33 protein-coding genes and 2 pseudogenes are annotated in these 41,826 nt (G+C 44.8%); 19 read left to right on the forward strand and 16 right to left on the reverse strand.

The features are described from left to right. The 3 genes from IXB50_RS18660 to IXB50_RS18670 form a co-directional block, all read right to left on the reverse strand. On the reverse strand, positions 1-1,481 hold a 1,481-nt coding region (locus tag IXB50_RS18660), incomplete at its 3' end, for a hypothetical protein (protein ID WP_215610508.1). Positions 1,482-1,537: 56 nt separating this feature from the next. After that, complete coding sequence (locus IXB50_RS18665; RefSeq protein ID WP_215610509.1) at positions 1,538-3,076, reverse strand: OmpA family protein; 1,539 nt, start codon at positions 3,074-3,076, stop codon at positions 1,538-1,540. A gap of 154 nt (positions 3,077-3,230) precedes the next feature. Further along, positions 3,231-3,965 (reverse strand): PspA/IM30 family protein, encoded by a 735-nt coding sequence (locus IXB50_RS18670; protein WP_215610510.1) that lies wholly within the window; start codon positions 3,963-3,965, stop codon positions 3,231-3,233. A gap of 421 nt (positions 3,966-4,386) precedes the next feature. On the opposite strand from IXB50_RS18670, the gene IXB50_RS18675 reads away from it, so the two are divergent. Further along, the gene (locus IXB50_RS18675; protein WP_215610511.1) at positions 4,387-4,851 is read left to right on the forward strand and encodes a DM13 domain-containing protein; all 465 of its coding nucleotides are present in this window, start codon (positions 4,387-4,389) and stop codon (positions 4,849-4,851) included. 61 nt (positions 4,852-4,912) lie between these two features. Here IXB50_RS18675 and IXB50_RS18680 read toward each other — a convergent pair whose 3' ends face one another. The 6 genes from IXB50_RS18680 to IXB50_RS18705 all read right to left on the reverse strand — a co-directional run bounded on the left by IXB50_RS18680 (position 4,913) and on the right by IXB50_RS18705 (position 9,747). Beyond that, a complete protein-coding gene (locus IXB50_RS18680; protein ID WP_407658826.1) occupies positions 4,913-5,710 on the reverse strand; it encodes a carbon dioxide-concentrating mechanism protein CcmK in 798 nt (265 codons plus the stop codon). Positions 5,711-5,949: 239 nt separating this feature from the next. Next, a complete protein-coding gene (locus IXB50_RS18685; RefSeq protein ID WP_215610513.1) occupies positions 5,950-6,648 on the reverse strand; it encodes an LbetaH domain-containing protein in 699 nt (232 codons plus the stop codon). A gap of 31 nt (positions 6,649-6,679) precedes the next feature. Next, entirely contained in the window at positions 6,680-8,698 is a 2,019-nt protein-coding gene (locus tag IXB50_RS18690; protein ID WP_215610514.1) for a ribulose bisphosphate carboxylase small subunit, read from the reverse strand. 26 nt (positions 8,699-8,724) lie between these two features. Continuing rightward, positions 8,725-9,027 (reverse strand): EutN/CcmL family microcompartment protein, encoded by a 303-nt coding sequence (locus IXB50_RS18695; RefSeq protein ID WP_215610515.1) that lies wholly within the window; start codon positions 9,025-9,027, stop codon positions 8,725-8,727. A gap of 3 nt (positions 9,028-9,030) precedes the next feature. Next, a complete protein-coding gene (locus IXB50_RS18700; RefSeq protein ID WP_006518195.1) occupies positions 9,031-9,369 on the reverse strand; it encodes a carbon dioxide-concentrating mechanism protein CcmK in 339 nt (112 codons plus the stop codon). Between the two features lie 69 nt (positions 9,370-9,438). Then, positions 9,439-9,747 carry a carbon dioxide-concentrating mechanism protein CcmK gene (locus IXB50_RS18705; protein WP_006518194.1) on the reverse strand — a complete coding sequence of 103 codons (309 nt, stop codon included), beginning with the start codon at positions 9,745-9,747 and terminating at the stop codon, positions 9,439-9,441. A gap of 696 nt (positions 9,748-10,443) precedes the next feature. Here IXB50_RS18705 and IXB50_RS18710 point away from each other — a divergent pair. Genes IXB50_RS18710 through IXB50_RS18720 form a run of 3 tightly spaced genes read left to right on the forward strand, consistent with a single transcriptional unit; the run spans position 10,444 to position 15,000 of the window. Next, the gene (locus tag IXB50_RS18710; RefSeq protein WP_215610516.1) at positions 10,444-12,279 is read left to right on the forward strand and encodes an NAD(P)H-quinone oxidoreductase subunit F; all 1,836 of its coding nucleotides are present in this window, start codon (positions 10,444-10,446) and stop codon (positions 12,277-12,279) included. Positions 12,280-12,289: 10 nt separating this feature from the next. Further along, a complete protein-coding gene (locus IXB50_RS18715) occupies positions 12,290-13,864 on the forward strand; it encodes an NADH-quinone oxidoreductase subunit M (protein WP_215610517.1) in 1,575 nt (524 codons plus the stop codon). Further along, entirely contained in the window at positions 13,861-15,000 is a 1,140-nt protein-coding gene (locus IXB50_RS18720; RefSeq protein WP_215610518.1) for a CO2 hydration protein, read from the forward strand. The genes IXB50_RS18715 and IXB50_RS18720 overlap by 4 nt, the downstream gene beginning before the upstream one ends. A gap of 238 nt (positions 15,001-15,238) precedes the next feature. On the opposite strand, the gene IXB50_RS18725 is transcribed toward IXB50_RS18720, so the two are convergent. Further along, positions 15,239-15,829 carry a Maf family protein gene (locus IXB50_RS18725; protein ID WP_215610519.1) on the reverse strand — a complete coding sequence of 197 codons (591 nt, stop codon included), beginning with the start codon at positions 15,827-15,829 and terminating at the stop codon, positions 15,239-15,241. A 3-nt stretch (positions 15,830-15,832) separates the two neighbouring features. Next, complete coding sequence (psbP, locus tag IXB50_RS18730) at positions 15,833-16,381, reverse strand: photosystem II reaction center PsbP (RefSeq protein WP_215610520.1); 549 nt, start codon at positions 16,379-16,381, stop codon at positions 15,833-15,835. Between the two features lie 203 nt (positions 16,382-16,584). On the opposite strand from psbP, the gene IXB50_RS18735 reads away from it, so the two are divergent. Beyond that, positions 16,585-16,986: a 4a-hydroxytetrahydrobiopterin dehydratase gene (locus IXB50_RS18735; protein ID WP_246564704.1), complete on the forward strand. Its 402-nt coding sequence runs from the start codon at positions 16,585-16,587 to the stop codon at positions 16,984-16,986. 47 nt (positions 16,987-17,033) lie between these two features. Here the strand turns inward: IXB50_RS18735 and IXB50_RS18740 are convergent, their stop codons facing one another. The 3 genes from IXB50_RS18740 to IXB50_RS18750 form a co-directional block, all read right to left on the reverse strand. After that, the gene (locus IXB50_RS18740; protein WP_215610521.1) at positions 17,034-18,539 is read right to left on the reverse strand and encodes a GTP-binding protein; all 1,506 of its coding nucleotides are present in this window, start codon (positions 18,537-18,539) and stop codon (positions 17,034-17,036) included. Positions 18,540-18,547: 8 nt separating this feature from the next. Beyond that, the gene (locus tag IXB50_RS18745) at positions 18,548-19,927 is read right to left on the reverse strand and encodes a slr1306 family protein (RefSeq protein ID WP_215610522.1); all 1,380 of its coding nucleotides are present in this window, start codon (positions 19,925-19,927) and stop codon (positions 18,548-18,550) included. 150 nt (positions 19,928-20,077) lie between these two features. Continuing rightward, positions 20,078-20,950 carry an alpha/beta fold hydrolase gene (locus tag IXB50_RS18750; protein ID WP_215610523.1) on the reverse strand — a complete coding sequence of 291 codons (873 nt, stop codon included), beginning with the start codon at positions 20,948-20,950 and terminating at the stop codon, positions 20,078-20,080. A 95-nt stretch (positions 20,951-21,045) separates the two neighbouring features. On the opposite strand from IXB50_RS18750, the gene IXB50_RS18755 reads away from it, so the two are divergent. Next, positions 21,046-21,873: a PRC-barrel domain-containing protein gene (locus IXB50_RS18755; protein ID WP_215610524.1), complete on the forward strand. Its 828-nt coding sequence runs from the start codon at positions 21,046-21,048 to the stop codon at positions 21,871-21,873. 118 nt (positions 21,874-21,991) lie between these two features. Here IXB50_RS18755 and IXB50_RS18760 read toward each other — a convergent pair whose 3' ends face one another. Beyond that, complete coding sequence (locus IXB50_RS18760; RefSeq protein ID WP_215610525.1) at positions 21,992-23,410, reverse strand: tetratricopeptide repeat protein; 1,419 nt, start codon at positions 23,408-23,410, stop codon at positions 21,992-21,994. 1,539 nt (positions 23,411-24,949) lie between these two features. Here IXB50_RS18760 and IXB50_RS18765 point away from each other — a divergent pair. The 13 genes and pseudogenes from IXB50_RS18765 to IXB50_RS18820 all read left to right on the forward strand — a co-directional run bounded on the left by IXB50_RS18765 (position 24,950) and on the right by IXB50_RS18820 (position 41,346). After that, positions 24,950-25,954, forward strand: coding sequence for a glycosyltransferase family 2 protein (locus tag IXB50_RS18765; RefSeq protein ID WP_215610526.1), 1,005 nt, complete (start codon positions 24,950-24,952; stop codon positions 25,952-25,954). A gap of 140 nt (positions 25,955-26,094) precedes the next feature. Beyond that, entirely contained in the window at positions 26,095-27,387 is a 1,293-nt protein-coding gene (locus IXB50_RS18770) for a glycosyltransferase (RefSeq protein WP_215610527.1), read from the forward strand. Between the two features lie 130 nt (positions 27,388-27,517). Then, positions 27,518-28,861: an oligosaccharide flippase family protein gene (locus IXB50_RS18775; protein ID WP_215610528.1), complete on the forward strand. Its 1,344-nt coding sequence runs from the start codon at positions 27,518-27,520 to the stop codon at positions 28,859-28,861. 255 nt (positions 28,862-29,116) lie between these two features. Then, a complete protein-coding gene (locus IXB50_RS18780; RefSeq protein ID WP_215610529.1) occupies positions 29,117-31,414 on the forward strand; it encodes a GumC family protein in 2,298 nt (765 codons plus the stop codon). Between the two features lie 225 nt (positions 31,415-31,639). Beyond that, positions 31,640-32,608: a polysaccharide biosynthesis/export family protein gene (locus tag IXB50_RS18785; RefSeq protein WP_215610530.1), complete on the forward strand. Its 969-nt coding sequence runs from the start codon at positions 31,640-31,642 to the stop codon at positions 32,606-32,608. 54 nt (positions 32,609-32,662) lie between these two features. Next, positions 32,663-33,973, forward strand: coding sequence for an O-antigen ligase family protein (locus IXB50_RS22670; protein ID WP_215610531.1), 1,311 nt, complete (start codon positions 32,663-32,665; stop codon positions 33,971-33,973). A 160-nt stretch (positions 33,974-34,133) separates the two neighbouring features. Continuing rightward, positions 34,134-34,919: a hypothetical protein gene (locus tag IXB50_RS18795; RefSeq protein WP_215610532.1), complete on the forward strand. Its 786-nt coding sequence runs from the start codon at positions 34,134-34,136 to the stop codon at positions 34,917-34,919. A 171-nt stretch (positions 34,920-35,090) separates the two neighbouring features. Next, positions 35,091-36,086 (forward strand): sulfotransferase family protein, encoded by a 996-nt coding sequence (locus IXB50_RS18800; protein WP_215610533.1) that lies wholly within the window; start codon positions 35,091-35,093, stop codon positions 36,084-36,086. Between the two features lie 239 nt (positions 36,087-36,325). After that, positions 36,326-37,279, forward strand: coding sequence for a sulfotransferase family protein (locus IXB50_RS18805; RefSeq protein WP_215610534.1), 954 nt, complete (start codon positions 36,326-36,328; stop codon positions 37,277-37,279). Positions 37,280-37,389: 110 nt separating this feature from the next. Continuing rightward, positions 37,390-38,277, forward strand: a complete 888-nt coding sequence (locus IXB50_RS18810; RefSeq protein ID WP_215610539.1) for a sulfotransferase family protein — start codon at positions 37,390-37,392, stop codon at positions 38,275-38,277. 17 nt (positions 38,278-38,294) lie between these two features. Next, positions 38,295-38,427 (forward strand): annotated as a pseudogene (locus IXB50_RS22875) (transposase); the annotation flags it as partial. A gap of 780 nt (positions 38,428-39,207) precedes the next feature. Further along, positions 39,208-40,143, forward strand: a complete 936-nt coding sequence (locus IXB50_RS18815) for a glycosyltransferase family 2 protein (protein WP_215610535.1) — start codon at positions 39,208-39,210, stop codon at positions 40,141-40,143. A gap of 279 nt (positions 40,144-40,422) precedes the next feature. Continuing rightward, a complete protein-coding gene (locus tag IXB50_RS18820) occupies positions 40,423-41,346 on the forward strand; it encodes a DUF6492 family protein (RefSeq protein WP_215610536.1) in 924 nt (307 codons plus the stop codon). Positions 41,347-41,376: 30 nt separating this feature from the next. Here the strand turns inward: IXB50_RS18820 and IXB50_RS18825 are convergent. Beyond that, positions 41,377-41,826, reverse strand: a pseudogene (locus IXB50_RS18825) (transposase); the annotation flags it as partial.

The following is a 41,826-nucleotide window of genomic DNA, read 5'->3' on the forward strand; positions in this document are numbered from 1 at the left end:
GAAAAGGCCTGCCTCCACCGTCTCCTCCTCAACTCCAAGAAAGTATTGGTTAGGGGAGGAAGTGAATTTATACGCTCTAGGGAGGGTTGCTTGATTCCTTGGGCTTTCCAGCTGGCTAAAATCTCTTGTTCTAAAGGGGATGTCTCCAGGGCCGAAATGTTGATTTTCATCAGGGGGTTAATCACCCGAATAAACAGAAAATCGAGATCGATCAGGCTCAGGTCCAGCTTGACTGGTTTTGTTTTAAATACCGAAGAGCTGGGTAGTTCATTGGCGGCTTGGGGATGACACCAAACAAACTTAAATTCGGCCACATCCGCCATCATCTCTCCAATCAGGTGGGTGAAGACCAGACCCAATCGCTGTCTGACTTCTCCATGGAAAAAGGCATGGGCTTTGTCTTCGTCCAGGGTGACTTCATCCGCTATGGACGAGAATAGCTCACGACAGGTGACCGGCCCCTGGTCTGTATAGGCTGTTTCTCCCGCTCGTAACGGTTCATCGCAATGGCCCAAGATGGCATAGTCTGCCTCAAACTGGGTCATCATTAGCTGCCAATAATGCCCCCAAATGTCGTGGATCAAAAAGGTTTCGGCCTTATCCGTAGGCAAAATGCTTACAGAACTCGATAGGGCTGCAAGGATACTATCTACCGGTACCTGTAGTTGTTGGGCGATGGAGGTGGCCCAGGCAGCATCGATATACCTGGGTTTACAGGGGCCAAATGTGGGAAAGCGACGAAACTGATCAAAGCTAAAGGTTTGCATTGATGCAAACAGCTCAGTTAGTTGTTGCTGTTCAGTGCTAGGAATCTGTGCTGAGAGTTCGCTTTGGTTAGTCGATAGACAGAAGTAAATCTGTAGCGGCGTGAAGACAATGTCGATAACATTGGTCGGGACGGTAATGTCAAACAAATGCTTGAACAAAACAGCAGCCTGACTCCGGCTCAGCTGGGGGGTGGTGTTTTGCTCTTGGGTGATGTCCGCTAGACCGACGCTACGTAATACAGCTTGGATGATGGCGGCTTGAGCGGCAATGCGCTGATCAACCTGTTGAAGTGCTCTGGTTAACTCAGCTTGGTCCTGGTTAGAGAGTTGAAAATACTGACAGAGGGGTGCGATCGCATCTTGACTAGTAAGCACAGCAGGAATGTCATCTGGCAGTTGTTTGCTCAGGGTGGGAGAGGGCAAAGTCCCTTGCCACTGGTGCCCTGCCAACTGGTGATATTGCCTGGCTAGCAACGTGGCCCGCACAAATGCCCGACGAACGGTGATGGGAATCTCGTCCACGGGCTGTGTTTGATGGCTGATTTCATGTCGTCGCCACGCGGCTAATTCGGTGTGTAAGGTTTGCAACCGAGTCTGTTGCCGTTGGTAAAAGGTCTTGTTCTCTGCAGCACCGTCACCGCACAAACAGCGGGCAATGTCGAGTGCTTCTGTCAGCATTGCCTGATGAGTTTCAACCAGAGGTTCAAGGTGCATGGGATTTTGAAGTGTAAGTCAGGGGCACAAATGCCTGCTGTAAATAATCAAAATGTCTATTGATTAATACGAACCAACCGAATTTCTGTACGCTGATTCTGAGGATCGTTGGCAGCTACGCCCGCTAGAGGTTCGCTAAAACCTTTGCCCTCGGCCACAATATTGTGCGCAACGGCTTGACTCTTTAAATAGTTGACGACAGCTTCGGCCCGTTGCTGGCTCAGACTCTGGTTTAGAGCTGCAGCTCCAGTTTTGGAGGTATGGCCAATGACTCGAATGGCAACCGTCTCGGTATTGAATTCATTGATCTCAGCCGCGAGCTGGGCCAGGGTTTGCTGACCTTCGTTTGCGATCGCAGACGATCCTGAACCAAATTTAACCTCGCCTCGTACCTGTAAGTCCCCAATCGGCTGAGAACTTTGAATGACCTCTGGGGTGAGCGCTACTTGGTTTGGTGTAGAGGCAGCTTCTCCCGTCAGAAATTTAGCTAACTCTGGATCATCAGCCTGTACCAGCTGGATCAGGGACTCGGTATTAGCCACAGCTTCGGCAATAAAGAGATCGCTATACAATTCAGTCGCGATGGGCACTTGGGCCAGTTGTCCTGACAACACTAAAATGGCCGCTGTCGCATCAATCCGCTTATCCAGGATGCCATCTTCCATCCAGCGTCCTGCTTCCACCGACGTAAAGAAATCAATGCCATCGATGACTAAATCAGCCTGCGCGGCAGATAGATCCCCATCGGTTTGGATCAAGGTTTTTAGCTGACTATCGTTTCGAGTTGCCTGGTCCATCCGGCGGTAGTAGGCAGATAGAAACTCCGTTAGCTGCTCTTCTTCCTTACGGATCATGTCATCCGAGGCCACGATCACATCCAAAATGGCATTGGGAGCATCTTCACTGGAAAGTACAACTGTATGCCCCTGCTCTCGAGCCTGACTGACAAAGGGCTCCCACAGCACTGCAACAGCGATATTCTGGTTAGTATTTTGGAGTTCGTTCCAGGCTTCTGATGCTTCAGCTACCTTGAGCTGATTAAAATCAGACATGTTAAATCCGTCAAAGCGAATATCCAACACCTGGGCTAGAAACTCACTGGGGGTATCCGTTGCATAGGCTAAACTCAAGGGCTGTCCTTGGGCCACTAGCTGACTCAAATCATTCAGGGATTTGAGGTTTGGATACTTAGGGGTGTTGAGCACCACCGCATCGGCCCCCACGGTACGGTCAATCAGGCCAACGATTTTGCCATCTGGCTTGTGCTTCAGATACTGATCCAAGGTGGTGACGATTAGATCCGCACTCCCTTTTTCTAAGCGAGCGGCTCGTTCAGCCTGATCAAACTCATTGTCAAAACGTAGTGATAAACCCGCTTTTTCTAACTCGTCGTTCAGCTCGGGCGAGCGAAATGTGCTGTAGCCGCTAAAAGTATCCCCCAGAATGACTAGCTCATCTGTGTCGCTATTAATAGATATAGAAGGTCCTTTAGAAAACGAAAATAACGTGTCCTTTTGGCTCCAAAATCCTAAGGAGACCGCAATAACACCCAAAATATAAACAATTGGTGGGGGACCACCTGCACGACTTGACACCTAGACTGCCTCCTGTAATTTCCCATAAAGTTCCTACAGCATATGTTCTAGCAAGTCAGAACATTACGGAGATTGATTTATGGCCTTATGGTAATAAAACCCACGGTTAGAGTTTTCATAACCATGGTTATGATTTTGGCTTGAGTTTCAGCTACTAAGCATCTTCGGGGGACGATTGAGTCTGGTTTTTCAGGTTTTGTAGTCGTCGCGCCACTTCTTGCTGTTGACCAATGGGATCAAAATCGGTTCCAAGGTGCTCTGCGGAATTTACGGACAATTCCACATAGGCGCGCTTTTCTAGGTAACGCGTATGCACCGAATTTTTGGCGGCTTCAAACTGGGCGCGGGCCGATGCCATATCTTCCTCATTGTGGGTTTCGGCAATGGCTTCTAGGGCGTCATTGACCTCGGTTAGATTTTTTAGGGCGCGCAGGTCGCTTTTATAGCTGTTTAGTCTGGCTCGCTCCTGGCGTAGTTTTGCGAGGGACGCATTGGCGAGTTTTTCTGCTTGTTCGACCTGAACTTCGATCTTGGGTAGAAGCTCCTCCAGGTGCATGGCAGAGGCGATAGCGGCTTCGGCGTCCGTTTGACGTCCTTCTTTTTCGGCGGCGAGGGCCGATTGTTCAGCCCGTTTTAGGGCTCCTACCTTATATAGGTAGATCTTTTTTTCTCGTTGGAAGGTGGCGTACTGTTGGTTAGTGGCTTCGGCGAGCTGACTGACGGATTGCTGCATTTTTTTGAGGGAGGCTTCGGCAGTTGCGATCGCATCCTCATCTTCATCCCGTTCTGGCTCTGACACGTCCTTAGAAATGCCCCACAGCCAATTCCATAGGGCCAGGGTAGCCTTCCCTCCACGCTCCCCCATCAACCAATAAACGGCCTTTTTCATATGTTGCAACCGTGAAAACAGTGATCGACGTAGCAGTTGACTTAGTTATACGAAATCCGAATACAGTAACCCCGATTCAAAATGGATGATTTCGTAGGGGTTGTGCCTTGTGCCAACCCTTCGATACTGGACGCACTCAGCCAGGATTTCGTATTATTCGAGCCTTTTGCTATCCCATCGGAGTATGCCCCAGGCATTTCTCCTATCCTAATCAATGGGATAACTGCTACAAGTATTACTTCAAACAATTCACAGATAATTCCTAATTGATTCACTGTGATCGCGATCATCCATGACACTCAGATTTTTTCAGACAGTGCTTACTAATCCCTTATAAACCCATCAACTAGCATTCAGGCATCCCCTCGATAGTAGTAATCAAGCCGCTCACAGGGCTAATATTTAACCGGAGAATGAACCCATGAAAAATCTACTTTCCACTGGTCTATCTGCTCTAATGCTGACAGCTGTCCTCGTTCCTGCAGCTCAAACTGTTAGCATCGGCGATGCCCTGGCCGCTAAACCTAGCATTACCCAAACGGCCACAGCCAAAACGCTGCTCACCTCTGGTCAGTTTGTCACCGTTGATCAGGGTCATCCCACTACCGGCACCGCCCGTATCGTCGAAAAAGATGGTCAACGTAGGCTTGAATTTGATGGCGCTTTTGATACGGCCCGTGGTCCTGCTGTTCAGGTTTTACTCTACAAAGGTGATTCTGTCCCCGTTAGCCTGGCTGAAGGCGATTATCTCTATGTTGGTGATCTAAAAAGTTTCGAAGGTTCTCAGGGCTACGTTTTACCTGCTGATCTGAACCTTGCTGATTATGGTTCAGTTGCCATCTGGTGTGCAGAATTTAACGTCACCTTTGGCTACGCTGACCTTTAAGGCCTTGATTGTTGTACGGGCACTCATAGGAGTGCCCTGTAAGAATTATCTTGTCTAGAAATTACTCAAACTCAGGTAAATCTAATGGCTTTTGAGGTTGTACGTCTATCGTAGGCGGCTGAGCCTGCATTAATTCCGGCTCCGGTAAGTCCAACTGCTTTTGTTTTTGGACTTCTACCACAGGAGCCTCGGCTGGAACCAATTCCTTCTGGCGCTCTTCCAGTTTCAGCGGTAGCTTAACTTTCTGCGGTTTCTTAGCTTGCTTGACCTTCGGTAAGCTGCGTTCCAGATCATTGAGCGGTCGAGGAATCACCATCACGGCACTCAGCTCACCGATGCGCTCAGCTTCATGCATACCTGCTTCGACAGCAATGGCCACATTCGACAGCGACCCACGAATCAAAATCGTACACAGGCCTTCCCCAATCGTTTCGTGGGAAATAAGTTCTACCTCAGCCGATTTAGTCATGGCATCTGCTGCCCCCACCATGGCTGGAAAACCACGGGTCTCCAGCAACCCAATGGCACCGCTGCTCATGTGAGTTTCTCCTACCCCATCCAGCTCACTCATACGCGGCAAGATTGGCAAGACCTTTTCCATATCCGCCATGGGTCGAGGAATCAGTGACGAAGATACCAATTGACCAAACTGCTTAGCGGTTTCTACTCCCGCATGGACTGCCATGCGCACATCGGCAACTCCACCTCGAACAATGGCACTACACTGACCACCGCCAGTTTTTTCGTAGCCCACCAGATATACGTTTGACGATTTCATCATGGCGTCAGCGACACCGATAATGGCCGGAAAGCTGGTGGTGGACACTATCCCCAAGGCTGAGTTCTGAACCCAGCTCATTAATGACCTGGCTTTATCCGTGGAACTAGCTAGAGCAGAAGAGTCTACTGGCATCGTGAGTCTCAAGTAGCGTTAATGAGCCCTTGGGTGTTTAAAGGTCTATTCAACACTGTACGGCGAAAGTTTCAAGAAAGGCTTCTAAAAGCGATGTTACTTATTACTTACGGTTAATTTGAGAAATCTCTACCAAGGAAGTTATTTCTCTCAGTTAGATAGAAAAATATTATGTATCCCCTATTCTAAGAGTCTTTCTCAGATTGGCCACTTGTATTGCCATTATTCAACGGCTGTCTATGGGGAAAAAGTGCTGACAATAAACTATTTAGATGATCGCGACCATAAACGGAATTGTTAGGCGCTGTCATCCCTGAGGTATTTTCCGTCGATGGTGCTGATGTTGTTGTGGGTTCAACGTCAGGTACATTGACGGCCTTAGGGGATACTGATTGCGGTTGCACCGTTGGCGAGGTTCTCGGTGGCATCGGCATCGATGGCACTGGATCACTCTTAGTCTGGAAATTCGGTGTTTGGAAAGTAGACCCTGAAGCTTGGTAAGCTGCGGATTGAGGCACCGTTGTCTTGGATGGACTTGCTTGTGACTCTATGAGTGAGCAGGAAGGGATGATGGTATTGGGTGCGATCGCAGGGTTGATCAATGTGCTAGATGGTCCCACACAAGCATCCTTGCCAACATGACCATGCCCAACAATCAACACCCCAGTCCCTAAACTTGCCCCAGCCTCAATATACAAACAGCCTTGCTTCGCCTGAATGACCACGCCTGCACCGACACAGACGCCAGGCCCAATCCGAATCGAACCATGGGGTGCAGCTCTAAACACCACACCTGGGGCTACAGCTGCTGACGCATCAACAACCACGTCGCCACCGCGATAGTAATGGGTATGGCTCACAAAATGTAGAGGCGAGGGTTCCATCGCGGCGGTGCTAGGGCTAGACAAAATTAGACTACGGACGCTGGATGGTGGTTTCTAGTACGCGACATTTAGCACGGGGGTCAACACCCACCAAGCGAACATAGTGCCCAGAGTATTCAGCCAGTTGAGCTTTCAGCGCAGCAATTACCTCAGAAGGACGGTTTCCATTAATTGGATTCCCTGTCTGCCAAGCACCGCTACTATAACGACGCTTGTCGGCATACTCCGTGCTCACACGATAGCCCTGGTTTACCAACTGTGTAACCTGCTGAGCCACATCAGCACTTACTGAAGCACTATTTCCGTTATTGTGAGCAGCTTGACGACCACCGCCACCATAGGATGCAGACTGCTGGGAACCGGAAGCTGCAGGTGCGCTGACGGCTTGTCCTGGCTTTTGAATCGTGATGGCTCGACCCCGTTGCTTGACTCGAGGATCAATGGCAAAGATGCGTACATAATCATTGGCATGGGCTGCTAAGACCTGCTGAATAGCAGCAACCGCCGAAGATTCACTGGAGGCCGATATGGCAGGCGCTGTTTGCCAAATACCACTGCGGTAGCGACGCTTATCGGCATACTCAATACCAATCTTTTGTCCCTGCGCCAAAATAGAACGAATCTGAGGTACTAGTTCATTGCTCGTAGTAGGGGCTGCACCATTCTGACCAGCTGCTGGAGCTGCACTAGTGCCACCCGTTCCAGTTTGTAGCCCCACCGGCTTACCATCACCGCGCTGAATAGTGACTGGGGCGATACGACACTTAGCCACCGGATCAATGCCAAACATGCGCACATATTCACCAGAATGCTCTGACAAACAAGCCTGCAGAGCATCCATGGCCTCAGACTCACGGGCAGCCTGGATGGGCGTGCAAGTTTGCCAAACACCACTACGATAGCGGCGACGATCAGCATGCTCTGTACCAATCTTGAACCCTTGGCGAATCCAGGCCCGAACCTGACCCGCGATATCACCCGCTATACTGCCACCACCGTTGCCCGTAGGCACAGTTGCTTGAGACGACGCAACTGCACTCTTATTAGCTTCAACCGGCTTTCCATCAGGGCGCTGTACAGTCATCATGCCAATACGACGCTTCCCTACGGGGTCAATGCCAAAAATTCGCACATAGCTATTTGAGTTCTCTGCCATACAGCGCTCTAGGGATGACAACACATCACCTTCACGAGTCGACTGTACAGTAGGACAACTCTGCCACACACCGCTGCGGTAGCGACGCTTGTCCGCATGCTCTGCGCCAACTTTGTAGCCCTGAGAGATAAACTGACGAACCTGTTGAACAATTTCGGGTGCTAGTGCTTGCATAGTATCTATACCAACGTTATCGGTGGCGTATTGGGTGTGTGGGCTGCTCGCCGAGTGGCGAGCGGATTGGACAGGAACAGCATTGGCTGCACCATCGGGGTATTGGGGATATCCCCTTAACGCTTGGGTCGCATTGCCCACACGAGAATCGCGGGCACGCTCCCGAATATGGGGCTCAACAATATCTCGGACAAGGGCTAAGTCCGCTTCGGTAACTTTGGGCAAAGCATCTGCCTGGGCCTGGGTGGTAATCACAGAGCCAGATGGCACACATCGACCTGGGGGAACCTCCACGTCCTGAATCAGGGCATGCATCATGACAATTACACCAGCACCCAAACGCGCATTGAAAATGGTTGATCTAAAACCAACAAAGCTACCCTCACCTAAATAGGCAGGACCATGAATCAACGCCTTGTGCGTGAGCGTGACATTAGGTGATAGCCAGACAGCATAAGACTGGCCATTATCTCCCTGAACACAACCGCTGCTAAGACCGTGTATGACAACACCATCTTGAATATCACAGTGGCTACTGATGTAAAAGGGCAATCCCTCATCTGCCCGGATTGAGGTGCCAGGAGCGATCGATACGTCGCCTCCGACATAAACACTGCCCACGACCTGAGAAAAAGAATGGACGAAGGCAGTCGGCTCAATTACTGGCTTGGCCAGTGATTGATATTGGGCAGGGGATGCCGCCATGGCTTGTTTAACCATTGGCCCATATCCTCCCAAGAAAGCTATTAACTAAAATCCTCACGCTTGTCGTAGAGCGAGCCAGAATCCAAACTAACAGTGTCAACAATGGCCACAATCGCAGCATCTACTGGCCTGCTCTCATACCCACTATGCTGACGGGCAGCACTGCCGCAGGTAACCAGAACCCATTCACCGGGACCGGCACCCACAACATCAGCTGCTACCTCATAGTCAGGAAGTAAATCGCCATCCTCACTAACAAATTGAATCAGCAAGAACTTGACGCCTGTTAAACTTGGCTCCTTGCAGGTGCTAACAACCGTGCCACGAACCTTACCTAGGCGCATCCCTTATCTACCGTAGGGGCGGATACCACTTACGCTTTCACGGAACTGCTCAACAGCTTCGGTGTAGCGAATAGGGAGTACAAACTCCAAGTTCTCATGGGGACGAGCAATGATGTGAGTGGACAGAGTCTGACCACCATTCACACGCTTAACATTCTCAACGCCAGCAGCAACTGATGCCTGTACTTCAGACACGTCACCACGAACGATAACAGTCACACGACCACTACCGATTTTCTCGTAACCAACTAAGGTTACGCGGGCGGCTTTGACCATGGCGTCAGCCGCTTCTACTACCGCTGGAAAGCCCAGGGTTTCAACCATTCCTACTGCGATTGCCATCGATTTTTACCTTGGTATGCTGACTATTTAAACTGGGTTAAGTGAAATCAAAACCTAGGCCCTAACCCGCTAGGTCCTAAACTGTTCGACTGCTTCGGTGTAGCGAATAGGCAGCACGAACTCCAGGTTCTCGTGAGGACGGGCAATGATGTGAGTGGATAAAACTTCGCCACCATTCACACGCTTAGCAGACTCAATTCCAGCAGCAACTGACGCCTGAACCTCAGATACGTCGCCACGAACAATAACGGTCACACGACCACTACCGATCTTCTCGTAGCCAACTAGGGTTACACGCGCGGCCTTTACCATCGCGTCAGCAGCTTCTACAACAGCGGGAAAACCGCGTGTCTCAATCATTCCTACGGCAATCGGCATTGTCGTAAATCTCCTAGATAAACAGCTTTAGTTCAAGCACCTATGCCTCGGCGGATGAGGTTAAGAATTCTTTCAGAATTACTTCACATACCGAGACTTACCTTGCAAACCATTAGTCTGCAATAACTCCATGACTACAATTCAGAATACGAGCGGGTCAGCAGTTTGACAATATAAGTTTCAATGATTGTTTCTAATGTTAAGCATTATCAATACTGATGACTATTTACTGCGAAAGGTAAAGGATTTGAGTTTTAGTCGTAGATTGATTGCCTCGTATGCCTTGTTGCTCTTGGATTGTTAGATCAATTGAAGTCGAATCTGCTTTTTGAATTGGCAGGTCTATTTGCTTGTAGCGGCGACGTGATAAGCATTCATCCTTTGGAAAGTGAGGATTACTGATGAATAGAGAGAAGCTCTCGCCAAGGGGTGTTCATCAGGTACCATAAATAAATGTATGTGATCTTAAAATTAGCCATAGATATTTATCTGGGCTAGCTGATTGCAACAGATGTGTTTTTGATCGTCTAACGTGTTTGTTTTTTGTGACTATCCGCACGTTTTGAGGTTGAGCACAGTCTGTATGCATCTGTGTCAGCACTCTAGATATAAGTCTGGTGTTCTGTTTGAGGCGGGTGTTGAGTGGCTTAATGCCTCGTTAGGGTGTTTATAGTTGCCGGTGGGCTCTTTGATGGCATGATGCAGTCTCTGATTCAGTTGAGTTGGCTTATCCCGATTTACGGGTTTTTGGGGGTACTTCTTTCCTTACCCTGGTCTACAGGGATGGTGCAGCGTACCGGGCCTAGGCCAGCGGTCTATATCAACCTGTTTATGACCGCGATCGCATTCATCCATGGCACGTTTGTGTTTATGGGTATTTGGAATGTGGGCGGAATAGAGCTTCAGGTTCCTTGGCTTCAAGTGGCCGATTTGAGCCTGAGCTTTGATTTAGATTTGTCGGTGCTTAACCTAGGTGTCATGGAGCTTTCCACCGGGTTGACGCTGTTGGCCCAAATTTATGGTTTGGGGTATATGGAAAAAGAATGGGCCTTGGCTCGGTTCTTTTCGCTTATGGGCTTTTTCGAGGGGGCGGTAAACGGTGTTTTACTGAGTAGCTCTTTCTTCTTGGCCTACTTCCTGCTGGAGACGCTCACCCTGTCCACCTATTTGATTGTAGGCTTTTGGTATGCTCAGCCTCTGGTGGTCAAAGCAGCAAGAGATGCCTTTTTGACCAAGCGTGTCGGGGACATTTTGTTGCTGATGGGGGTACTGGGCCTATCGAGTTGGGCCGGTGACCTCCATTACAACGAGATGTACGAGTGGGTAAAGCATGCAGATTTACAGCCGTTGGCGGCCACATTACTTGGGTTGGCGTTGATTGCAGGTCCGACCGGTAAATGTGCCCAGTTTCCACTGCACTTGTGGCTAGACGAGGCGATGGAGGGTCCAAGTCCAGCTTCAATTCTGCGAAACTCAGTGGTGGTGACCTGTGGAGCTTATGTGCTAATCAAGCTGCAGCCTGTGGTTGTAGTATCTCCAGTTGCACTGACTGCCTTGATTGCGATTGGCACAACAACGGCTGTGGGAGCGTCTCTAGTTGCGATCGCACAAGTTGACCTAAAACGTGCCCTCTCTTACTCCACCAGTGCCTATATCGGCCTAGTCTTTATTGCTGTAGGAGCCGAGTGGCCAGGTGTGGCCATTGGTCTGTTATTCACCCATGCTGTTGCCAAAGCTCTGATGTTCATGAGCACTGGCGCGATTATTAATAACACTAGCTGCCAGAACATGACAGAGTTGGGAGGTATATGGTCTCGGATGCCAGCAACCACCATTGCTTTTGTTGTGGGTGGAGCTGGCATGGTTGGCGTTCTCCCATTGGGAGGATTCTGGTCTCTGCAGCTTGGGGTGGACTTTTTGCGACGGGAACATCCGGTACTAGCCGGGATCTTTTTGCTGGTCAACGCGCTAACTGTATTTAACTTAGTGCGCGTATTCCGACTAGTGTTTTTGGGTAAACCAACTCCCAAAACCCGTCGTTCGCCAGAAGCGAACTGGCTCATGTCAACACCGATGATTGCCCTAAGTATCTTTGTCGTGCTGTTGCCATTTTGCCTGATGCACATGTCTCTACTGCCGCCACTACGTTACTGGCACCCTTGGGTTTTTGGTGCCTTGATTGCGTCAGGGGTATTGGGTTTAGTTTTGGGCTGTACCGCTACGTTGAGTCGTTCTTTGTTGCGTTCTACCCAGCGATCTATGCGGGTGATGCAAGATTTGTTGGCCAACGATTTCTACACCGAGGAACTGTATCGAGTCACTGTGGTGTTTGTTGTTCGTCAATTTTCACGCATCGTCAGTTGGTTTGACCGCTATGTGGTGGACGGCGCTGTCAACCTGGTGGGAATGGTTTCGTTAATGAGTGGTGAAGGTCTGAAATATAGTATTTCTGGCCAGTCCCAGGGCTATATCTTCACCATTGTGGTGGGCGTAAGTCTGTTGGGATTTTTGATGACATGGGCAATGTGGTGAGGGAAAACGAATGCTAAGTGCGTTGTTATTGATTCCATTGCTGGGGGCTCTAGTTGTTGGCTGTTGGCCCAATAAACTCGCCAGTGAGCGAGCTAAAGGCATTAGTATTGCTTTTTTGGGCGTTAATTTAATTGTCAGCCTATATCTGTTGACCCAGTTTGATCTGTCTATTACTGGATTGCAATTTATTGAGTCAATGCCCTGGCTGGAAGAGTTGGGCCTGGGATATGAACTGGGCATTGATGGCCTGTCTCTACCATTACTCATCATTAATAGCCTGTTATCCCTTGTTGCGGTCTATGCCAGTGATAACGATATGCGTCGGCCCAGGCTATATTACTCCCTATTGCTGATTATCACCTTTGCCGTTGCTGGTGCGTTTGTTGCCCAAAACTTACTGCTCTTCTTTATTTTCTATGAGCTAGAGCTGATTCCCCTTTATCTCTTAATTGCTATTTGGGGTGGTCCTAAACGAGGGTATGCAGCTACTAAGTTTCTAATTTATACAGCCCTATCTGGCATTTTGATTTTGGCCTCCTTTTTGGGACTGGTGTGGCTCAGTGGGTCTTCCAGTTTTGATTACAGTGCGACCATGGCCCAGGGTTTGCCCTGGATTCAGCAGGCAGTTTTGTTAGCCGCTCTGTTAATCGGCTTTGGTATCAAAATTCCTCTCTTTCCACTTCACACCTGGTTGCCTGATGCTCACGTACAGGCATCCACGCCGATTTCGGTACTGCTGGCAGGTGTACTACTCAAGCTAGGAACTTACGGTCTTTTCCGCTTTGGCGTTTGTACCTTCTCAGAGGTGTGGGTCGATCTAGCACCCTATTTAGCCTGGTGGGCTGTAATCAGTGTCCTCTATGGTTCCTTAGCAGCCATTGCCCAAACTGATATGAAAAAAATGGTGGCCTATAGTTCGGTTGGCCACATGGGGTATGTGTTGCTGGCAGCTGCCGCCTCTAACCCCCTCAGCTTTGTCGGAACTGTTTTTCAGATGGTGAGCCACGGGTTTATCTCAGCACTGCTGTTTTTAGTGGTCGGAGTAGTCTACAAAAAGACAGGTACTCGTGATTTGACGGTACTGCGAGGATTGCTGAATCCCGAACGAGGCTTACCGTTAATTGGTAGTGCCATGGTGCTGGCAGTAATGGCCAGTGCCGGTATTCCTGGCATGGTGGGCTTTATTTCTGAATTCATTGTCTATCGCGGCAGCTTTGTTAGCTTTGCCCCTCAAACTTTGCTCTGTTTACTGGGGTCTGGCTTGACGGCAGTTTACTTCTTACTGTTGGTGAACCGCGCTTTCTTTGGCCGGTTAGCAACAACTGAAAAACAAACAGTGGAACAGGATCCTGTTTTACCGGTTGTGACTTGGCAGGAGCGGCTGCCAGCTTTCGCATTAGTCAGTTTGTTGTTTGTATTTGGCCTCAGCCCTAGTTGGATGACCCGCTGGATTGAGCCAACAACAACGGCCATGTATAACGCGATGCCGGCCAAGCTAGAGGTGTCTTCTTACCAGATATCTGTACCGCTTGCCGATGCTTCCACAGATGTAGCTAAGTGTTCGGATGGAGACTGTGCTTTATGATCCATACTACGCCTTCTAAACGAAAAGATATTCATCCGTTTGCCCACTATGCTGACCGTTTGCTCGCCGGTGGCACCCTACTGCCCGATACCCCTGACAATGTGGTCGAGGTAATGGGGGCTCTAGACAGCTACGGTATTGTTTTGGATTTTTATTCAATTAACCTGATTCACATTGCCGATCATCAGTTTTTGAATCTGTTTCCCGTTTTTAAATACCTTGATGGTGAGATTAATCCGGCTAAGATGTGGCGACATTTTTGCCATGATCGGATTAACTATGAATATGCCGAGTACACCATGAAAGCCATGATGTGGCACGGTGGCGGCGGTTTAGATGCCTATCTGGATACGGATGAGTTTCGGGCAAATTGTCAGACTGCGATCGCAGCCAAGATCAAGTTCAACCCCGTGCTACAGGTCTTCCATCGCGCCTTTCCTGAATTCTTGATCGAACAAATTCGTCAGCTTTCTTACTACAGCGGTTTAGGTCAGTTCTGGCGAGTGATGAGCGATATCTTCACCTCGTTGGCCGCTCGCTATCGCAACGGGGAAATCAAACATATCCCCCAGATTGTCGAGCACGTTAAGGATGGTCTGGTGGCAGATGCTGCCCGTCCTATCACCTACAGCGTTGAAATTGGTGGCAAGACCTACGATCTTTTGCCTGATTCAGCGGGACTGACATTCTTGCCCGATACAGCCATTCCCTATGTGGAGTCCATTTTCTTCCGTGGGGCTCCTTTTTTGGGAACAGTGTCTTACAACGCTCAGGCCCAACAAATTTCTCCGGACCAAAGCCGGTTCGCCTACGGTGCATTGTATGCGGATCCGCTGCCCATTGGTGGTAGCGGGATCCCACCTACGCTGTTGATGCAGGATATGTTCCGTCACATGCCTGACTATCTTGAGGAGCATTATCTCAAGACCGTACGCGGTCTGGGGGACGTGCGGGTGAAGATTTGTGCTAGCTTTCAGCGGTCCATGTTCTGTGTGACCAATGCGGCTTTGGTCGGTCTTTTGCCCAAGGGAGCCGGTGCTACTGACCCTGAAGATATAGAGGCAAATCGCGAGTTTTTGCTGGGTTGGATGGATCGGTTGGCCTCTTCCCAATTGGAGGCCGTCCAAACCCCTTAAAAATATATCAACCATGCAAAATAGGGCACGCAATGCATTTTAGCGGCAGGCATACTCCTACCCCAGTTTGGCATTGTCCTCAGTCCCGGCTTTGCCGGTGGATTTATGGTATCTAGTTCCATCGGCGTAGTGTTAAACTCGCTGTTGCTGCGCTGGCAGTTAAGGGAACGAACTTAATTTCAAATATTGAACTTTTGTTGGCAAGGATTTTCTAGAGTGCTCCCTGAGCGCCAGATGTCTACCAAAAGTCCGTTACCCGATAGCCCAGCTCACCTAGCATTTGTCGTAACATCGGCATGCTTAGACCAATCACATTCGTATGGCAGCCCTCTAGCCTTTCGATGAAGGCGCTGCCCCTACCATCGATGGTAAAGGCCCCAGCACAGTTCATTGGTTCACCTGTAGCTACATAGTCTTCAATTTCACGATCGCTAACCCAGCCAAAATGCACCCGAGTCACCTGACATCGAGTCAGGGTCTTAGTCGCTTTGGGGGATATTAACGTATGCCCCGTCACTAGCTCACCCACCTTGCCGCGCATTTGCCACCAGCGTTTGATCGCAGCCTCTGGCGTTTCCGGTTTACCGTATATGATGCCGTCAAAGGCTAAGACCGAATCACACCCCAAGACAACCGCATTAGGAAATAACGGAGCAACAGCCTCCGCTTTCCCTAGAGAAAGGGCTTTGACTAACGCTTCTGGATCGCTGAGGGTAATTTGGTCTTCGTCAAATTTACTAGGTGAGACAAACGGCTGTATGCCTGCATTTAGCAATAGCTGCCGTCTTGCTGGAGAAGCAGAGGCTAATACAAACTGAGGAGCGGGCATTGTTTAATAAACCGAGAAGGATGCGACTGCCTGAGTGAGGGAATTCTTCAAACGCTTCCAGCGAGCTTCAGGTACCGATGCGTTGAAGGTAAATAGCTGACCACGACGAACAATTGCACTAGCTAAGTTATGGCGTTGTCCGTTAGGTGTTGTTGTCAGATATTCCAAGATGTAATAGGTTTTGCCTTCAGGGGTGTCTACATTTTGAGCGCTGAGGAGTTCTACGTTGCGATCTCTACCTGCCACCGTTGTAATGTTTTGGGATAGCTTATAGCCCACTTCGGAGGGGCCACCCAGTTCTTCCAAGGTTTTCCCATCGGCTACAGGACTCACAACTACACTTACATTTTCAGTTGTGTTGATGATGTCGTGGAAAACGACGTCTGGTCCTTCAGCTACTTTAACTTCAACCCAACCCGTTGGATAGTTGAACTGATAGCCTTGATAGCTATTGACATAGTTCAGCAAACTCACAGGAGCAGAGCCGCTACAAGCCTCTAAGCCAAACATCGTGACAAACACTATTATCAAAGCAACTAATCGCTTTAGCATTGGGAATACCCGTTAAGTAATGTGAAATAGATTGACAATACCCATTGTCGCATCTTCTGTAAAGTCTTTGTAGGGTGAGCACTGTCCACCGTCTTCTATGTCATCTATTGGTGTTTAGTTGGGCTCGTCAGTTACGCCACTATAGGGAAAATCGCTAAGTAATTCGCAGATATCTACCGTCCCAATTATTTGAGTTAAGACTCATGAATTATGTGCTTAATCTAATGCTAATTGCTAGTCTAGTTCCTCAGTATTTAGTAGGTGTTTCTCCCAAAATAGTTCAAGTCGATGGAGCAAAGGACACAGTCAGCTTGAAAGGAGCACCTGCTCGTTTAAGTTCACTAGAGATTAGACTCCGCATGCGGAATTTGCCCGATTGGACAACCGACGGAGAGAGTCTGTTTTACACGCGCACATTTGAAGGTTTTGTTGAGGCAGTCAGTTTTGTTAACAGTTTGGTGGAACCTGCTGAGCAACTAGGTCATCATCCTGACATTAAAATCAACTACAATCAAGTTTCTCTGCAGCTGACCACCCATGACGCTCTAGGGATTACAGAGCTTGACTTTCAGCTGGCTTCAAAAATCTCCCAGCTGACACGTTAACAATTTTTTAAAACATTAGGATGAAAGCTGTCGATCTTTCTAGATGTCTATTGGTTTTGTTGTTTATATTGTTCTTCTACAGATTGTCGTACTTCTTGTTGCAGTCGCGCAAGGGTAGGATTTGTTTTAGCGTCAGCTACGATAGTTCTCATGAGAGTTTTAATACCTTGAGGTCCCCAGGAACACCCTTGTTCGAGATACACGCGGGCTGCCTGACCGACAGCGTAAGTACCATAGCCGGCAGCAGCGGCCTGTGCTCCCATGGCTCCAGCGTAGGCGGTCAATCCAGCGGCACCATCTACCAGACTCCACAAAGCCGTCCCACTTTTGCCAATACCTAAGAGTAAACCACTCCCCAGTTCGCTGAGCAGCAGCGTACCTGAACTGCGGACAATGACTTGCCATAGTTTACTGGCTTCAAAACTGGTCATGGGAAAACCGTAGAGTTTGGCTAGGTTACGGATCATGACTAGGTCAGAGGCAACGCCACCCAGCAGGTCCAGCACTGCTACAGGATTTAGGGCGACAGCGGCCGATTTATATTTTGCAAACTGAAGGATAATATTGTCAGCAGCAGTGTGATTGAGTTGGGCCGTATCCTGGGCTAAATTTGTATCTATTTGGTTAGCCTGATGCAGGGTATTGAGAGCGACTAGCGTAGGTCCTTCTGTCTGAATTAGACCAATAAGGGTACTTTTGAGTGGATCAATATCCGGGGGTGGTGTTTCCCATTCCTTAGTGATACGACCATTAGGCCATTCGATCCTGACTTCTAGTGGCATGGGTTCTGCTGCCACGAGGATAACATCGTCCACAATCGGCACATCTGAGCATGGGGTAGTGCTTTCGTCTTGCTCGCTTTGCTCGTCGAGTAACAGTTGATTCTGGAGTCGTTGCAGATTGTCGTAAACGGCTTGGCGATCTGTCTCAGGGTACAGGTCTGTCTTGTTGAAAACCAACAACAATGGTTTACGTGTCTGGTAGAGAGTCTGCAGGGCGGTGTATTCGGTATTTGTGATATCTCCCGCCACCACAAATAGAATCAGGTCAGCTTGTTGAGCTACCTCCTGAGCCACCTGCCCCCGTTCAGCCCCTTCGATTTCATCCAACCCAGGAGTGTCAATCAGTTCGATTTTTAGAGGTGTTTCTTGTTCGGGAACGGTAGGTGTCCAGTAGATCGAACGAGGCCATTGGGTGACTCCGTTTAGGGGACCCGTTTCTAGAATTTTTTCCCCCACCAGGGCGTTGAGAACAGCCGATTTACCACGACTGACCAAACCAAAGACCGCTACCCTTAGCAGGGTGCTATTGAGTTTGTTAAGGAGAGCAGTCAGCTGGTCAATACCTGCTTTAACGGCAGCCTGACGCTTAAGTTCATCGGCATCTGAGCAGGTTAGCTCTAACTGAGGAATATAGCGATCGATGGTTTGCCTCAGGCTTTGACGGGCTTGATCTACTAGGGGGTGTTCAGGGGCACTCAATGTATTCTCTGAGGCTGTTCTCAGATGGGGCTGACTAGTAGTAACATCCTGAGCCAAGGTGGGGTCTATCATGGTTGGAGTTAGCTTGCCGCAGTATTAACCGTGGGCAAGTGAGGCAATGCCTGAGTGACAAAATCCTTGAGTGCTAAGCCCTGACGAGCCTCCTGGAATAGGGATTGTAGGCGATTACCTAATCCTTCAAAGTTCAGTTCAGTGGACTCTACTAGGCTTTGTTCTTCAAAGTAATCGATCAGCGTGAGACCGGCGAGACGGGTAAGGTAAGCGGCGCTGATACCCTGTAGTGCGCCCCCAGCCAAGTATGTGGTGACATGACCTTTGAGAATAGTCCCCAGAGCCTGGCTGGATAACTCGACAAGACCTAATTTGACCGTTAGCTCGGCAATAGTGCCTGCTGCAGTTTTAGCCTGATCCATAGAGAACTTTTGACCATAGATAGAGCCGAGGTCAAGTACTAGCTGACCATTGATAGCGGCAGTGGCTAGCAGGTCGACAGTGGCGATGGGACTGACAAAGGCCGTACCGGCAGCCATCCACTGCATTTGTTCGATGATGGGCATGGCCTTTTGACGACGATACCCATTGAGTTCCTCCGTGATCCGCTGTTGCAGGGCTTTGGTCTGCCGCAAAGTGGTGGCCATCACTAAAGATGTTGGTGCAGCTGCAAAGTTGTCGAGTTTTTGAGTGAGGGTGACTAGGTCAGCGTCAGGTTGCTTCAGAAATTCGGTGACTTCACCGTTTTCGGAATGGCGACGTACTTTGATCGGATTGGGGTTCGCTGCGATCGCAACCACTTCCACATTCCGTTCTACTAGTCGACTTTGGATTTTGTCCAAAACTACCGCTTTATCCATAGGGTTGTACTGATCTTGTTTATTCAGTACAACCAGCACCTGATAACCATTAGAAATCAGTGTTTCCAGTCGATTTAGTTCTGAGGCGGTCATATCGCCTGCAATCACGAACAGTACTAAATCAGCATCACCGATGTCATCCAATTGCTCAGTAAAGCTTAGTAATGGAGAGGCCGTGGCTTTTAGACAGTTCAGGAGTGTCGTTTTCCCGGTGGTTTTGTTGCCGGTAATTGTAATCGTAAGATTAGTGCGCTCCAGGCTGTCGAGGAGCAAGTCGCGCTCGGTACGGTAAATATCTGCTTGAGCGGCAGCGGCGCTGTCCTCAGTGAGGAGCAGGTCGATCAGATTTTCGGCATGCTCTAGCGCTTTGTCAATAGTGTCGCGTTTTACAGTAGCTTGTTGAGGGATAGTGGGGATGGCAATACGCTGACTTTGCTGTTGTAGCCACCATAGGCCAGAGCCTATTGCGATCGCACCCAGTATGAGCGATCCGTTTATAGGCATATGATGTACAACATCAAGTAGCCAAAGACTGGCACTTAAACCTAAACCACCGATCAGAATAGGACGCTTGATTGCAATATCCATAAGTCCCTATACCCACGAGTTTCTGCTACTACATTGTATAAAGCTAGAGTTGGTTAACTAGGTGGAAAACCCAACAGAATTAACACAAGTCTTAAATATCAGCCAATTGGCGGTCAGGTCAGTGCGATCGCGTCAATTGCTAACAACCCCTTACTTCATAAAGAAATTCACTAATGCCTGGTAAGTCTGCTCAGGTGCTTCTTCTGCCAGGAAATGCCCACAGGGAAGTGCGGTTCCTTCAACGGTATTGGCATAGTTTTGCCAAATACTAATTACATCGTAGTGTTTTTCGATAGCACCGTAGGCCCCCCAGAGCACTAGTAATGGACACTGTATTTTACTATTCAAATCTGCCTCATCATCGCTTAAATCAATGGTGGCAGCAGCTCGGTAATCTTCGCAGGTGGTGTGGATCGTTTCGGGCCGACGAAAACATCGCAGATATTCAGCCATGGCCTCTGGGGTAAATGCATTGGCATTGCTACTCCAGCGTTTTAGTTTAGTGGTGAGATACCAGTCCGGATCGTGACCAATCATCCGTTCAGGTAAGCAATCTGGCTGAATCAAGAAAAACCAATGCTCATAGATAGTAGCCATGGATTGATCGATGGTCTGAAAAATATGACGAGTAGGGACAATATCTAGCATTGCTGCCCGTGTTACCCGACTGGGGTGATCCAGCAATAGGCGATGCAGTACCCGTCCTCCTCGATCGTGACCAGCCACCATAAAAGTCTTGAAGCCCAGCGCTGTCATCACATCTACCTGATCTTGAGCAGCTGACCGTTTGGAGTAAGGACGATGTTCGCTATCGGTGGGAGGATGACCGCTATCGCCATAGCCCCGTAAATCGGTACAGACCACCGTAAAATGCTTCGCTAGTTGGGGGGCAATCCTATGCCACATGATATGGGTTTGAGGGTAACCGTGGAGGAGAAGCAACGGAGGTCCACTCCCCCCCATACGAATGTATATATGGGTAGATGAAGTCTGAATCATCCGTCCTTGAAAGTTCGGAAACATGGCTAGTAAAGGTCAAGATGAAAGCTTGGCATTATCCATCGGAACGAAAAGGGATTGGAGTGCTATAAATCAAGTACAGGCATTTTTATAGTTCTATGACTAATACGGTCCTGCGGCATAGCCTCCTCCTGGGATATTTAATGCTCGATTATGACACTACCGATGAGCTCGGACTGGTGGACAACCTACTGGTGGATCTTTCTCAAGGCCGAGTAGTTGGCATCGTCTGTCAAGGGTCAGCCTGGCAGCGACAACGTCCAACTTATAGTTGGGGACAGATTACCAATATTGGTGCTGACAGTATTGTGCTCCACGCCCAGGGTGCGGAGATATCTAATGCTGCAGCACAGCCCATGGTGAATTTAGAAGTCTGGACGGATACAGGCAATTGTGTTGGCCATATTGTGGATTATCGGTTTGAGCGTCAGGGCAATGTCGTGCAGTATTTGTTTGCTCGGCCAGATCAGCCAGGATTCTACGGGTTAGCCCCCGATGCGATCATCAGTGCTGGACGCAAGCGGATGATGGTCTCAGCTCAGGCAATTGAGCAGGCAGAATACCTTGCTGATGAGGTGATACCTGTAGACCAACAGGACTGGCAAACTACAGCACAAACCACAGCCCAGTCCCTGGCAGACCAAGTACAACAGCGAGCCCAGGGATGGTCAGACTATGCTCAAGAACGATGGCGGTCTGAGGAGTTGCATGAACAGCTACAGTCCACGACACAGCATTTGCAAGCTCGGACACAGGGGTTACGCTCACAGATCAATCAACAAGTTTCCAATGCCAAAAAACGCTTAAGACCTCTCAATAAAGCCTTGGAAAACACCCTGGAGAATACCCTGGACAAATTTGACAATCAGACAGATTCTTCTGCCATTGATTTAGATTCGTTTGAAGTATGGGAAGACAACGATTGAATGGATTGGCCAAGAGACGTTGGCGATGCATTCAATAAGCCTTCCGCCTATCTTCATAGTGATTTGGCATTACCTAAAAGGTTGATTTATATCCAGGATTAATAATATCGACACAGCTCTAGGATGCTTTGGTCGACTGTTGTTGATGAAGCGCCATGACTAAATCAATGTCACTACAGGCACCGCAGCAATCACCATGGTCAAATCGGATCAAACTACGGTTGATATAAGCATCTGGAAATTGGGGATGTAGTTCCAGAGCTCGGTTTACATCGGCCAATGCTCCTTCAATATCATTAAGGCGAAAGCGTAATACGCTCCGCTCATTGAGAGCATGAGGTGTATCTGGTTGTAGCTTCAAGGCTTGGTCAAAGTCTGCCATCGCCTCTTGGTAGTGGTGCAAGTCCACATGAATTCGACCACGTTGAGTGTAAGCGTTAGCTAAAGCAGGATTTAAAGCGATCGCTTGGTTAAGGTCTTGAAGCGCGCCATCTAAATCCCCCAGATGTTGCCGAATACTCCCTCGGTTACAAAAAGCGTCTGCATATTCTGGATTGAGTCTGATCGCTTCGCTAAAGTCAACGGCAGCCATCTCATAGTGGTGAATATAGAGATTGACCAGTCCTCGGTTGTGATAGACATATGCTTGATTGGGCGCAAAGCGCAGTGCCTCAGTATAGTCATTGAGAGCGCCATCACTGTCACCCAGAAAGGCCCGCGCATTACCTCGATTATTCAGTAATGCAAATTTGCCTGGAGCAGGGCAGTCTTGGAGCACATTTTGTAGCTGTTCCAAAGTGCGAGGATAAACCTCGGGCAAAGCTGGGTTGAGCTTCAAAGCGATGCAATAATCTCCCATGGCGTTTTCATAGTTGCCCAATTCAGCCTGCAATCTAGCGCGATTACTATAAGCGTCTGAAAATTCACTGTTAAGAGCGATGGCTTGATTAAAGTCCTGCAAAGATCGCTCATAATCAATTACATAAAAGTAAGCTAGTCCACGATAGTTATAGGTTTCAGGACAAGCAGGATTTAGAGCGATGGAACTGTTGAGATCATTGATCGCGAATTGAGACTCGCCATATTGCAACCAGGCAAATCCTCGCCAAAGATAGGCTCGGGGAAAATGTGGTTGTAGCTTCAGGGCATAGTCAAAGTCCCTTACAGCGCCTGAATAGTCTGCTAGTTCTAAGCGTAGGAGTCCGCGATTACAGTAGCCGCGTGTCGATAACGGAGCGAGCTGAATCCCCCGCTCAAAATCTTCTAATGCTGCATCCCGATGGCCTAGCCGACGATGTACATTTCCTCGGTTGAGATAAGCCGATGTGTAGTTAGGAGTAAGATGAATGGCCCAGCTAAAGTCTTCGATCGCCTGCCTATAGTTGCCCAAGGTGTAGTTAGCGCAACCCCGATTGTAATAAGCTTTAGCGTAGTTGGGTAAATACTCAATGACTGTATTGAAAAGTGATATCGCGCCTGTGCTGTCGCCGCGCCGCGCCAGGTCTACACCTTGATTCAACAGGTCTTTCGAAGTCATGCTGTTCCATATTCACCACAACCTAAGAGCTTCGACCCAGAGTCCAACCAGGAAACTCAAACGTACTCAGCAGTAGATACAGGTACATTCCCCAATAGTGTTTACCTAATCCGTATGTTCAGGCTTAGACACAGTGCATACAATAAAATGGTCTTAAGCCTAAGAACATTCACCAGCTTCATAAAGTCGGTATTGAAGACATTCACCTCACCGATATTCAGCAATGAAGCTAACATCTATAACCAAGTCAAACCCTCGTAGTATAAGCATCTTACAGTTTGACGTGATCTAAACGTCCTCTGTTCCAAGTTTATTAATAACCTCTATAACCTTTAGCCAGTTGCGATGGTCTCAGGTAGTAAATGAAGGATTCTTAAATCATTGACCTATTAACCAGTATTTATTTCACAAAAATTAGGGTCAAGGTCTTTCCTACCCTAGTTGATTGAGGCATTTACTACATCACATAAGTTGCCAGATAGAACCGCATCGGATGTGCCCAAAATAATAAATACTCAAATTTCATATTGCTGAGTGACACTTTATGGATATGCACTATTTGGGCGACTAGGTTAGCTGAACTAGCTAACCTAGCCATAAGTCAAATAGCTAAGTCCATTGTTTGATAGCACATAGCAGAATCTTCAGAATTATCAACGGGAAAATATGATTCATCGCCAGCACTTTTTTAAGTATTCTTTCGATTTTGGGGCCTGAATAAGGACCGGAAACTCTTTTGCCAGAATTCAGTCAATTAATATTCTACGTATCCCTATGAACTGCCAAAATATTTGAGGTTACGAAGTTTCTTATATTGCTAATAACTGTTTATTAGGCAGTGTCTATTGATAATTACATTCTTCTTGAAAGTGCCAATCTCTTTGATGGTCAACATCATATCTTTTCTTTGTAAACCCTTAACACACCTACGAAATTATGATTAACCTGAGGCTAGACTTATTGATCATTTGGCTTGAATTATGCATATAGAAATGCTTCAGTCAAAATGGGTACACTACGCGGGGAATAAAAGTACTTGCCCAAATAAAGCTCTAATTATGGCCATTGCCCACGAATTAGTAGGTTCAAAATCATCTGACAAATGTAAATTTTAGTGTTTTAGTAACTTGCATTTATTTCATATGATTTTCATGATGTCTTCATTATTGAACATCATAGCGGCAGCTTCAAGATAGTCTGATTTTGTTTGAGCTTTTAGTGAAATGGGCAAAGCGTTTTAAGTATCCTGATTTTCTGACACTATGATTGAAGCTATAGATGTTATCAGTAAATAGTGTTTCTAATTAAGAGATTTATCAACCCTTGTCGGCACATATCAAACTGTTGGCTTGGTGCTAATCTCATGTCTAATGTTATAGAAGGGTGATACCTTGAAGTGTATATGCCATATGCATATAGTGTTTAATCTGATGATAAACTTTGTGTTGTTCTCTCTAGATATCACTTGTATATAGGCTGTTTTTATACTGACTCTAATATTCACATAAACTTATTACTACAGTACCTACCTAACCCCTTATGAATCAACTTGGTTTTGTTGTTATTGGGAGAAACGAAGGGGACAGACTTATTCGTTGCCTAAAGTCCTTGAGGGCTCAATGTTCTAACACAGCTCCTATTGTTTATGTTGATTCTGGGTCCACAGATGGGAGTGTTGAATTTGCTAAATCTGTTGGAGCTGATGTTGTCTCCCTAGATCTTTCTAAGCCATTTACGATGGCAAGAGGTCGTAACGCAGGCTTGATGCATCTTCATCAGCACTACTCAGACATTCAATATATTCAGTTTCTTGACGGTGATTGTGAACTAATTCCAGGGTGGATAGAGCAATCATTACAGACTATCGAGGGTGATGAATCATTAGCCATTGTCTGTGGGCGTAGACGAGAGCGTTTTCCTGAAGAATCTGTTTATAATCTGCTTGCAGAGATAGAATGGAATACTCCTGTCGGTGAGGCCAAGGCTTGCGGAGGCGATGCATTAATCCGCATAGCTGCGATTTTAGAGGTAGATGGATATAACCCTGCCATGATATGTGGTGAGGAGCCAGAAATGTGTATTCGTTTACGTCAGCGTGGTTGGAAAATTCAAAGAATCGCGGTCGACATGACCAAACATGATCTATCCATGCATCATTTTGGTCAATGGTGGAAAAGGATGACCCGTGCAGGTTGGGCTGTTGCTGAAGGATTTTCTATGCATGGAAAATCCGAAGAACTTTATATGGTTAAAGAATATCGTAGTGGTTGGCTTTGGGGCGCTGTAATCCCCTTTGTCGCTATTATGATGTCTTGGCCATCCTATGGCATTAGTCTCTTTTTATTGTTGGCATACCCATACTTGGGGTATCGCATTTATCGTTATCGTCTAGACTACGGCGATAGTGCACGCGAGTCTCGCATCTATGCATTTTTCTGTACCTTGTCTAAGTTCCCTCAATTCGTGGGCCAAACAAAGTATTGGTGGTTGACTCAACTACGTAAACAGCCTGCAAAGCTTATTGAATATAAAACATCCTCTTGATAGACGGCCAGGAACTTTACTGAGGTGCTTGGTTTAGTTGACTAAATTTATCTGTTTATTGAGATGCCTATTTTGTCATGACGCAGCAATAGAAGCATCTTTACTTGGGCAGAATCCTACGAACTTTGAGTGTAATCTTTATGCATGTAGCTTACCTAGTCAATCTATATCCTAAAGTCAGTCATAGCTTTATCAGACGTGAGATCTCTGGCTTAGAAGCATCTGGTGTTAAAGTTTCCAGATATTCACTGCGTCAGATGAACGATGAACTCGTCGATCCTGCAGATAAAGCTGAAGCGCTAAAGACAAAAATCATTCTTAATATTGGCTTGGTGGTGCTATTTTTCCACTTAATAGCCATGGCTTTAAGACGTCCTGTTGCATGGCTTAAGTGCTTCAAAGCTACACTGAAACTGTGGTTGGCTTCAGACGCGATTCTTCCACGTCATCTCGCTTATATGGCTGAAGCCTGCGTTTTATTGAATTGGGCTCACCGTGATAGCATAGATCATATTCATGCCCATTTTGGTACAAATCCTACATCGGTTGCGATGTTGTGTCGTATTCTAGGTGGCCCAACTTACAGTTTTACGGTCCATGGGCCTGAAGAGTTTGATAAGCCCATAGGATTATCCTTACCTGAAAAAATTGACCGAGCTAAATTTGTAGTTGCTATCAGTAGCTTTGGTCGGAGTCAGCTTTATCGATGGTGTTCCCACAAACACTGGAGCAAGATTCACGTTGTACATTGTGGTTTAGACAACAGTTTTCTCAAATACGACTCCTCAATCTCGATACCAAATGAGGCTAAGTTTGTCTGTGTAGCGCGTTTAAGCGAACAGAAAGGACATTTATTGTTATTAGAAGCAGTAAAGCAGTTGGCGGATAAAGGATATCAATTTAAGGTCGTTCTTGTCGGAGATGGAGAATTGCGTTCTGAGCTAGAAGATCTTATTGCTGAGTGGAAGATTGAGGAGTTTATAGAGATTACCGGTTGGGCTAGCGGTGCTGTCGTCAGGGAAAAGATACTTGAGTCCCGTGCGTTAGTTTTACCAAGTTTTGCTGAAGGGCTGCCAGTGGTCATAATGGAAGCCCTTGCATTACAACGTCCAGTCCTTAGTACCTGTATTGCAGGCATACCAGAATTATTGGGGAATGATACTTGTGGCTGGTTAATTCCTTCTGGGAGTGTCGAGGCGTTGGCAAAATCTATGGCTAAAGTGATTAATACCCCCATTGAGGTGTTAGAAACTATGGGGCAGGCAGGTGCTCAGTGTGTCGCTAGGGAGCATGATGCAGCTATAGAAGCGAAAAAGTTGGTCAACTTGTTTCACAATAGGCCTGATTCCGCATTAGAAGCTGTCAAAGCGAAAGAGGTTAATCCTTCTGCAGTTAGCCTTGTTACTAATGCGAGTCTGGCACAAAACTCTTAAGCAATTTCTTAATATAGTTGTGGCACTAATTAGGTAGTTTATTGTTCATATCTCTAGCCATCAATTTAAGTTGAATATTAGTCTACAGAACTTTCTGGTAAGTAGGCCAATAGTAATATAGTAATTAACTATGGTATCGCTAAAACGAAAGGCAATTATCGGGAGTCTTTGGACGTTTGCTGGGTTTGGATCTAGTCAATTTATTCGATTAATTGGCAACATAATTTTAACAAGGTTATTAGTTCCAGAGTTTTTTGGAGTTATGGCAGTTGTTAATTCTCTTAAATTAGGATTTCTCCTTCTATCTGATTTTGGGGTCAAGCAAAGTTTAATTCAGAGTAAGAAGGGAGATGATCCAGTAGCCTTAAATACGGCTTGGACCATAGAGGTGATTCGCGGTTTTTTTCTATTGATTATTTGCTGCCTATGTGCTATACCCGCTGTTCAGGTCTATGGCAATAGTAGTTTCTATTGGCTTATGCCTGTGGTTGGGGCAACCGCATTTATTCAGAGCTGTCAGTCTACGGCAATTATTGGCCTAAGGCGAAAGCTCAATGTGGGCAAGGAGATGGCATTTGAAATATTTATTCAAGTATTTTCTCTAACTATTACGATTATTTGGGCTTCGTTCAGCCCGACATTATTGTCGTTGGCGGTGGGACTAGTCGCAGGTGCAAGCTTTAGAACTCTTGGCAGTTATTGGTTTTTCGCTGATAAGCGAAACAAATTTATGCTGGATCGCAAAGCTGTTGCTGAGATATTTGGGTTTGGTAAGTGGTTGTTTATTGCGACCACATTAGTGTTTTTAGCTGAGCAAGGTGATCGCCTGATATTAGGAAAATTACTGCCCCTGGATGTGCTAGGAGTCTATAGTGTGGCTTTGAGCCTTTCGATATTGCCACGTCAGATAGTCAAAAAATTAGGAAATCAGGTAATTTTTCCAGTGATTTCTAGGCGATCTGAATTTTCCCGGGAGAAACTTCGTACTGAAGTTTTACGTCAACGTCAAAAGCTACTCATCCTTTTTGGTTTAATGCTGCTGCCCTTAGTCATTTGTGGTGATGCCATCATATCGTTGATGTATGATTCTAGATATGCTGCAGCGACCTGGATGTTACCAATTTTAGCGCTGGGTGTATGGTTCTCTGTCTTATTTAATACTGCAAACTTTTGCCTGATGGGAGTTGGCAAACCTATTTATGGAGCATTAGGTAACGGTCTACGATTTCTGACAATAAGCATAGGCTTGTTTGTTGGGTATAGGTACGGGGGCATCTTAGGAACAATAATCGTTATGGCCATTAGTGATGTACCTGCATATATAGGTGTACAGTTTGGCCTGTTTCGTGAAAAACTCTCATTTTTATCCCAAGATTTCACAAGTACAGTCCTGTTTGTAAGTGTTGTTGCTACTTTGCTGATGGTTCGTGCTTGGCTAGGGTTGGGTAGCCCATTCAGCCTTATCTTAGGTTAAATAAATAAAGTAACAGTGAATAAAGATGCTAAATAATAAGATCCGCTAAATGTCATCCGAAACCCCCCTGAAAGAATGACACCTGGTTTGAAGTAAAAATCAGTTACCAGCAAAATATGCAAAGTACTTGCCTAATGTTTAATTCATGTATCTTGAGTAACTACTAAGTCACTAAGGTTCTAGGCTTAATGATTGCAGCGGCAGTGGGATGTATTAGTTTTACTTGATAACTTACTTAATTTCTCTGTTTATCTTATGACTGATAAAAATATAGTTCTTGATTTATCAGAGCACTACGGAGATGTTGAGATCGCGCAAAGTGATGACAGCATCGGGTTGCTTTCATGTCTGCCTATCCTAAAGAGAAACTGGTTACCATGCTCTTTGATTTTTCTTAGTGTTTTTGGGGCCTCTATCCTAGCATCGGTTTTGCTGCCTGGAAGCACATCTTATAAATCAAGTGGCAAGCTCTTATTTCAAGCAAGTGATGCTAAATCAGAGTTGACTGGAATTGCAGAAAATCTTGATCCACTTGAATCTACAGGTGTATTGAGTAATCCGCTGAGTACGCAATCGACCATATTAACGTCAGGTTTTCTGATTGAGGATGTCATATCCAGTTTAGATCTGCGTAACGAAGAAGGAGATCTAGTTGGCAATAAGTCTGTACTAGAGAACTTGGCTGTTGAGCAGTTACCTGCAACGGATATTTTAAAGGTTGCTTATCAATCGGATGATCCTCAGCTTGCTGCTCAGGTCGTTAATGAGCTTATGCGACTGTATGTTCTTTTTATTGAACAAGAGCAGAAAGCTGAAATTGTTGCGGCTAAAACTTTTGTTGATGAGCAATTGCCACGGTTGAAGGCTGATTTGAACTTTGCTTCGAGGGCTTTGGAGCAATTTAAGGCGGAGAACCAGGTTGTTGCGTTGGATCGTCAAGCTGCTGAAATTACATCTTTGTTGACGGGATTAGATCAGCAACTGAATGACACGTTGGTGTCGCTTACTGCAGTTAATGCGCAGGCTGCCGATCTCAGTCAACAACTCAATATCGATGTACGAGAGGCTATTGACTTAAGTACTGTAAATGAAGCATCTGGTGTTCAAGATGTATTAGAGCAACTCCATGCAGTAGAAACAGAGTTGTCAACCCAGCGAGGACTGTACTTACCTCAGCATCCAACTGTTATCAATCTTCAAAATCAGGCAGACAAGCTAGCTGAATTGCTTCAGGAGCGAGTGAATATTGTTTTAAGTGATTCTGCAGCTGTTTCTTTACAAGATCTACAGTTAGGTAGTTTACAACAGTCATTGCTCTCAGATTTAGTTAAGACTGAAAGCGACCGAATTTTGTTGGAAACGCAATTAGAAGCCTTTAACGATCTTAAGCGTGACTATACTAATAAGGCTACTTTATTCCCTTCGTTAGAACGGCGACAGTTTGAGCTGCAGCAAAATTTAACTAATGCCCAAAGTAGCTACGATGAGCTACTTAAGCGCTCTCAAGAAATTAAGTTGGCCGAGATTCAAATTGACGGCAGTAATTATGTTCAGATTATTGAAAATGCGCGCCCACCTAAGGAACAAACGTCTGCTTTTAATCCATTAGTTTTGAGTGCAGGAACTTTTCTTGCACTTGGATTAGCGGTGGCGACAGGACTACTGCTGGATCGCATTGATAAGTCTGTGAAGAGTGTCAGTGAGTTTACGCGAATTTTGAATTATCCCCTATTAGGATTAGTGCCTGAGTTCAATAAAGCACTCGAGGGAAACTCTTTAGGAGCCCGCTCTATTTCTCAAGAAACTCTTGAAATTTATAGGGGCATATACTCCAGTTTAAAGGTGGCTAACTTTGACTCTCCGGCTAAGATTATCACCGTAACTAGCTCTGTTCATGGTGAAGGGAAGTCTGAAGTGACAGCTAATCTGGCAGCAGCTATTGCCCATTCACGCCGACGGGTTCTGTTGATTGATGCTGATCTGAGAAAGCCTGTACAGCATGAGTTATGGCGAATCGATAATGATGCAGGTTTAAGTCATCTTTTGTCTGAAAAATCTGCTCTGGAGGAGTCTATCCATCAGTTGAGTCCGCACCTATCAGTGATGACTGCAGGACTTGCTGTGGCAGAGCCGTCTCTTTTCTTTGAGTCTACCCAGATGAAGGAAATGCTTAATCAAGTAAAAGAGGAGTATGACTATATCATCTTTGATGCTGCTCCTATCTTGCCTGAACCAGATGTCCTCATGTTGGGGCAAGTGAGTGAAGGCATAGTCTTTGTGGGACAACCTAAATATGTTCGTAAGGCAGATGTTGTAGCGGCCAATCAGCTGATGGAGAAGGCCAAGTTGTCGATTATAGGTCTAGTTGTTAATCGCGTTAGTCGCAATGAACAGCAAGAGAATCGTGCCCCATTTTCCAATGTTTATCGTGTAGCTGGTGAAAATCCTACTTACCAAGGAGATTTTCAAAATGCTGTCCATGATGGAGATACAGGTTTGAAGACATCGGCTAATAAGGTTTTTAGTAACTCAGGATTGAACAGTAGGAGATAGGGCATAGATAAATCCCAATCTCAAGGGCTCGCTAATTTTATTGCTTTTAGACTATTCAAAAATATAAACTTACCTGTAATTCTAAAAATGTTGAACTTAAATCAATCATCAGGACGATGGTTTTTTGTATTGGGAATTGTGACTGCCAGTTTATTGGGCCTACAGTCAAATGTCAGTGCTCGTGAAGTATTAATTAATACAGAGGCGAATTTGCCAGATTTGCCTTTGGCCGAGACACCTGAAGTGACTCCCAGTCAATTTAGTCAAGGAATTAGTAGTTATGATTATTTATTAGGGTCCGGGGATCAAATTGCGATTGAGGTTGTTGGATATCCAGAATTTGCTGATAACCATGTAGTTTTACCAGATGGTACGATTTCCATCCCTCTTATCGGTCCTGTGCAGGCTAGTGGGAGAACATTAAGCTCATTAGCAAATGCTATTGAGAACCAGCTAGGAAGTTCTTACCTGGTCAATCCGATTGTTGATCTGAGCTTATTAACCTTAAGACCTATTTCAGTTACTCTTAGTGGTGAGGTTCATCGCCCTGGGCCTTTGTTATTAGATAGTTTGCAAACTAATAGGAATGAGGGCCCCAACACTGGCAGAGGTCCCACCTTGGTGAATGCTCTAATTGAAGCAGGAGGTGTTACGAATTTTGCTGATATTAGAGAAATTACCGTAAGACGCTTTGATGCTAATGGTCGACCTGAAACAATTGCACTCAATTTCTGGGATTCTTTAGTTTCAGAGCCTACGGCCATTAATTTGATGTTGAGGGATGGGGACTCAATTATTGTTCCTCGTTTATCGCCTGAAGAGAGTTTAGATCGAACTCTTATTGCCCGTTCAACGATTGCTCCAGGTACCATTCGGGTTAAAGTTGTTGGAGAGGTAATGAATCCTGGAGAGGTACAAGTAACTCCTGATAGTACACTGTCTTCTGCGATCGCAACAGCAGGTGGACCTACTGATGACGCCAAGTTGCGTAAAGTTGCATTTATTCGTATGGACGAATACGAAAATGTAACCACTCAGGAACTTGATCTTCGTAATTTGACAGATAGCATACAAGTTCAAGATGGAGATGTCATTATCGTTCCTAAAACAGGTGTTTCAACAGGCCTAGATTTCGCAACCCGGTTGTTGAATCCATTAAGGTTCTTCACTGATATTTGGCGAATTTTGGACTAGAACTAAGGGAAGAGCGGTGTTTCTGGTTTATTTTTATGCTAGGGGCTGTTGACTGTGAATAAGCGCTACCTTGAAATAGTTGAAACAGGGATTTTTGTCCTCGGCATTATTTTTTATGCAGGTACTATCTCTAATAAGAGTATTGCTGAAGCTACCGGTATTAGCATAGATCTTCTTGACATACTGAACAGTCTCATCAGGTATGGTCTATGGTTTAGTACTACTTTGCTAATTTGTGCCAGATGGAAAGTGGCTTGGGCTATTGCCAAGCGAAATAAGTGGGCTTGGGTAGTGGCTGGATTATCCATTATGTCAACTGTCTGGTCCGCAAATCCAGGCCATACGAGTCTTGTAGTCAAAGAAATGATTCGTATGACTACCTTCGGTTTATATGTAGCTTCACGTTTTAAGCTCAAAGAGCAATTACATATAATTGCTTCTACCCTGGGTACAATTGCCTTGCTCAGTGCGCTAGTCGCGATCGCAATTCCTTCTGCAGGGGTTGATCAAAAGGTATTTGTTGGTGCTTGGACAGGTATTTTCACCCATAAGAACACGTTGGGGAAAATGATGTCTCTGACCGTAACCACATTTGCGGTATTAGTGGCAGCTCAGAAGGTTCACGTTAATCATATATATCGAATCTTGACTTGGGGAGGATTATATTTATCCTACGCAGTTGTTATCCTTTCAACATCACAAACTAGCTTATCAATTTCTAGCTTATCAATTTTACTTTTATATAGTTATCGCTTATACCAGAATCAAGGTAATAAGCGAAGACTTTACCTTGAGCTTACTAGCTTAGTATGTGGTGTTGCTGTTTTTATCATTTCAACTTCATGGGAAATAATCTTGACGAGCATGGGGCGAGATCTGACCCTCACAGGTCGCACAGAGATTTGGGGCTCTGCCATCTCACAGTTGTTTGATAAAAGTCTTTGGTTAGGGTTTGGTCGAGGAACCTTCTGGGCTCCAAATAGTATATTTGCACGCATAGCTGGTGCTTCTGTCGGACACAAATATATTCCACCAAACGCTCATAATGGTTATCTTGATCTTGCTTTAGAGATAGGCCTTATCGGTTTAGTATTTTTCTTAGTCAGTTTTTTGGTGGCTTACAGACATGCAATAACACGCTCTTTTGTCTCTAGCACTCCCAAAGACCTATGGCCATTGGCTTTTTTAAGCTGGTTAGCGGCGTATAACTTGACTGAAAGTTCTTTACTCGTTGATCCTAATTTGACTTGGCCGCTTTATATGACTGTAGCGTTATGTGCAATGCCTAGTGGGCGAGCGATTTATCTTCGTACTCATCGTCCGAATCGAATTACTCCACGAAAGATGATACCTATACGTGAATAATTCAAGATATGACCATGAGCCTTTTCATAGAGAGAGTCTTTTTATGACTAAATCTGTCCTTATATCAAAGAATATACCTCTTCTGATTAGCGTGATACCCACAGAATAAAAAGACAGTAATTGATTAACTGATTGTTCATTATATAGAAGGAAATAGAGAGTGAATATTACACAAATCAAGGTTTTTGGAGAGAGAAATACTGGGACCAATTGGCTAGAAGATCTCTTGATGAAAAACTATGATATTTCGATCATTCATCATCGAGAAATTATTCATACACAAACAACAGAACTCGAGAAGAAATTTGTATCATCATTGCCTCAGAGCCAACAAGTCTTTATGCAAGAATGTATTAATGATTCTATTTTTGAATATAAAGCTGCTCATCTATTTGGATGGAAACACTCAGCCATCGTAGCTGACACCTTAAAAAAACATCCTAAATTTGAAGAGACTGGATTCATTTTTTTGGTGAAAGATCCTTATACCTTTATCAAGTCTCTGCATAAACGCCCTTACCATGCACTTAGCAAGTTGCCCAAGAATATAGATAAATTTCTTGAAACTCCTTGGCCAACTTTACGCAGAGATAACATCAATACTCCTTTGCTGAGTACGCCCATAGAGCTTTGGAATTATAAAGTTACTTCTTATTTAGATTTCCTTGAGAAGAATAGTAATGCTATCCTTCTTCGATATGAATCACTTCTAGAAAACCATGAATATCTTTTTGATGTCATTGAAGATAAATTTCTTCTGAAGGCAGAATCTCGACTGCCTATTGTTAAGTCAACTAAGTATGATCGGATGAATACAAATGACTATCAAAAGAAGTATTTGAAAACCAGTCCATCCAGTGGATTAAATTCAGCCTCACTTGACCTGATGCGCTCAGTTTTAGATGAAAGGTTAATGAAAAGCTGTCAATACAGTCATCCTGCATGACTGGTCAAATAAAAACAGGGTTAGTTGTTAGAAAGATTTACGATGCAGTTCTTTCAAAGGGATTAACTGATTTGCTAGCAATCCATGAAAAATCTCTAGATTTTAAATTTACTAGCCAGCGCAAGCTATGTTGATAGCCAGTAATTATAGTTAAATTGATATGAATGTAATATGAACGATCAAAAATATATACTTGTCACTGGCAATGGACGTTCCGGTACAAATTGGGTATTAGATATTTTAAATATGAGTCCTTTGACTCATTGTCGCAATGAACCTCATCGAATATCTAGTTCGCCATTTCATATCACAACAAAACCATGTGAAATAGAGCAGGAAATCCCTGCAATGGCTAATATTTGGGATCATGCGGCATCTTGGACAGCATCCACTTTTGGTGAGCGAGATCCTTATCTTGTAATGCCAAAGAATTACATTTACCCCTTTTCGAAATCTCTTGGATTACCTAACTTACCGTTAAAGCTGAGAAACAATAAGTTTGTCCATCCCTTGATATCAAAAAGACGCCCGGCAGAATGGAAAATGCCTTGGTGGATAGGAGACAATCAGAAGTTGAGAGAAACCTATGCGGTTTTCAAAATCATTAATATTGATGCAATAAATATTATCTGGCTTTTAGAAAATCGTCCTAATGTTTCTGTTGTCCATGTTGTCAGGCATCCTGGTGGACGTTTAAATTCATGGCTTACTCGTTTTTTATCAGAACGCGATGAAGATGAGATCATGAAACGGAACCGGTCACGTCTTCAAAAAATTAAAACGATGGATAAAGAGTGGGCCACAACACTCAGTAATATTGAATCAATGAATATTGTAGAGACAGAAGTTTTATTGTGGCGTTATTTCAATGAAAAGCTATATCAGGCTGGTCAAGGATATAAGCAGTATACTTGCATTGTTTATGAGCAGGTAGTCCAAGAGCCATTGTCATATGCGGAGAAAATATATGATTTTTGTAATCTTCCTAATGATGATCGCTTGAAAGAAACGATTCGTCAACGATTGGGACAATCTGTATGGGGTAAATTGTCAGGTTCTTCCAAATCCGTTGCTGAAGCTTGGAAAACAAAACTAAGTTCTGAAAATATTGAGATCGTCAATCGTGTTTTAGATGAGAGCTTTATGCGAAGTTGGTGGAATACATAAATACTAATGTAAAACTAACACATTCTTGATAAACAAATAAGAATGTGTTTTTGATTTCTGATGACATTCTGATGACAGGACATTATAAGAGAAATGATATATATGTAGGTTAAGCCTTTTAACTATGACTAATATCATTTATTCTTTTTGAGATGAGCTATTTATCCTGTTAACTAATGCTCTCTTGATAAGGGAGGGCTACAGTCTACTCCTTCGTAAACTTAAAGATTCAACTCATAATGCAACAAACTATTTCGCAACCATATTTTTTAGTAGGCGCTGAACGTTCTGGAACAACTCTTCTACGCTTGATGCTTAACTATCATCCTAAAGTTACATGGTGTAATGAGTTTGAGTATGCAGTTGATCGTATTGGTCAAGATGGATGGCCAAATCTGAACAAATATTATGATTGGCTAGAAACACATAGGATATTTCAAGATAGCCACTTTGAAATTGACACTAGTCTTACATATCCTCAGCTAGTTAATAGCTTTCTATATCAAAGACTTATTCGAGATGATAAGTCTATTGTTGGCGCGACAGTTCATCGTCATTTCGAACGACTGCCCAAGATTTGGCCTAATGCTCGCTATATTCATATTATTAGAGATGGAAGAGATGTAGCTCGTTCCTGTATAGGCATGGGCTGGGCTGGTAATGTTTGGTGTGGAGTAGAACGCTGGATATCAGCTGAGAAGATATGGGAAGAGTTTAGTCAACAATTAGCTCCGGAGCAGAAACTAGAAGTTGTTTACGAGGACCTCATTGTTAACTACGTTGACACCTTAAAGCGAATATGTAGTTTTCTGGGTGTGGAATATGATTCTGTGATGCTAGACTATGTGCACTCATCAGACTATTCCTTACCTGAACCAGCCTTAATTCAGCAGTGGAAGAAGAAACAGACTGAGCGGCAGGTTCAACTTGTTGAATATCGAATTGCTGATATGTTAGTCGATCGTAACTATGAGCTGAGTGGTTTGCCTGCCATTAAAGTGAACTCATGGGAGAAATTCACTTTAAATTTACATAGTTGGTGGGTTAGGCAAAATGCCAGACATAAAAAATTAGGTACGACCTTACTTCTATCAGACTATACAGCGCGTAAGCTTGGCTTGATTTCATGGCAGAAACAGAACACGCTGAGGATTAACGATATTCAAAGAAGAGGAATGAAGAAGTCAACCTAACCAAAGCTTTACCAATAGTGTTTCTGTTGCTTATTTTTGCTAAAAATGATTAGTCAGCGTGATAGAGATATTGCGTTGTCTATAAGTTTATTATTGCTATGACTGAAGATATGAGAAAATACCCTAATTTTTTGGTTATTGGTGCGATGAAGTGTGCTACGAGTTCACTTCATGAACAGTTGGCGCTTCAACCAGGAATCTTTATGACTGACCTAAAGGAGCCTAACTTCTTTAGTAATGATGAGGAGTATGAAAAAGGTGCTGAGTGGTACGCCTCATTATTTACACCTGAAGCAATAGATACTTTGTTGGGAGAATCGAGTACACATTACACAAAATTACCCACTTATCCAGAGACTATTGCTCGTATTAAGCAAGACATCCCTAATGCGTTGAGTTTGAAGTTCATTTATGTTATGCGTCATCCTATTGATCGCTTGGTGTCGCAGTATATCCATGAGTGGAGTCAACGAATTATTCCAAAGGGTAAGGATATTAATGTAGCTATCCATGAATATCCTGAACTGATTGCTTATAGCAAGTACAGCATGCAATTACAACCTTACTTTGATAACTTCGGTAAGGATAAAGTTCTACCTGTCTTTTTTGAGAGAATGATTAGCGAACCTCAGTCAGAGCTAGAGCGTATCTGTAAGTTTCTTGATTACTCTCATAAGCCTGTTTGGCAAGATTTAGAAGCTCAAAATGTTTCTAGTGAGCGTATGCTCACATCTGAGTGGCGTGATTTTCTGGTTGAGACACCAATTCTTAGCACTCTCCGTAAGGTATTGGTACCCAAATCTGTTCGTACCCGCATTAGAAAAATGTGGACATTGAGCGAAAGACCTCAGTTATCGACTAAGAATCTGGAGTATTTAGAAGAAATATTCAATCAAGATTTGGAGTTGCTAACTCCATGGTTAGGATATGAATCATTAACCTGTAAGAACTTTAAGAAAACTATAAAAACTGAACTAGTACAAGCAACATCTGCATAGTTCAGTTATTACTTTCGGGTACTAGCAACCGAGAGACGATTGAACAAATCCGTGAGAATCCCTATCTGTAATACTTTCTAGGGCGTAATGAGTATAGTGACCAGGCTCCCTTTGATGCGTCTACGTTAGTCCATTTCCGTAAACGGATTGGTATCGACTTGGTCTTGCAGGTGAATGAGTCAATAGTCCAGGCTATGATGGAGCCAGAGCCTCCACCCTAAACGACCGTCTCAGCCTCATCTCAGGAGCCCCCCTAAGAAAGTAATGACTCGAACCGACGAATGCCCCACCCAATAGCAATCAAGGGAAATTAATCACGGATGCAAGCTGTGCCCCAGCCAATATTCCCTATCCAACAGACCTCGATTTACTCAACGAGGCGAGAGAGCACAGTAAACAGTCCATTGATGAACTGTATCAACTTGATTTTTTCAGGGAACCCTACTTAAACTGGGAAAACTTTTGAAGTGACTTTAATAGTATATTCCGGACTATATGTTGCTATATAAGAATAAATTGAGTAACAAAAGGGAGCTTTGTAGTTGATTAGACGTAGCTCTCAGAGTAAACCAGTACGGCCATCTTTGAATTTATAGAGACTGAGGCTCTCTGCTTTATTAATTAAGTGCCTGCTGTTTAATCAGATTTAAAGTAAAAACATTTTTGTTTTTAATAACTTTAAATTTTGATGTCTGGTTTTGACTCAGCCTTTTAATAAGGTTAGAGAGTTAAATCCTAATTTTGAGTAATCATCGTTCCTGAGTTCTAGTTTGAGAAACTTATTAGGAAGTATTTGAGATGTAGTTTAAAAAATATTTTGCCTCTTAGTTATTTTGAGTATACCTTCATATTCCTTTTTATTCTCCTGTATCCTTCTTTTTAAGCTATTTATCTCGACTTTTTAGGCAACTTGTAATTATTTTGAGAAGCATGAACAACATAGAAAAACGGCCAACACCTAAAGTTGTAATCGGAATGCCCGTGTACAATGGTGACATTCATTTAGCTGAGACACTTGATTCAATCTTGAACCAGTCATTTACAGATTTTTCTTTGGTTATTAGTGATAACGCTTCAACTGATGATACTCAGAAAATCTGTGAAGCTTATGCCGCACGTGATAGTCGTATCATCTATCATCGGCAACCTAAAAACCAAGGTATGGCTTTCAACTTTAACTATGTGTTTCGCGCGGAAGGGGCCCCCTACTTCAAATGGGCTGCTCACGATGATTTGCTAGAGCCAGACTATCTACTTGAGTGTGTGAACCTTTTGGAAAAGAACCCATCCTTAGCATTGGCCCATTGCCCCAGTGCACGGATTGATGACGATGGACACGATATGGGGATGTATAAGGATTTAGGGCTGAGTGGCAAGCGTGTGAGCGAGCGATTTTGGAGAGTACTATGGACCATCAATATTTATGAAATATACTCCGTGATGCGGACGTCATATGTGGAGAAGGTCAAACTGGTTGGTGATTATTTAGGCTCTGAACGAAATCTTTTGGCTGAAGTTCTGTTGCAAGGTGATATTGCTTATTTTGAAAAAAGCTTATTTGCTCGTCGGGATCATAAGAAGTCTATGACTGCTATGCATCTGGATGCAAAGGCTGGCAATGACTTTGAGAAACGCCAAAAGGTTCATTCATCTCAAAAAACAATGTCTGAAGCGCAGGCTTCAGCAATTCGATTTAGAGAATATTTCATTTCTCTTTTCCGCTTTTCTATGCCACTTCATGAGCGAATTCTTTGCATAGGCTCACTGATGGATTGGGGATTAAAGCGAGCACTAGAAAAGTTTAGTAAGGATGATGAGAAATATCGTCGAAAGTTATATAAAACTAGGGTTAATTCAAAAGCCTAGTTGATTGAAAAAGATTGGCATTCTAGCATTTTGTTGCCAGGGGAAATAAGGCCTTTCCCCTGATTCTAATAAAGCTAGTGGTTTGGGGTTTGGTTGTGCGAAGAGGGACGTTAGTTTCGGGAAGTAGGTGTCGGGAATTAGCTGTAAACATGCTGTATCTGAGATTTAAGTTTCCTTGATTACTAGAAAATAATATTTTCAGAAGCTTAAAGTGCTCTTGGATTTGACGCTTGCTGGAACTAATGAACAGCCATGCTTTTAATTATATAGGTATATATTATGACTGAATTAACTTATGCATTTATTACGCCAAGCTACGCACCAGACTTTCAAAGATGTCAACTCTTGTGCTGGAGTATAAAACAGTTTATTTCCTTTCCTATTAATCACTATATCGTCGTCGATTCAACTGACTATAAGCTCTTTAGTCAACTGGCCGATAAAAATACTAAAATTCTTACGAAAGAAGAAATCTTTCCGCCTTGGTTTAGGAAGGTTCCCTTCTTGACAAAGAAAAATGTATGGATAAATTTACAAGGTTATAAATCTGGTAATTGGTTATTGCGCGGTTGGCTGGTTCAGCAACTAATCAAATTATCAGCTGCTGAGTATACAAGTGAAGAGGTTTTAATATTTGCAGATTCAGATGCTGCTTTTATCACTCGGTTTGATGTTCGTAATCTGGTTGATATTGAACAAAATCAAGTTCGGCTTTTTAGAGTACCACATACTACCGATCATGACTATAAGCTGGATGGTAATGGTAATGGTAAAAAGTGGAAAGACGCTGCAAAGAGGCTTTTGAGCTTACCTAAAGAGTCTAATTACTATGACTTTTATGTGAGTCAAATTGTTACCTGGAGGCGCAGTAATCTTCTTAAGCTTTATGCGCATATTGAGGAAAAGTATAATGAGAACTGGCTGAAGGTCATGAGTGGGGAGCGTGATCTTTCTGAGTATGTTCTATATGGATTATTTGTTAATTATGTACTAGGAGAAGGCGCTGGTCATTATGACGATCACTTGCAGAAGATATGTCAGTCATACTGGAAAGAAGAGTCCATGTCTTTTGACGAAGTAAAAGAGTTTGTACGGATCGCTAAGTCCAAAGGATTTAAGTCTGTTATGGTCTCTGCTAAAAGTGACATTGATATTTCTATTGAGCAATTTCAGAGCATGCTCTTTCAAAAGGTAGAAGTGTAGTAAGTTTTGGTGCTGGTTGACTGACAAAACCTAGGTCGCATTATAAACAAATGTTTGTACTTGAAACTCAATTTGGTAGAGCTGTTCGTCATGTTGTTTTCGAGAGGCCATTGCAGGCTCTGGGTCTTTATTTGAGGTGAACCTGACCGTTTGAATTAATGTCCATCCCTTGAGAAATGAGGTTTTTATCCAATCCCACCCGATGCGGAAATAGCTGTTGCCTCTAAACCAATGGGTATCGACCCTCTGACGATTGCCAGCGTCTACCACGTCCACCCCTTGAGCACTGACATACAGCGTTGCCAGTGCCAAGATAAACCACAGTCGTGAGAGGGCACGTACATCGCGGATTTCGGATTGCTGCATGTTCCAACCGCTGGATTGATCATCTAAAAAGCCTTCTTCGATATCAAAGCGTAAGGCAAATTCCTCAAAGGTTTTCAGCGTGGTTTCCTCATCACTGACGATCGCCCAAAACTC

It is taken from the genome of Leptothoe spongobia TAU-MAC 1115 (assembly GCF_018739885.1).
GTDB lineage: Bacteria > Cyanobacteriota > Cyanobacteriia > Phormidesmidales > Phormidesmidaceae > Leptothoe > Leptothoe spongobia.

Coding starts and splice junctions, on each gene's coding strand:
- IXB50_RS18805 (WP_215610534.1), top strand. CDS start 36,326: ATGCAACAAACTATTTCGCAACCATATTTTTTAGTAGGCGCTGAACGT.
- psbP (WP_215610520.1), bottom strand. CDS start 16,381: ATGCTAAAGCGATTAGTTGCTTTGATAATAGTGTTTGTCACGATGTTT.
- IXB50_RS18820 (WP_215610536.1), top strand. CDS start 40,423: ATGACTGAATTAACTTATGCATTTATTACGCCAAGCTACGCACCAGAC.
- IXB50_RS18700 (WP_006518195.1), bottom strand. CDS start 9,369: ATGGCAATCGCAGTAGGAATGGTTGAAACCCTGGGCTTTCCAGCGGTA.
- IXB50_RS18780 (WP_215610529.1), top strand. CDS start 29,117: ATGACTGATAAAAATATAGTTCTTGATTTATCAGAGCACTACGGAGAT.
- IXB50_RS18770 (WP_215610527.1), top strand. CDS start 26,095: ATGCATGTAGCTTACCTAGTCAATCTATATCCTAAAGTCAGTCATAGC.
- IXB50_RS18735 (WP_246564704.1), top strand. CDS start 16,585: ATGAATTATGTGCTTAATCTAATGCTAATTGCTAGTCTAGTTCCTCAG.
- IXB50_RS18705 (WP_006518194.1), bottom strand. CDS start 9,747: ATGCCGATTGCCGTAGGAATGATTGAGACACGCGGTTTTCCCGCTGTT.
- IXB50_RS18710 (WP_215610516.1), top strand. CDS start 10,444: ATGATGCAGTCTCTGATTCAGTTGAGTTGGCTTATCCCGATTTACGGG.
- IXB50_RS18755 (WP_215610524.1), top strand. CDS start 21,046: ATGACTAATACGGTCCTGCGGCATAGCCTCCTCCTGGGATATTTAATG.
- IXB50_RS18800 (WP_215610533.1), top strand. CDS start 35,091: ATGAACGATCAAAAATATATACTTGTCACTGGCAATGGACGTTCCGGT.
- IXB50_RS18695 (WP_215610515.1), bottom strand. CDS start 9,027: ATGCGCCTAGGTAAGGTTCGTGGCACGGTTGTTAGCACCTGCAAGGAG.
- IXB50_RS18810 (WP_215610539.1), top strand. CDS start 37,390: ATGAGAAAATACCCTAATTTTTTGGTTATTGGTGCGATGAAGTGTGCT.
- IXB50_RS18725 (WP_215610519.1), bottom strand. CDS start 15,829: ATGCCCGCTCCTCAGTTTGTATTAGCCTCTGCTTCTCCAGCAAGACGG.
- IXB50_RS18775 (WP_215610528.1), top strand. CDS start 27,518: ATGGTATCGCTAAAACGAAAGGCAATTATCGGGAGTCTTTGGACGTTT.
- IXB50_RS18720 (WP_215610518.1), top strand. CDS start 13,861: ATGATCCATACTACGCCTTCTAAACGAAAAGATATTCATCCGTTTGCC.
- IXB50_RS18760 (WP_215610525.1), bottom strand. CDS start 23,410: ATGACTTCGAAAGACCTGTTGAATCAAGGTGTAGACCTGGCGCGGCGC.
- IXB50_RS18745 (WP_215610522.1), bottom strand. CDS start 19,927: ATGGATATTGCAATCAAGCGTCCTATTCTGATCGGTGGTTTAGGTTTA.
- IXB50_RS18690 (WP_215610514.1), bottom strand. CDS start 8,698: ATGGTTAAACAAGCCATGGCGGCATCCCCTGCCCAATATCAATCACTG.
- IXB50_RS18685 (WP_215610513.1), bottom strand. CDS start 6,648: ATGGAACCCTCGCCTCTACATTTTGTGAGCCATACCCATTACTATCGC.
- IXB50_RS18680 (WP_407658826.1), bottom strand. CDS start 5,710: ATGAGCTGGGTTCAGAACTCAGCCTTGGGGATAGTGTCCACCACCAGC.
- IXB50_RS18715 (WP_215610517.1), top strand. CDS start 12,290: ATGCTAAGTGCGTTGTTATTGATTCCATTGCTGGGGGCTCTAGTTGTT.
- IXB50_RS18740 (WP_215610521.1), bottom strand. CDS start 18,539: ATGATAGACCCCACCTTGGCTCAGGATGTTACTACTAGTCAGCCCCAT.
- IXB50_RS18670 (WP_215610510.1), bottom strand. CDS start 3,965: ATGAAAAAGGCCGTTTATTGGTTGATGGGGGAGCGTGGAGGGAAGGCT.
- IXB50_RS18675 (WP_215610511.1), top strand. CDS start 4,387: ATGAAAAATCTACTTTCCACTGGTCTATCTGCTCTAATGCTGACAGCT.
- IXB50_RS18765 (WP_215610526.1), top strand. CDS start 24,950: ATGAATCAACTTGGTTTTGTTGTTATTGGGAGAAACGAAGGGGACAGA.
- IXB50_RS18815 (WP_215610535.1), top strand. CDS start 39,208: ATGAACAACATAGAAAAACGGCCAACACCTAAAGTTGTAATCGGAATG.
- IXB50_RS18750 (WP_215610523.1), bottom strand. CDS start 20,950: ATGTTTCCGAACTTTCAAGGACGGATGATTCAGACTTCATCTACCCAT.